This is a genomic window from Streptomyces filamentosus, from assembly GCF_014654895.1.
GTDB classification, from domain to species: domain Bacteria; phylum Actinomycetota; class Actinomycetes; order Streptomycetales; family Streptomycetaceae; genus Streptomyces; species Streptomyces filamentosus.
Map to the genome: position 1 here is coordinate 798,903 of NZ_BNBE01000001.1, position 57,671 is coordinate 856,573.

General features: G+C 74.2%; 45 protein-coding genes and 1 riboswitch (2 of these 46 cut by a window edge). Of the genes, 13 read left to right on the forward strand and 32 right to left on the reverse strand.

Going from position 1 to position 57,671, the window contains the following annotated elements; translation table 11 throughout:
• A protein-coding gene (locus IE326_RS03460; RefSeq protein ID WP_190040785.1) for a D-arabinono-1,4-lactone oxidase crosses the window boundary here: on the forward strand, window positions 1-1,222 show its 3' portion. Its footprint begins 98 nt before the window's first position; 1,222 of the gene's 1,320 nt are visible here — the last part of the coding sequence; the start codon falls outside the window, past its left edge; the stop codon is at window positions 1,220-1,222.
• 7 nt (window positions 1,223-1,229) lie between these two features.
• On the opposite strand, the gene IE326_RS03465 is transcribed toward IE326_RS03460, so the two are convergent.
• Window positions 1,230-2,234 (reverse strand): hypothetical protein, encoded by a 1,005-nt coding sequence (locus IE326_RS03465; RefSeq protein WP_229915191.1) that lies wholly within the window; start codon window positions 2,232-2,234, stop codon window positions 1,230-1,232.
• 376 nt (window positions 2,235-2,610) lie between these two features.
• Between IE326_RS03465 and sepH the strand changes: the two genes are divergently transcribed.
• Complete coding sequence (sepH, locus tag IE326_RS03470) at window positions 2,611-3,666, forward strand: septation protein SepH (RefSeq protein WP_150236044.1); 1,056 nt, start codon at window positions 2,611-2,613, stop codon at window positions 3,664-3,666.
• 77 nt (window positions 3,667-3,743) lie between these two features.
• Here sepH and IE326_RS03475 read toward each other — a convergent pair whose 3' ends face one another.
• Window positions 3,744-4,571: a sulfurtransferase gene (locus tag IE326_RS03475; RefSeq protein WP_190040786.1), complete on the reverse strand. Its 828-nt coding sequence runs from the start codon at window positions 4,569-4,571 to the stop codon at window positions 3,744-3,746.
• A gap of 156 nt (window positions 4,572-4,727) precedes the next feature.
• Here IE326_RS03475 and IE326_RS03480 point away from each other — a divergent pair, with 156 nt between their 5' ends.
• Window positions 4,728-5,501, forward strand: a complete 774-nt coding sequence (locus IE326_RS03480; RefSeq protein WP_150236046.1) for a VOC family protein — start codon at window positions 4,728-4,730, stop codon at window positions 5,499-5,501.
• A gap of 42 nt (window positions 5,502-5,543) precedes the next feature.
• Here the strand turns inward: IE326_RS03480 and IE326_RS03485 are convergent, their stop codons facing one another.
• The 7 genes from IE326_RS03485 to IE326_RS03515 all read right to left on the reverse strand — a co-directional run bounded on the left by IE326_RS03485 (window position 5,544) and on the right by IE326_RS03515 (window position 16,506).
• The gene (locus IE326_RS03485) at window positions 5,544-6,890 is read right to left on the reverse strand and encodes a polysialyltransferase family glycosyltransferase (RefSeq protein ID WP_190040787.1); all 1,347 of its coding nucleotides are present in this window, start codon (window positions 6,888-6,890) and stop codon (window positions 5,544-5,546) included.
• 2 nt (window positions 6,891-6,892) lie between these two features.
• Window positions 6,893-7,858, reverse strand: coding sequence for a glycosyltransferase family 2 protein (locus IE326_RS03490; protein ID WP_150236048.1), 966 nt, complete (start codon window positions 7,856-7,858; stop codon window positions 6,893-6,895).
• Between the two features lie 63 nt (window positions 7,859-7,921).
• Window positions 7,922-10,690: a YfhO family protein gene (locus tag IE326_RS03495; protein WP_190040788.1), complete on the reverse strand. Its 2,769-nt coding sequence runs from the start codon at window positions 10,688-10,690 to the stop codon at window positions 7,922-7,924.
• Window positions 10,691-10,966: 276 nt separating this feature from the next.
• Window positions 10,967-11,617, reverse strand: coding sequence for a thymidine kinase (locus tag IE326_RS03500; RefSeq protein ID WP_150236049.1), 651 nt, complete (start codon window positions 11,615-11,617; stop codon window positions 10,967-10,969).
• Window positions 11,618-11,680: 63 nt separating this feature from the next.
• Window positions 11,681-12,886 carry an alkaline phosphatase family protein gene (locus tag IE326_RS03505; protein WP_150236050.1) on the reverse strand — a complete coding sequence of 402 codons (1,206 nt, stop codon included), beginning with the start codon at window positions 12,884-12,886 and terminating at the stop codon, window positions 11,681-11,683.
• Window positions 12,886-13,485, reverse strand: a complete 600-nt coding sequence (locus IE326_RS03510) for a DUF5998 family protein (protein ID WP_030754326.1) — start codon at window positions 13,483-13,485, stop codon at window positions 12,886-12,888. Before IE326_RS03510 ends, IE326_RS03505 begins: the two co-directional genes overlap by 1 nt.
• 39 nt (window positions 13,486-13,524) lie before the next feature.
• Window positions 13,525-16,506: a bifunctional acetate--CoA ligase family protein/GNAT family N-acetyltransferase gene (locus IE326_RS03515; RefSeq protein ID WP_190040789.1), complete on the reverse strand. Its 2,982-nt coding sequence runs from the start codon at window positions 16,504-16,506 to the stop codon at window positions 13,525-13,527.
• Window positions 16,507-16,712: 206 nt separating this feature from the next.
• Between IE326_RS03515 and IE326_RS03520 the strand changes: the two genes are divergently transcribed.
• The gene (locus IE326_RS03520) at window positions 16,713-16,994 is read left to right on the forward strand and encodes an HPr family phosphocarrier protein (RefSeq protein WP_030754331.1); all 282 of its coding nucleotides are present in this window, start codon (window positions 16,713-16,715) and stop codon (window positions 16,992-16,994) included.
• Between the two features lie 152 nt (window positions 16,995-17,146).
• Here IE326_RS03520 and IE326_RS03525 read toward each other — a convergent pair whose 3' ends face one another.
• The 4 genes from IE326_RS03525 to IE326_RS03540 form a co-directional block, all read right to left on the reverse strand.
• Window positions 17,147-17,830 carry a GntR family transcriptional regulator gene (locus IE326_RS03525; RefSeq protein ID WP_030754333.1) on the reverse strand — a complete coding sequence of 228 codons (684 nt, stop codon included), beginning with the start codon at window positions 17,828-17,830 and terminating at the stop codon, window positions 17,147-17,149.
• A gap of 179 nt (window positions 17,831-18,009) precedes the next feature.
• Window positions 18,010-18,780: a M23 family metallopeptidase gene (locus IE326_RS03530; RefSeq protein WP_150236052.1), complete on the reverse strand. Its 771-nt coding sequence runs from the start codon at window positions 18,778-18,780 to the stop codon at window positions 18,010-18,012.
• An 8-nt stretch (window positions 18,781-18,788) separates the two neighbouring features.
• A riboswitch (cyclic di-AMP (ydaO/yuaA leader) is annotated at window positions 18,789-18,949 on the reverse strand.
• A gap of 209 nt (window positions 18,950-19,158) precedes the next feature.
• Window positions 19,159-20,523 (reverse strand): M16 family metallopeptidase, encoded by a 1,365-nt coding sequence (locus IE326_RS03535; RefSeq protein ID WP_190042141.1) that lies wholly within the window; start codon window positions 20,521-20,523, stop codon window positions 19,159-19,161.
• A 26-nt stretch (window positions 20,524-20,549) separates the two neighbouring features.
• Complete coding sequence (locus IE326_RS03540; protein WP_150236309.1) at window positions 20,550-21,893, reverse strand: M16 family metallopeptidase; 1,344 nt, start codon at window positions 21,891-21,893, stop codon at window positions 20,550-20,552.
• Window positions 21,894-22,118: 225 nt separating this feature from the next.
• Here IE326_RS03540 and IE326_RS03545 point away from each other — a divergent pair, with 225 nt between their 5' ends.
• Entirely contained in the window at window positions 22,119-24,578 is a 2,460-nt protein-coding gene (locus IE326_RS03545) for a DNA gyrase/topoisomerase IV subunit A (RefSeq protein ID WP_150236053.1), read from the forward strand.
• Window positions 24,579-24,677: 99 nt separating this feature from the next.
• On the opposite strand, the gene IE326_RS03550 is transcribed toward IE326_RS03545, so the two are convergent.
• Window positions 24,678-25,346: a TetR/AcrR family transcriptional regulator C-terminal domain-containing protein gene (locus tag IE326_RS03550; RefSeq protein WP_150236054.1), complete on the reverse strand. Its 669-nt coding sequence runs from the start codon at window positions 25,344-25,346 to the stop codon at window positions 24,678-24,680.
• 93 nt (window positions 25,347-25,439) lie between these two features.
• Between IE326_RS03550 and IE326_RS03555 the strand changes: the two genes are divergently transcribed.
• Window positions 25,440-26,969 carry an FAD-dependent monooxygenase gene (locus tag IE326_RS03555; protein ID WP_229915192.1) on the forward strand — a complete coding sequence of 510 codons (1,530 nt, stop codon included), beginning with the start codon at window positions 25,440-25,442 and terminating at the stop codon, window positions 26,967-26,969.
• Window positions 26,970-26,976: 7 nt separating this feature from the next.
• Here the strand turns inward: IE326_RS03555 and IE326_RS03560 are convergent, their stop codons facing one another.
• A complete protein-coding gene (locus IE326_RS03560; RefSeq protein WP_190040790.1) occupies window positions 26,977-28,044 on the reverse strand; it encodes a CobW family GTP-binding protein in 1,068 nt (355 codons plus the stop codon).
• 191 nt (window positions 28,045-28,235) lie between these two features.
• On the opposite strand from IE326_RS03560, the gene IE326_RS03565 reads away from it, so the two are divergent.
• Together IE326_RS03565 and IE326_RS03570 are read left to right on the forward strand one after the other, a co-directional pair.
• Complete coding sequence (locus tag IE326_RS03565) at window positions 28,236-29,924, forward strand: ATP-binding protein (protein WP_190040791.1); 1,689 nt, start codon at window positions 28,236-28,238, stop codon at window positions 29,922-29,924.
• The gene (locus tag IE326_RS03570; protein WP_190040792.1) at window positions 29,921-30,601 is read left to right on the forward strand and encodes a response regulator; all 681 of its coding nucleotides are present in this window, start codon (window positions 29,921-29,923) and stop codon (window positions 30,599-30,601) included. Before IE326_RS03565 ends, IE326_RS03570 begins: the two co-directional genes overlap by 4 nt.
• Before the next feature lie 44 nt (window positions 30,602-30,645).
• Here the strand turns inward: IE326_RS03570 and IE326_RS03575 are convergent, their stop codons facing one another.
• The 3 genes from IE326_RS03575 to IE326_RS03585 form a co-directional block, all read right to left on the reverse strand.
• Window positions 30,646-32,238: a monocarboxylic acid transporter gene (locus tag IE326_RS03575; protein WP_150236059.1), complete on the reverse strand. Its 1,593-nt coding sequence runs from the start codon at window positions 32,236-32,238 to the stop codon at window positions 30,646-30,648.
• A complete protein-coding gene (locus IE326_RS03580; RefSeq protein WP_373310155.1) occupies window positions 32,235-32,675 on the reverse strand; it encodes a DUF485 domain-containing protein in 441 nt (146 codons plus the stop codon). Before IE326_RS03580 ends, IE326_RS03575 begins: the two co-directional genes overlap by 4 nt.
• Window positions 32,676-32,909: 234 nt before the next feature.
• On the reverse strand, window positions 32,910-35,027 hold the full coding sequence (locus IE326_RS03585; RefSeq protein WP_150236061.1) for a DNA gyrase/topoisomerase IV subunit B: 2,118 nt from the start codon (window positions 35,025-35,027) through the stop codon (window positions 32,910-32,912).
• Window positions 35,028-35,464: 437 nt separating this feature from the next.
• Here IE326_RS03585 and IE326_RS03590 point away from each other — a divergent pair, with 437 nt between their 5' ends.
• Window positions 35,465-35,695 (forward strand): DUF7455 domain-containing protein, encoded by a 231-nt coding sequence (locus tag IE326_RS03590; RefSeq protein WP_150236062.1) that lies wholly within the window; start codon window positions 35,465-35,467, stop codon window positions 35,693-35,695.
• Between the two features lie 208 nt (window positions 35,696-35,903).
• Here IE326_RS03590 and IE326_RS03595 read toward each other — a convergent pair whose 3' ends face one another.
• From IE326_RS03595 to IE326_RS03625, 7 genes are all read right to left on the reverse strand, one after another.
• Window positions 35,904-36,725 (reverse strand): serine protease, encoded by an 822-nt coding sequence (locus IE326_RS03595; RefSeq protein ID WP_190040794.1) that lies wholly within the window; start codon window positions 36,723-36,725, stop codon window positions 35,904-35,906.
• 149 nt (window positions 36,726-36,874) lie between these two features.
• Window positions 36,875-38,428, reverse strand: coding sequence for an RNA polymerase sigma factor (locus IE326_RS03600; RefSeq protein ID WP_150236064.1), 1,554 nt, complete (start codon window positions 38,426-38,428; stop codon window positions 36,875-36,877).
• A 379-nt stretch (window positions 38,429-38,807) separates the two neighbouring features.
• Window positions 38,808-39,698, reverse strand: a complete 891-nt coding sequence (locus IE326_RS03605) for a FadR/GntR family transcriptional regulator (protein ID WP_150236065.1) — start codon at window positions 39,696-39,698, stop codon at window positions 38,808-38,810.
• A 160-nt stretch (window positions 39,699-39,858) separates the two neighbouring features.
• On the reverse strand, window positions 39,859-41,622 hold the full coding sequence (locus tag IE326_RS03610; protein ID WP_190040795.1) for an ATP-binding cassette domain-containing protein: 1,764 nt from the start codon (window positions 41,620-41,622) through the stop codon (window positions 39,859-39,861).
• 123 nt (window positions 41,623-41,745) lie between these two features.
• A complete protein-coding gene (locus tag IE326_RS03615) occupies window positions 41,746-42,510 on the reverse strand; it encodes an NUDIX hydrolase (RefSeq protein WP_190040796.1) in 765 nt (254 codons plus the stop codon).
• Between the two features lie 108 nt (window positions 42,511-42,618).
• Complete coding sequence (locus IE326_RS03620) at window positions 42,619-44,673, reverse strand: glycogen debranching N-terminal domain-containing protein (protein ID WP_190040797.1); 2,055 nt, start codon at window positions 44,671-44,673, stop codon at window positions 42,619-42,621.
• A gap of 115 nt (window positions 44,674-44,788) precedes the next feature.
• Window positions 44,789-46,183, reverse strand: a complete 1,395-nt coding sequence (locus IE326_RS03625) for a DUF4192 domain-containing protein (RefSeq protein ID WP_190040798.1) — start codon at window positions 46,181-46,183, stop codon at window positions 44,789-44,791.
• Window positions 46,184-46,324: 141 nt separating this feature from the next.
• On the opposite strand from IE326_RS03625, the gene IE326_RS03630 reads away from it, so the two are divergent.
• The gene (locus IE326_RS03630; RefSeq protein ID WP_190040799.1) at window positions 46,325-48,508 is read left to right on the forward strand and encodes a RecQ family ATP-dependent DNA helicase; all 2,184 of its coding nucleotides are present in this window, start codon (window positions 46,325-46,327) and stop codon (window positions 48,506-48,508) included.
• A 227-nt stretch (window positions 48,509-48,735) separates the two neighbouring features.
• Window positions 48,736-49,362 (forward strand): hypothetical protein, encoded by a 627-nt coding sequence (locus IE326_RS03635; protein WP_190040800.1) that lies wholly within the window; start codon window positions 48,736-48,738, stop codon window positions 49,360-49,362.
• Window positions 49,363-49,414: 52 nt separating this feature from the next.
• On the opposite strand, the gene IE326_RS03640 is transcribed toward IE326_RS03635, so the two are convergent.
• From IE326_RS03640 to IE326_RS03660, 5 genes are all read right to left on the reverse strand, one after another.
• Window positions 49,415-50,032 carry a hypothetical protein gene (locus tag IE326_RS03640; protein WP_190040801.1) on the reverse strand — a complete coding sequence of 206 codons (618 nt, stop codon included), beginning with the start codon at window positions 50,030-50,032 and terminating at the stop codon, window positions 49,415-49,417.
• 106 nt (window positions 50,033-50,138) lie between these two features.
• On the reverse strand, window positions 50,139-50,846 hold the full coding sequence (gene rnhB / locus IE326_RS03645; protein ID WP_190040802.1) for a ribonuclease HII: 708 nt from the start codon (window positions 50,844-50,846) through the stop codon (window positions 50,139-50,141).
• A gap of 551 nt (window positions 50,847-51,397) precedes the next feature.
• Entirely contained in the window at window positions 51,398-52,312 is a 915-nt protein-coding gene (locus tag IE326_RS03650; protein WP_190040803.1) for an ADP-ribosylglycohydrolase family protein, read from the reverse strand.
• Between the two features lie 12 nt (window positions 52,313-52,324).
• Window positions 52,325-52,984, reverse strand: a complete 660-nt coding sequence (locus IE326_RS03655; protein WP_150236075.1) for a histidine phosphatase family protein — start codon at window positions 52,982-52,984, stop codon at window positions 52,325-52,327.
• Window positions 52,985-53,017: 33 nt separating this feature from the next.
• Window positions 53,018-54,634, reverse strand: a complete 1,617-nt coding sequence (locus IE326_RS03660; RefSeq protein WP_190040804.1) for an ABC-F family ATP-binding cassette domain-containing protein — start codon at window positions 54,632-54,634, stop codon at window positions 53,018-53,020.
• Window positions 54,635-54,724: 90 nt separating this feature from the next.
• On the opposite strand from IE326_RS03660, the gene IE326_RS03665 reads away from it, so the two are divergent.
• Complete coding sequence (locus IE326_RS03665; RefSeq protein WP_190040805.1) at window positions 54,725-55,387, forward strand: TetR/AcrR family transcriptional regulator; 663 nt, start codon at window positions 54,725-54,727, stop codon at window positions 55,385-55,387.
• Between the two features lie 4 nt (window positions 55,388-55,391).
• Here the strand turns inward: IE326_RS03665 and IE326_RS03670 are convergent, their stop codons facing one another.
• On the reverse strand, window positions 55,392-55,997 hold the full coding sequence (locus IE326_RS03670) for a YdbC family protein (protein ID WP_150236077.1): 606 nt from the start codon (window positions 55,995-55,997) through the stop codon (window positions 55,392-55,394).
• A gap of 242 nt (window positions 55,998-56,239) precedes the next feature.
• Between IE326_RS03670 and IE326_RS03675 the strand changes: the two genes are divergently transcribed.
• Complete coding sequence (locus tag IE326_RS03675; RefSeq protein WP_190040806.1) at window positions 56,240-56,770, forward strand: TerD family protein; 531 nt, start codon at window positions 56,240-56,242, stop codon at window positions 56,768-56,770.
• A 153-nt stretch (window positions 56,771-56,923) separates the two neighbouring features.
• Here the strand turns inward: IE326_RS03675 and IE326_RS03680 are convergent, their stop codons facing one another.
• Window positions 56,924-57,671: the end of a vitamin B12-dependent ribonucleotide reductase gene (locus IE326_RS03680; RefSeq protein WP_150236079.1), read on the reverse strand. 2,156 nt of this gene lie beyond the right edge of the window; only the last 748 of its 2,904 coding nucleotides appear in the window; the start codon falls outside the window, past its right edge — the gene reads right to left on this strand; the stop codon is at window positions 56,924-56,926.

Sequence of the window (57,671 nt, forward strand, 5' to 3'; positions counted from 1 at the left end):
GGAGCTGGCGGACGAGATCCGCCGGGCCGCCGCGGACGGACTGCGGGTGAAGACGGTCGGCACCGGCCACTCCTTCACCTCGATCGCGGCCACCGACGGGGTGCTGATCCGCCCGGACCTGCTCACCGGGATCCGGCGGATCGACCGCGCGGCGATGACGGTGACCGTGGAGTCGGGCACCCCGCTGAAGCGGCTCAACGTGGCGCTGGCCCGGGAGGGCCTGTCGCTCACGAACATGGGCGACATCATGGAGCAGACCGTCGCCGGGGCCACCTCGACGGGCACCCACGGCACCGGCCGGGACTCCGCCTCCATCGCCGCCCAGATCCGCGCCCTGGAGCTGGTGACGGCCGACGGGACCCTGCTGACCTGTTCGGCGGAGGAGAACCCGGAGGTCTTCGCGGCGGCCCGGATCGGCCTGGGGGCGCTGGGCGTGGTCACCGCGATCACCTTCGCCGTCGAGCCGGTCTTCCTGCTGACCGCGCGGGAGGAGCCGATGCGCTTCGACCGGGTGATCGCCGAGTTCGACGAGCTGCACGCGGAGAACGAGCACTTCGAGTTCTACTGGTTCCCCCACACGGACAACTGCAACACCAAGCGCAACAACCGCAGCGCCGGCCCCGCCGCCCCGCTGTCGCGCCTCGGCGGCTGGTTCGAGGACGAGTTCCTCTCCAACGGCGTCTTCCAGGCGGCCTGCTCGCTCGGCCGCGCGGTCCCGCCGGCCGTCCCGGCGATCGCCCGGATCTCCAGCCGCGCCCTGTCCGCCCGGACGTACACGGACATCCCGTACAAGGTCTTCACCTCGCCGCGCCGGGTCCGCTTCCTGGAGATGGAGTACGCGCTGCCGCGGGAGGCCGCGACGGCGGCGCTGCGCGAGCTGAAGGCGATGGTGGAGGGCTCGCCCCTGAAGGTGAGCTTCCCGGTGGAGGTGCGCACCGCGCCCGCCGACGACATCGCGCTCTCCACGGCCTCCGGCCGGGAGACGGCCTACATCGCGGTGCACCTCTACAGGGGAACGCCCCACCACGGCTACTTCACCGCGGTGGAGCGCATCATGACCGCCCACGGCGGCCGGCCGCACTGGGGCAAGGTCCACACCCGGGACGCGGAGTACCTGGCGGCGGCCTATCCGCGCTTCGCCGAGTTCACCGCCCTGCGCGACCGGCTCGACCCGGGCCGGCTCTTCGGCAACGACCACCTGCGCCGCGTCCTGGGCGACTGACGCCGGCTCAGCCGGCGGCGCCGGCGGACGGGGTCGCGGCGGGGGCCTCCGGGGAGGTCTGGCCGGCGGCCGGGGCCTCGGTGGGTCCGGCCGGGGTCTGCGGCGCCGTCGGCTCGGTGGTGGGCTCCGCGGGCTCCTGCGTCGGGGCCGTGGCGCCGTCGCCCGCGGTGCCGGTCGGGTCGGGGGCCGGGGCGGTCGTGGCGTCGCCGCCCGCCGTGCCGTCGCCGTCGCCGGGGGTGGCGCCGGTGGACGGGGCGGCGGGGTCCGTGGCGGTCCCCCGTCCGGCGCCTCGGCCGTCGCCCTGCCCGGCGGTGCCGGTCGGCGCGGGGGCCTGCCGGTCGGCGTCCTCCTCGCCCTGCTCCTGGTCCGGCGTCCGCTCCCGCTGCTCGGGGGCCTCCTGCTGTCCGCCGCCGCCGCGGACCACGGAGCCGAAGGTGGTGGTGCCCTGGGTGCCGCTGAAGTCCTCGCCGGAGACCAGCTCGTAGGTGGTGATGCCGCCCATGGTGACGCCGAAGACGAGGGCGGCGGCCAGCACCGGGCGCTTCCAGCCGCGCAGCCGGGTGCCGTGGGTGGTGGCCGAGCCGAACTCCTCGTCGTACGGGAACGGCGCCGGGGCCGGGGAGACCGTGCCGAGCATCAGCGTGCGGCCGTCGTCCGCCGGGGCGGGCGCCGGGACCTGACGCGCCCTCGGCTTGGCGGCGGCGGTCACGTCCCGCATCTGCCGGCCGGTGTGCTTGAAGAGCTGCTGGAAGAGCGGACCGCCGCAGGTGGCGATGACGCTGATCACACCGGCGCCGAGGATCGTGCCGTAGACCCCGAGGGTGGAGGCGAGTTTCGCGGCGATCACGGCGGCGAGGGCGCTGCCGGCGACCTGGGGCACGCTCAGGTCGATCTTCCGCTTGCCCTCCTCCGGGGCCCCGGGGTCGTCCTTCCCGGCCCCCGGGGTCCGTATCTCCGGTTCGTCCGTGTCGGTCGGCTGCCTGTGACGCATCTCCACCCTCTGCCTGGTCATCTGTTCCACCGTGCACCCAGAAGGGACATATGAGCGAAGCGAATAGTTCCGTTTCAGGGGGTTCTGTGAAGAGTGCCACGCGGGAGGAATGACGACGGGGGCCCAACTCCCGCACCCCCCGAGAAGTTGGGCGGCGCGCCGGTCCACCCGAGTGGCCCGAATGGAGTACATTGACGAACCCTGGGTCCGGACGCTTCCAGGCGCCCGGAAACGGAACCGCTACACAGTGTGACACCCAGTCACTATGGGTAGTGAACAGGTAACCGTGCCATAACGGCGGACCGGGGTCCACGCCCGACACGCCGGGCAACTCGGCAAGGTAGTGGCAGGCTGCACCCGGGCAGGCCACACTCGACTAGCGGAAGCAGCGACGCACGTGACGTCGGCAGGCACCACCCGGGAGGTCCCCATGCCCGAACTGCGTGTCGTGGCCGTCTCCAACGACGGCACACGACTGGTGCTCAAGGCTGCCGACAGCACGGAGTACACGCTTCCGATCGACGAGCGGCTGCGGGCGGCCGTGCGCAACGACCGCGCGCGCCTCGGCCAGATCGAGATCGAGGTGGAGAGCCACCTCCGCCCCCGTGACATCCAGGCGCGGATACGAGCCGGTGCCTCCGCGGAGGAGGTCGCCCAGCTCGCCGGCATCCCCGTCGACCGCGTCCGCCGCTTCGAGGGCCCCGTCCTCGCCGAGCGCGCCTTCATGGCCGAGCGCGCCCGCAAGACCCCCGTGCGCCGCCCCGGCGAGAACAGCGGGCCCCAGCTGGGCGAGGCGGTGCAGGAGCGGCTGCTGCTGCGCGGTGCCGACAAGGACACCGTGCAGTGGGACTCCTGGCGGCGCGACGACGGTACCTGGGAGGTGCTGCTGGTCTACCGGGTCGCCGGCGAGGTGCACACCGCCAGCTGGACCTACGACCCGCCGCGCCGGCTCGTCCAGGCCGTGGACGACGAGGCGCGGGCGCTGATCGGCGAGACCGACGACACCCTCGCCGCGCCGGAGCCGAGCTTCCCCTTCGTGCCGAGGATCGCCCGGCTGCCCCGGGACCGGCCGCTGGACCGCGCCCTGGACCGGCAGCTCGACCGGATCGCTCCGGCACCCCCGGCCGAGCCAGAGGAGGAGCGGGACTCGCTCACCAGCCTCCTGGAGGCGGTGCCGAGCTTCCGCGGCGACCTGGTCGTCCCCGAGCAGCCCGACACCGAGCCGTCCGACGAGGTCGAGGCGGAGGAGCCCCCGGCTCCCGCCGCCTCCGCCGGGGCGGGCGCGGCCTACGCCGACGTCCTCATGCCCCGCGCCGTCTCCGGCCACCGCGACCGGCTGCACGGCGCCACCGACCGGCAGGCGGAGGCCGACGGCGTCCGTCCGGGCCGCCGTGCGGCGGTCCCCAGCTGGGACGAGATCGTCTTCGGGACGCGCAGGAAGAAGCAGGAGTAGCAGGAGCGGGACGTACGACGGGGTCCGCACCGAGCGGTTCGGTGCGGACCCCGTGCGCGGGTCCCTCCAAGCGGGTCCTACTGCGGGTCGGGGCCCGTGGCGACCGGGCGGGACGGGTCCGAGGACCACTCCGACCAGGAGCCCGCGTAGAGGGCCGCCGGGATGCCGTCGAGCTCCAGGGCCAGCACCTCGTGGGCGCCGGAGACGCCCGAGCCGCAGTACACGCCGACCTCCGCCGCCTCCGTCGCGCCCAGCGCGGCGAAGCGGCCCCGGAGTGCGTCGGCAGCGAGGAAGAGCCCGCCGTCCGTGACGTTCTCCGTCGTCGGGGCCGAGTGGGCGCCCGGGATGTGGCCGCCGACCCGGTCGATGGGCTCCACGTCGCCCCGGTAGCGCTCGGCCGCCCGCGCGTCCAGGAGCAGCCCCGAGCGGGCCAGGGCCGCCGCCTCGTCCGCGTCGAGCAGCCGCAGCCCGCCCGGCTTCGGCACGAAGTCGCCCGGCTCCGGCTCCGGGACCTCCGTCGACAGCTCCCCCGGCCAGGCCGCCAGGCCGCCGTCGAGCACCCGCACGTCCTGGTGGCCCGTCCAGCGCAGCAGCCACCAGGCGCGGGCCGCGCCCCAGCCGAGCCCGCCGTCGTAGACCACCACGGGGCGGTCGGCGCGCACCCCGGCCCGGCGCATCGCCGCGCCGAAGGACTCGGGGTCGGGCAGCGGGTGCCGGCCGCCCTCCCCGGGCGGTCCGGCCAGTTCGGCGTCGAGGTCCACGTAGACCGCGCCGGGCAGGTGCCCGGCCTCGTACGCGGGACGTCCGGGCGGGCCCCCGAGGGTCCAGCGCACGTCCAGGAGGACCGGCGGGCGGGCTCCCGCCGACTCGCTCGCGAGTTCGCTTGCGGAGATGATGGGCTTCATGGGGTCATCCTCGCGCAGCCGCGGCGCGCGCGGGGACGGACCCGGCGTCCTCCCGGAGGATCGCGCCAGGCCGGGCGCGGCCGGGGCGCGCCGTGCGCGGCCCGGCACCAGCGCCGGCCGGGCACGGTCACGACCAGGGCCGAGGAGAGAGTGACCATGACCGAGGCGGCTCGGAGCGGCCCGGGGACACCCTGCTGGGTGAGTCTGATGGTGCACGGGATCGACGCGACGCGGGAGTTCTACCAGGCGCTCTTCGGCTGGGACTTCGTCCCCGGGCCGCAGCAGCTCGGCCCGTACGTACGGGCGCTGCTGGGCGGCCGGGAGGTGGCGGGCATCGGCCAGCTGCCCCCGGACCGGCACCTGGACACCGCCTGGACCACCTATCTCGCCGTGGCGGACGCCGACGAGACCGCGGAGACCGTGCGCTGCTGCGGCGGCACGGTGGCGGTGGGCCCGCTGGACGCGGGCGAGGCCGGCCGGATGGCGATCTGCTCCGACCCGACGGGGGCCGTCTTCGGCATCTGGCAGGCGGAGGCCCACCACGGCACCGCGCTCGCCGGACCGGCCGGCACGCCGGTGTGGAACGAGCTGCTGACCTACGAGACGGCCGCCGTCGGCAAGTTCTACCGGTCGGTCTTCGGGTACGAGGTCGAGCCGGTGGTCTCGACCGACTTCGACTACGCCACCCTGCACGTGGCGGGACGCCCGGTCGCCTCGCTGCACGGGGTGGGCGACGCGCTGGCCCGGGACCGGGGGCCGCACTGGATGACGTACTTCGAGGTCGACGACGCGGACGCGGCGGCCCGGCTGGTGACGGAGCTCGGCGGGCGGGTGCTGCGCCCGCCGCGGGACGGCACGGCGGGGCGGCTCGTCCTGGTCGCGGACCCGGAGGGCGCGGTGTTCACCCTCGTGAGGTCGCACGGCCGTTGACGGCCGCCGCTCCCCCGCCCCCCGTTCTCCCCCTGCCCGTCTCTAGCGGCGGCCCCTGACCAGGCTCCGGCGCTGCCGCGCGGGGGCCGCGGCGGGCTCGCCGCCGGGGAGGCCCAGCTGGGTCAGCCGGAGGGCGCCGAAGTGGTGGGCGACCGCCGGGTCGGCGTGGTGGGCCGCCAGGTACAGCTCGGTCTCGGCCCGCAGCTCCGGGTGGGCCTTGTGCCGCATGCAGTAGCCGACCGCCCGCACCAGCGGGGCCAGGGAGGCCGGGGCCGGGCCGGGGACGGCGGGCTCCCCGCCCTCCTCCAGGCCGGGGACGAGGTGGTCGACCACGGTCAGCGGGATCCGGTTGCTGTTCTCGAAGGGCGTCAGCCGCTCCAGGAGTTCGGCGGTGCCGACCCGGGCGACGGGGATGCCGTAGTAGACGGCGGCGGTGAGCATCGCCGTGGAGAAGCAGCCGACGACGAGGCGCAGCGCGCACCGCTCGTAGAAGGTCTCGGCGAGCAGCGGCACGTCGAGGACGGTGAGCCGGACCCCGGCCTCCTCGGCGGCCTCCCGCAGGGCGGTCGAGTAGCCGGCGGGGGCGGTCGGGTGCGGTTTGAAGACGATCGAGGAGTGGCCCCGGGCGGCGGCGCCGCGGAGCATCCGCACGTGGAGTTCCTCCTCCTCCTCGACGGTGAGGAGGCCGAGCGCGGCGAGGTACTGACCGAGGAGCAGCGCGGTGGGCTGGGCGGCCACGGCCTCGGCGACCGCCGGGTCGGCGTCCGCGTCCGCGGCGATCTCGGCGAGGACGGCGCGGAAGGCGTCGTCGGGCACGAGCGCGGACGGGGTGCCGTACTCGGTGAGGAGCATCGGGGTGAGGCCCGGCACCAGGTCGAGGTGGAGGAGCCGGCGGATGCGGCAGGCGAGGGACTGGGCGACGTCGGTGCGGGTGGGGCCGTAGCTCATCAGTCCGTCGGCGTACACCTCGACGGAGCTCTCCGGGAAGCAGGCGCCGAGCGCCTTCGCCGGGTTGACCTGGATGGACTCCACGACCAGTTCGACGCGGGCGGTGCCCAGGTCCCAGGCGGTGCGCAGCACGCGCTGCCAGAGCGGGGTCTCCTCGGGGCGCGGCGCCCAGGCGGCGGGGTGGTACGGGTGGATCGTCTCGTTCCAGTCGAGGACGCCGTCGAAGCGGGCCGCGATCCGGTCGTAGCCGGTCATGCTCTCCAGGCGGAGCGCCGTCTCGGGGATCTCGGCGTTGTGCGAGAGCAGCAGGAGGCGGCGGGCCTCGCCGGGGGCGCCGTACAGGCCGGCGTCGACGGCGGCGGCGACGGTCGCGGCGCCGTAGAGGGTGGAGACCTGGAAGATCTGGACCGGGCGGGGGCCGGTGGCCGTGTCGGTGGTCATGGTCAGCGGGTCCTTCCGGTCTCGCGCAGGCTCCGCAGGAGGGTGGCGCGGGGGGTGTCCATGGTGGCGAGGGTCTCTTCGAGGACGTCCTGCGGCATGCGGTGCAGGGCGTCGGCGACGTCGGCGCGGAGCCGTTCGGCGACCTCGGGCTCGTACTTCCCGGCCTTGTTCACGTGGAAGGCGATCATGGCGCAGTAGGTGCGGACGGCCTTGGGCAGGAAGCGGTCGGCGTCGCGGTCCCGGGAGACCTCCTCCAGGAGGAGGTCGTAGGAGGGGATGAAGTCGAGCTGGCGGTTGTCGCTGATCTGGGTGAGCGAGGTGGTGACGCCGCGCCGGTAGAAGACGCCGTGCAGGGAGAGGGCGGCGTAGGTGCGGGCCCTGAGGTGGAGGCGCCAGACCCAGAGCCGGTCCTCGGCGGTGCGCAGCTTGGTCTCGAAGCGGGACGCGCCGTCCTCGAAGAGGGTGCGGCCGTAGACGCCGAAGGGGACGAAGGGGTAGTCGACCATCGTGATCATGCTGGCCGGGGCGATGCCGTCGCGGGGGTCCATGACGGCGTCGCGGACCTTGGCGGGGGCGTACTTGACGTTCCGCTTGCGGCCCTCGGCGAGGACGTGGTCGGTGCGGGCGAAGTCGACGCCGAGGCGCTCCGTGCCGTCGACGGCGGCGCGGAGGTGGCCGGGGGCGTACCAGTCGTCGCCGTCGAGGAAGGTGACGTAGTCGCCGGTGGAGGCGTCGATGCCGGTGTTGCGGGCCTGGGCGACGCCGAGGTTGGTCTCGTGGCGGATGACCCGGGCGTTCGGGACGCGGTCCTTCCAGCGGTCGAGGACGTCCGGGGTCTCGTCGGTGGAGCAGTCGTCGATCAGCAGGAACTCGAAGTCCGGGTCCGCGTTGTGGGCGAGGCTGCGCATGGTGTCGGGGGCGTACGGCCCGACGTTGTGGAAGGGGACGACGACGGAGAGTTTGGGCACGCGGAGAATCCCCACACTGGATCGGAGGCGGACACGGATGGAATCGGGGGTGTCTTCCGGCTGTCAGGCGCCGGTACGGCGGGCAGCGTAATCGGCGTCCCGGCCGCTCGAACGAGCCTCGCGTGGACGGTCGGTGAACTCTTGCCGTCCCTCGGGCGAAGCCCCGGCGGGCCGCCCGGCACGGCGCCGGGCGAGGAGCGCGGTGGCGAGCAGGGCGAGCAGCGCGGCGGCCCCGGCGGCGGCGCCGAGCCGGACGCCGGGGGGCCGGTAGGAGCAGCTCACGCGGGTCGCGCGGCCGTCGAGGGGGACGGCGATCAGGCCCCGGTGGGAGCGGGCGGAGACGGGGGCGGCGGCGCCCGCGGCGCACCGCCAGCCGGTGGTGCGGGGGACGGCGACGACGGCGGTTCCGGTGCTGCCGGGCGGGAGTTCGGCGGTGAGGGTGTGGCCGGTGGCGGTGACGCGGGTGGCGCCGGTGGCGGTGAGCCGGGCGACGGCGGCGGCGAGCCGGGCGCGGTCGAGGCAGCCGACGGGCCGGTCGGGCAGCGTGAGGCCCTTCTCGGGGACCAGGTCGATCCGGATCCGGCCGTCGGCGGGGACGGTGCCGAGGGTGGCCATCGCGGCGCGGACGGCGGGCGGCCGGCCGTCGTAGTCGACGGGGGCGGCGCCGGCGAGGGCGGCGGTGCCGTGGTACTCGGGCGCCCAGAACCAGAGCGCGGTGCCGGCCGGGCAGCGGGCGGTCAGGGTGGTGCCGGTGCGGCGGACGGCGGGCTGCGCGTAGACGGCGGCGCCGAGGAGGAGTTCCTGGTTGCGGAAGGCCGAGTCGGCCGGGTCGACGGCGCCGGGCCCGCCGGGGCGGACGGTGACGAGCGGGGGCACGGGGGTGCGGGCGGTGGTCGCGGTGCCGCGGGGCGCGGCGTCCTGGCGCACCGGTTCGGTGGCCTCGGAACGGACCCGGGCGCCGATGGAGAAGATCGCGTCGGTCACCGGGTTGTCGAGGGTCTCGGGGTGGCGGCCCTTGGCGTAGTGGCCGAAGCCCAGGGAGTCGAGGGTGCGGGAGGTGTTCTCGGTGGTGAGGCTGGAGTAGGCGTCGGCGCCCTCGCCGCCGAGCAGCAGCGGTTCGTTGCCGCCGGGCAGCGGGCCGGGGTCGGTGCGGTACGCGGGCCACGCGTCGGCGCGGGCCGTCTCGGCGCCCACCGCCCGCTGCCACTCCCCGATCCGGGGCGCCCAGGCGACCTCGGCGCGCTGCTGCCGTTCGACGCGCATCCCCCCGACGGCCGTCTCGCCCGCCTGGGCGGCGAGCAGCAGCACGGCGGCGGCGACGGGCAGCGCGCGGGAGGCGCCGGCGGGGCGGGGGTCCGCGGCGGACCGGCCGGCGTGGCCGGCGGGCGCGCGGCGGGCGGCGCGGAGGGCGAGGAGCGCGGCGGCGAGGGCGAGCAGGGCCGCGGCGCCGGCCGCGGGGTAGGTCCAGGCGTCGATGTCGGGGCTGGTGCGGGCGGCGAGAGCGAGCGCCCCGAGGAGGACGGCGGCGCCGAGCAGGGCGGCGGGGCAGGGCACGCCCGGGGCGGCGGACAGCCAGGCGGCGACGAGGAGCAGGCCGCAGAGCACGAAGGTCTGGCGGTACGGGTTGCCGTTGGGCGAGGCGCCCGCGTGCCAGAGGAGGTGGGTCGGCCCCCACTGGAGGGAGAGCGTCACCAGGACGATCAGGACCGTCCAGGCCCGGCGGACGCGCGGGGCGACGGCCCGGTTGAAGGGCAGGGAGAGGGCGAGCACGAGCGCCGGCGTGCCGATGAAGAGGGCCGGCGTGTTCACCTGGGCGGTGGCGGGCAGGAGGCGGCCGAACAGCTCGGTCCAGGAGGCGGGCGCGAAGACGGTCTCGGGGGTCGGGTCGGCGTACTTCGTCCCGCTGAAGACGACGAGGACGAGCGGGGCGGCGAGCCCGACGCCGAGACAGACGGTCCACCCGGCGCGGAGCAGCGCGGCGAGGCGGCGGCGGGCGGCGGACGGGGCGCCCGGGGTGCCCTGGGCGTCGGCGGCGGGCGCGGCGCCCGTGACACCCGCACCGTTCGTGCCATCCGTGGCATCCGTACCGTCCGTGGCATCCGCGGTGAAGAGCCGAACGGCGAGGAAGAGGGCGGCGCCGAGGGTGGCCATGTAGGCGGTGTAGAAGTTCGCGATCCACGCGACGGCGACGACGAGCGGACCGAGGACGGGCCGGCGGCCGGTCCTGGCCCACTCCGCGACCAGGCAGAGCAGCGGGAAGGCGATGAGTCCGTCCAGCCACATGGGCACGGAGGCGCCGTGGTTGAAGGTCCAGCCGGAGAGCGCGTACGCGGCGCCGAGGAGCGCGGCGAGCGGCCACGGTCCGGCGGCCCGGCCCGCCGGGCGGAGCCGGATCAGCAGTGCGGCCATCGCCGCCCCCGCCGCGGCGATCTTGAGCACGGTGATGACGTACAGCGCGAGTTCCGGCCGGTCGGCCGGGAAGAGCACGACAAGCAGCGAGAAGGGGCTGCTCAGATAGGTGCCGATGTCGCCGAGGAAGCCCGCGCCGAAGCCGGAGTTCCAGTTGAGGAAGGCGTCCCCGTGGGTGTCGCCGAGGAGGAGGGCGCGCCAGTAGGCGTGGTACGGCAGGTACTGCTGGCCCAGGTCGACGACGTTGCGGGTGTACGGGCCGAGGGGGTGGCTGCGGGCCAGCGCGGTGGCCAGCACGAAGACCAGGGCGGCGAGCGGTCCGGCGGCGGCGGGGGCGAGCAGCAGCGGGTTCCGGGTGGCGCGGAGGCCGCCCCGTGCCCCGTCCCGGTCGGGGGCGGGCGCGGGTGTGGCGGCGGGTGGCACGGGTCCTCCAGGGAGCGCGAGGCTCGTCGGTCACCCGCGGCGAGCGCACGGCGGGACGGACCCATTACTCCTGGTTCGAGCGACCCGGAAAGGATCACCGGGCGATGTCCCGGCAGCCCCCGGGTGAACACCCGGTGTCGCCGCCGCCGTTCGGGGGAGGCGGCGGACCGGAGCGGGCTCCGGGGAGGGGCCGGACCGACGGGCCGCCCCTGACCCATGACCGGCCCACCGGCCGGCGACTCGGCCCTGGCCGGCGGTTCGCCCGCGGCCGACGGCTCAGCCCTGGCCGACCGGGAGGACGTCCGGCGAGAGGGCGCCCGCCTGGGCGGAGGCGGAGGTCATCCTCCGGCGGTGGTGGCGTCGGCACAGCACCTCGTACCCGACGACCTCCGGGGCGGTGTTCACGTCGCCGATGACGACCTGCTCGCCCTCGACGACCATGTGGCCGCCGACCGTGCGGGCGTTGTGGGTGGCGCGGGCGCCGCACCAGCACAGCGCCTCCACCTGGAGCTGTTCTATCCGGTCGGCGAGCTCGATCAGCCGCTGCGAGCCGGGGAAGAGCTTGGTCCGGAAATCGGTCGTGATGCCGAAGGCGTAGACGTCGAGCCCGAGGTCGTCGACGATGCGGGCGAGCTGGTCGATCTGCTCCGGGGCGAGGAACTGCGCCTCGTCCACGATCACGTAGTCCGCCTTGCCGCCCTTGGAGAGCTGGGCGACGAGGTACGCGTAGAGGTCCATACCCTCCGGGGCCTCGACGGCCTCGGTCACCAGGCCGAGCCGCGAGGACAGCTTGCCCGCGCCCGCCCGGTCGTCCCGGGTGAAGATCACGCCCTGGAGCCCGCGCGCGTCGCGGTTGTGCGCGATCTGGAGCGCCAGCGTGCTCTTTCCGCAGTCCATCGTTCCGGAGAAGAACACCAGCTCGGGCATGACGGGTCGAAGACCTTTCGGGGGTCGGAGGGAAGGGGGAGGGACGGGACGGCCGGGGCGCCGTCAGGAGCGGACCTCGAAGAGCGGCACGAGCTGCTCGGCGGGGGTCATCGACCCGTGCATGCCGGTCATCCGGGACTCCAGCGGCTCGCCGACCGAGGCGATCAGGGCCACGTCGTCGTGGGCGGCGGCGACGACGTCGCCGATCCGGCCGTACACCCGCTCGTCGACGGTGTCGCCGAACCAGCCGAGGTCGATGGCCTCGTCCCGGCCCGCGACCCAGAACTGCTCGCCGATGACCTCGCGCCAGCAGGTGAGGACGTCGGCCTCGGCGCCGGGGACGGCGTAGACGTGCCGGGCCCGGCCCTCGCCGCCGAGGAGGGCGACGCCGGCGCGCAGCTCCCAGTCCTCGTCGACGTCGATGCGGTGCTCCTCGTCGAAGGGGACGTCGACCATGCCGTGGTCGGCGGTGACGTACAGCGCGGAGCGGGCGGGCAGCTGCTCGGCGAGCCGCTGCACCAGCCGGTCGACGAGCATGAGCTGGCCGCGCCAGGCGTCCGAGTCGATGCCGAAGCGGTGCCCGGCGCCGTCGAGTTCGCTGTAGTACGTGTAGACCAGCGAGCGGTCGCCCGCGGCGAGCTGCTCGGCCGCGAGGTCCATCCGCTCCTCGCCGGAGAGCCGCCCGTGGAAGGTGCCGCCGCTGAGCGCGACCTGGGTGAGCGGGGTCTGCGCGAAGATCGGGGAGGACACCTGCGCGGTGTGGATCCCGGCCTCGTGGGCCAGCTGGAAGACGGTGGGGTACGGCTGCCACGCCTTCGGCGGGGTCCACGGACGCCACTTGAGCTGGTTCATCAGCTCGCCGGTCTCGGGGTTGCGGACCATGTAGCCGCCGAGGCCGTGGGTGCCGGGGTGGTGGCCGGTGCCGACGGAGGCGAGCGAGGTCGCGGTGGTGGCGGGGAAGCCTGCGGTGATCGGCAGGCCGGTGCCGCCGCGCGAGGAGCCGAGCAGCGAGGTCAGGTAGGGGGCCTCGGCCGGGTGGGCGAGGATCTGCTCCCAGCCGAGCCCGTCGACGAGGAAGACGCAGACCCGGTCGGCGGGGGCGAGTCCGGCGATCCGCGCCTCGAAGCCCGGCACGCCCTGGCCCGCGACGAGGGTCGGCAGCAGGTCGCCGAGGGAGCCGGAGCCGTACGCGGGCACCGGGGCGGACTCCGGGGCGAGCGGGACCGGGTCGTCCGGCCAGCCGTGGGAGACGGAGGTCGGCTGGGCCATCAGCGGCCGGCCGTGGGGGCGGTCGCGGCGGTGGCCTCGGAGAGCGCCTGGGCGAAGACGAGGGTCTGCCGGACGGTGTCCGGGCCATCGCCGGCCTCGCTGACCCGCAGGCTGAGGTCGTCCGCGGTGGCGTTGCCGGTGTAGCCGTGGTCGGCGTCGCAGTTCGGGTCGCCGCAGGCGGCGGGCTCCAGGTCGATCCGGGAGACGGCGCCCCAGCCGATGGTGAGGACGACCTCGCGGGGGACGGAGCCCGGGGTGTACGACTCCGGGTTGGCCACGACGCGGCTGACCACGACCGACGAGATCCGGTCGAGCTTCACGGACTCGGTGGAGGTGGTGGCGTACGGGCTCGGGGAGCTGCTGTCGGCGGCCTGCTCGTCGGTGTGGCTGACGATGAAGCGGCTCGGGGTCAGCACGAGGACGGTGACGTGGCGCCGGACCTCGTTGGCGTCGAAGGTGGTCTCCTGGTGGACCACGTACGACGCGACGTCCTCGCCGCCGACGGCGGCCTCCACCGCCTCGGCCACGAGTGCCGGGTAGTAGCCGCTGCGCTCGATCGCCGCGCGCAGCCCCTGGGTCGTCGTACCGCTCTTCGCCATGGACTCCATCCTACGGGGCTGCGGGGGCCCTCCGACCCTTCAGTAGCTTGGCAGGCGGCGCGGGCCGAGGTCGGTGGTGGGCGCGGGCGGGGCGAGGCGGACCGCGGCGCCCAGGACCGAGACGCCGCTCGGGGCGACCACGGCCGGCTCGAGCACCACGGAGACGATCTCCGGATGGTCGTCGACGAGCCGGGAGACCCGGAGCAGCAGCTCCTCCAGGGCGGGGGTGTCGACGGGGGCCGAGCCGCGCCAGCCGAAGAGCAGCGGGGCGGTGCGGATGGAGCGGACCAGCTCGGCGGCGTCCCGGTCGGTGGCGGGGACCAGCCGGTGGGCGGTGTCGCCGAGCAGTTCGGAGGCGGCGCCGGAGAGCCCGAAGGAGAGGACGGCGCCGACGGCGGGGTCGATCGCGGCGCGGATCACGGTGTCCACGCCCCGGGGTGCCATCGCCTGGACGACGGGCTGGAGCTCTTCGGGCTTGCCGAGGACCTCGGTCAGCTCGGCGTAGGCGGTGCGCAGCTGCTCCTCGGTGGCCAGGTCGAGCCGGACGCCGCCGAGGTCGGGGCGGTGGCGCAGGTGGGGGGCGGTGGTCTTGAGCGCCACCGGGTAGCCGAGCCGGGCGGCGGCCAGGGCGGCCTCGTCGGGGCCGGGCGCGGGGAGGGCGGGGCGCAGCGCGATGCCGTACCGGCCGAGGAGCTCGCCCGCCTCGTCGGTGGTGAGGGTGACGCCCCGGGACTCCTGTCCGGCGCCCCGCTCGCCGAGCACCCGGTCGATGAGGGCGGCGGCGCCGGCCTCGTCGATGGAGTCGTACTCCGGGACCCGTCCCGGTTCGGCGGCCTGCCGTCGCCACTGGCCGTACCGCACGGCCTCGGCGAGCGCCCGCACGGCCCGTTCCGCGGCGGGGTAGGCGGGGATGTTCCGCTCGGGGGCGTTCCCCTCGGGGGCGTCCGGCGCGGAGGGCTCGGGCGAGGGGGGCTCCGGCGCGGAGACCTCGGGCGCCGAGGACTCGGGGGCGGAGGCCGCCGGGGCCGGGGTGCCGGGCCCGGCCGGGATCCGGGGCGCGGGGGTGGTGGCCGGGCGGCGGGTGCGGCTGCCCGGCGGGCGGGTGCTGGTGGCGGCGGAGAGGGCCTCGGCGAGGCCCCCCATCTCGACGTGCACGACGACGACCGGCTTGGCGGCCCCCGCCTCCCCGCCGCCGGCGACGGCCTCGCGGAGGGAGGCGGCCAGCACCTCGGTGGTGCCCTGGACGCCCACCCAGGGGATGGCGGTGACGACGACCGCGTCGCAGGAGTCGTCGGCGAGGGCGGCGGCGAGCGCGTCCCGGAAGTCGGCGGGGGTGGCCGCGGTCGTGAGGTCGAGCGGCCGCTGCGGGCGCAGCCCCTCGGTGAGGCAGGCGTCGTACGTGAGGAGGCCGAGGGACTCGGAGTTGCCGAGGATCGCGACGCGCGGCCCGGCGGGCAGCGGCTGGCCGGCGAGCAGCACTCCGGCGTCGACCAGTTCGGTGACGGTGTCGACGCGGATGACGCCGGCCTGGCGCAGCAGCGCGGAGACGGTGGCGTGCGGGACGCGGGTGACGGGGACGCGGTGGCCGGGCGGGGCGCTGCCGCTGTGGCGGGCGCCCTTGACCACGACGACCGGCTTGACGGCGGCGGTGCGGCGGGCCAGCCGGGTGAACTTGCGCGGGTTGCCGATCGACTCCAGGTAGAGGAGGACGACGTCGGTCGCCGGGTCGTCGTACCAGTGCTGGAGGAGGTCGTTGCCGGAGAGGTCCGCGCGGTTGCCCGCGGAGATGAAGGAGGAGAGGCCGGCGCCGCGCCGGTGCAGTCCGGCGAGGAGGGCGATGCCGATGGCGCCGGACTGGGTGAAGAGGCCGATGCGGCCGGCGGCGGGCATCTCGGGGGCGAGGGAGGCGTCGAGCCGGACGTCGGGCGCGGTGTTGATGATCCCGAAGGCGTTGGGGCCGATGATCCGCATGCCGTACGAGCGGGCCTGCCGGACCAGCGCCCGCTGCCGCTCGCGGCCCTCGGGGCCGCTCTCGGCGTAGCCGGCGGAGAGGACGACGAGGCCGCGCACCCCGTGCTCGCCGCAGTCGGCGACGACCTCGGGGACCCGCTCGGCGGGGACGGCGACGATCGCGAGGTCGACGGGGGCGCCGATGGCGGAGACGGAGGGGAAGGCGGGCACGCCGTCGAGTTCGGTCGTGCCGGCGTCGAGCGCGGGGTTGACCGCGTAGACCCGTCCGGTGAAGCCGGCGCCCAGCAGGTTCTTGAGGACGGTGCGGCCGACGCCGCCGGGGGTGCGGCCGGCGCCGACGACGGCGACGGCGCCGGGGGCGAGGAGGCGCTGGACGGAGCGGGCTTCGGCGCGCTGCTCGCGGGCGCGCTGGACGGCGAGGGAGCGGTCGGTCGGTTCGAGGTCGAGGTGGAGCCGGACGGAGCCGTCCTCGAAGCTGCGCTTCTGGGTGTAGCCGGCGTCCGTGAAGACCTTGATCATCTTGGTGTTGGCGGGGAGCACCTCGGCGGCGAAGCGGCGGATGCCGCGCTCGCGGGCGACGGCCGCGATGTGTTCGAGGAGTGCGGAGGCCACGCCCCGGCCCTGGTGGGCGTCCTGGACGAGGAAGGCGACCTCGGCCTCGTCGGCGGGGGTGGTGGCGGGGCGCCCCCGGTCGTCGATCCGGTCGTAGCGGACGGTGGCGATGAACTCGCCGCCGACGGTGGCGGCGAGCCCGACCCGGTCGACGAAGTCGTGGTGGGTGAAGCGGTGGACGTCCTTGGCGGAGAGCCGGGGGTAGGGGGCGAAGAAGCGGTAGTACTTCGACTCGTCCGAGACCTGCTCGTAGAAGCTGACGAGCCGGTCGGCGTCGTCGGCGGTGATGGGCCGGATGCGCGCGGTGCCGCCGTCGCGGAGCACGACGTCGGCCTCCCAGTGGTCGGGGTAGGCGTGCTCCTCCGGGGCCGCCGGCTCCCCCGGCCGCCCCCTGTCCGTCCCGCCCGTTCCGTCCGTCTGCTCCGACGCGCTGTGCATGGGGCAAAGCCTACGGCCGGGGCCTGGCGGCGGCACCGTCCGCGCGCCCCCTCCTTGGCCGCGCACGGCTCGCGCGGCCCCTCTCCCCCGTGCAAGGTGGGAGGGGCCGAACGTCGCACGGATGCGGGTCGAAGGTCGGCAGGAGCACGCCGCAACCCGTGAGAGACTGGTCTAGACAACCCGCCGAAGACCTGAAGGGCAACACCATGGCTGAGCGCCGCGTCAACGTCGGTTGGGCCGAGGGCCTGCACGCCCGCCCCGCCTCCATCTTCGTCCGTGCCGCCACGGCCTCCGGTGTCCCGGTGACCATCGCCAAGGCCGACGGCAACCCGGTGAACGCCGCCTCCATGCTCGCGGTGCTCGGCCTGGGCGCGCAGGGCGGCGAGGAGATCGTGCTCGCGTCGGACGCCGAGGGCGCCGAGGCCGCACTGGACCGCCTCGCCCGGCTGGTCGCCGAGGGCCTGGACGAGCTCCCCGAGACGGTCTGACCCGGCGGGTCGCTCCTCTCTTCCCGGACGGCCGTGTCCCCGGAATTCCCGGCGGACGCGGCCGTCCGGCTTTTCCAGAAGCGCGAATTTCCTTTTTCCGGGCAGCGCGAAGAAGCCCCCGGAATTCCTATTCTTTGTATACGGCGCCCGTGTTAATTCCGGACGCTCGCCGTGTTGACGGCATGTTGCGAAACCCTCACGCGGCCCCGCTCGTACCTTTTCAGCCGGTGCAGCGGCAGGGCGCGCTCGGCGTGCAGGGCGGTCAGCGCGCGGGCCCGCTCGGCGTCCCCGCGCGCGATGGCGTCGACGATCGCGCCGTGCTCGGCCCAGACGTCCACCGGCCGGTCCGGCCGGTCCACCGCGTACATCCAGGCGATCTTGTGCCGCAGCTGGGTGAGCAGGGCGGTGAGCGCCGGGCTGCCGGACGCCTGCGCGAGCGTCTCGTGGAACCAGCCGCCGAGCGCCCTCAGGTCCTCCTCCTGCCCCCTGCGGGCCCGCTCCTGCCCCAGCCTGACCAGGCCGCGCAGCACCTTGAGGTGGGCCTCGGTGCGCCGCTGGGCCGCGCGGGCGGCACCGAGCGGTTCGAGCAGCGCCCGTACGTCGAGGAGGTCGGCGGCCTCCTGGTCGGTGGGTTCGGCGACCTGGGCGCCCGCGTGCCGGCGGCTGACGACGAAGCCCTCGGACTCCAGGGTGCGCAGGGCCTCGCGGACCGGGACGCGGGAGACCCCGTAGCGGCGGGCGAGCTGGTCCTCGGTCAGCCGGCTGCCGGGCCCGAAGACCCCCGAGACGATGTCGTCCCGGATCGCCGTGCATACCGATTGCGCGGGAACCCGCATGTCCGACCTCCGTTTTCGCTCCGCGCGCACCGAATTCGAGCGGCGCGTCCTGCGCGACTCTATTGCAGTGTGCCGGAAATTCCGATGCCCCCTCGGAATTCCTCCGGTCCGCGGGCAGCGAAAAGGCCCCGGCTCACCAGGAGCCGGGGCCTTTCGCCGCGAAGGGGGCGCGCGGAGGGTCAGAGGCTGACGCCGCGGGCGCGGAGGTACGCGATGGGGTTGATGTCGGAGCCGTACTCGGCGGTGGTCCGGGCCTCGAAGTGGAGGTGCGGGCCGGTGGAGTTGCCGGTCGAGCCGGAGACGCCTATCTGCTGGCCGGGCTCGACGCTCTGGCCGACGTAGACGCCGATCGACGACAGGTGCCCGTACTGGGTGTAGGTGCCGTCGTTCATCCGGATGACGATGTTGTTGCCGTACGCGCCGCCCCAGCCGGCCTCGACGACGGTGCCGGAGCCGACGGAGACGACCGTGCTGCCGTAGGCGGCGTGGAAGTCGATGCCGGAGTGGCTGCCGGAGGACCAGAGCGAGCCACCGGTCTTGTAGCCGGTGGAGACGTACGAGCCGGCGACCGGGAGGTTGAAGGAGGCGAGGCGGCGGCGCTCGGCCTCGCGGGCAGCGCGCTCCTTGGCCTCGCGGATCTCCTGGGCGCGGGCCTCGGCCTTGCGCTTCGCCTCGGCGCGCGCCCTGGCCCGGGCCTCGGCCTCGGCGGCCTCCTGCTCCTGGGCGGCGGCCTGCGCGCTGACCTGGTCGGCGAGGGACTCGTCGGCGATGACCCGGGTCAGGCCGGTGTCCTCGGGGGAGCGGTCGCCCGTGTCCGCGGCGAGCGCCGGGGAGGCGAGGGTGCCGACGACACCGGTGGTGGCGAGTGCGGCGACACCGGCGACGCCGGCGCTGCGGCGAGCCAGTCGGCTCGCACCACGATGCTTCCCGGTGGCACGGGTGAACGCCAAGACGGTTCCTTTCCTTCCTTCTCGCCTACCGGGTTAGCTGACGGGTTCGGAGCAGGAAGGTCTCCTACGGACCCCTCCGCGCGGCGAAGGCGTCCGATTCACCCCAGGGACTTCATGGGTCCCCGGCTCCCCAGGCTCGCGCCTGACGGGGACTCGGCGATGGCTGTCCGGTTGCCGCGGGTGCGGCGCGTGCGTCGGTCGGACAGCCGGACCGACGCTAGGCCGGACGGATGTCAATCGCCAAACAGACGCGCTGATTTGTAAGACATGCCACAGGGCATACGATCACCCTTAAGTCCATAACGGACAAAGCGGAGGTCTCCGATGCTTCGGGGCATCGGAGACCTCCGCTCGGCTCCTCGCGGACCGGACGGCGGGTCAGCTCACCACGGTCACGTCGCCGATGCCGAGGGCCCGCACCGGCTCCTCGATCTGCGAGGCGTCGCCCACCAGGACGGTCACCAGCCGGTCCACCGGGAAGGCGCTCACCACGGCGGCCGTGGCCTCGACCGTGCCGGTCTCGGCGAGCCGCGCGTACAGGCGTCCCTGGTAGTCGTCCGGCAGGTGCTGCTCGACCTGGTCGGAGAGGGTCGCGGCGACCGAGGCGGCCGTCTCGTACTTGAGCGGGGCCACGCCCACCAGGTTCTGCACGGCGACGTCCCTCTCGGCGTCGGTCAGACCGCCCTCCGCCAGGGTCCTGAGCACCTGCCAGAGGTCCTCCAGGGCCGGACCGGTATTGGGGGTGTCCACCGAGCCGCTGATGGCGAGCATCGAGGCGCCGTGGCCCTCGCCGTCGGAGCGGAGCACCTGCCCGAAGGCGCGCACGCCGTACGTGTACCCCTTCTCCTCCCGCAGGACGGCGTCCAGACGGGACGTCAGGGTGCCGCCGAGGCAGTAGACGCCGAGGACCTGCGCCGCCCACACGGCGTCGTGCCGGTCCGGGCCGATCCGGCCGATGAGCAGCTGGGTCTGCACGGCCCCGGGGCGGTCGACGATGACGACCCGTCCGGTGTCGTCGGCGGTCAGCGGCTCCATCGGGCGCGGCGCGGCCGGCTTGCCGGTCCAGCCGCCGAGGGTCTCGGCGAGGATCGCGTCCAGGTCGACGCCGGCGAGGTCGCCGACGACGACCGCGGTGGCGGAGGCGGGCCGCACGTGCGCGTCGTAGAAGGCGCGGACGGCGGCGGCGTCGATGGCCTCCACGGTCTCCTTGGTGCCCTGGCGGGGCCGGGAGATGCGGGTGGCGGCCGGGAAGAGCTCCTTGTAGAGCTGCTTGGCCGCGCGGCGGCCCGGGTTGGCGGCCTCGTGCGGGATCTCGTCCAGCCGGTTGGCCACCAGGCGCTTGACCTCGTCGGCGTCGAAGGCCGGGGAGACCAGGGCCTCGGCGACGAGGCCGAGCGCCTTGCGGAGCCGGGAGACCGGGACCTCCAGGGAGACCCGGACGCCGGGGTGGTCGGCGTGCGCGTCGAGGGTGGCGCCGCAGCGCTCCAGCTCGGCCGCGAACTCCTCGGCGCCGCGCTCGATGGTCCCCTCGGAGAGGGCGCGCGCCATGATCGTGGCGACGCCGTCGAGGCCCTCGGGCTCGGCGTCCAGGGGGGCGTCGAGGAAGATCTCGACGGCGACGACCTGCTGGCCGGGGCGGTGGCAGCGCAGCACCGTCAGGCCGTTGTCGAGCGCGCCGCGCTCGGGGGCCGGGAAGGCCCAGGGGCGGGCCGCGCCGGGCTGCGGCTGGGGGTGGAACTCCATGCTGGTCAGGGACTCGGCGGCGTCGGTCACTGGTCGGCTCCTTCTTCGTCGTCGCCGTCGGCGCTGTCTTCGGTGGCCACCGGCTCGTAGACCAGTACCGCGCGGTTGTCGGGGCGCAGCCGGGCCGCGGCGACCTCCCGCACCTCCTCCGCGGTGACGGAGAGGACGCGGTCGACGGCGGTCAGGGCGAGCTGCGGGTCGCCGAACAGCACGGCGAAGCGGCACAGTTCGTCCGCGCGGCCGGCGACGGTGCCGAGCCGGTCGAGCCACTCGCGCTCCAGCTGGGCCTGGGCGCGCTCCATCTCCTCCGCGGTCGGGCCCTCGGCGGCGAAGCGGGCCAGCTCCTCGTCGACGGCCGTCTCGACGTCGGGGACCTCGACGCCGCCGGAGGTCTTGACGTCCAGCCAGCCGAGCGAGGGGGCGCCGGCGAGCCGCAGCAGGCCGAAGCCGGCGGCGACGGCGGTGCGGTCGCGGCGGACCAGCCGGTTGTGCAGGCGGGAGGACTCGCCGCCGCCGAGCACGGTGAGGGCGAGGTCGGCCGCGTCGCACGCGCGCGTGCCGTCCTCCGGCAGCCGGTAGGCCGCCATCAGGGCGCGGGCCGGGACGTCCTCGACGACGACCTCGCGCAGCTGGCCGCCGATGACGTCCGGCAGGCCGCCGTCGCGCGGGGCGGGCTTGCCGTCGTGGCCGGGGATGGAGCCGAAGTACTTCTCGATCCAGGCGAGCGTCCGCTCCGGGTCGATGTCGCCGACGACCGAGAGGACCGCGTTGTTGGGCGCGTAGTAGGTGCGGAAGAAGTTCCGCGCGTCCTCCAGGGTGGCCGCGTCCAGGTCCGCCATCGAGCCGATGGGGGTGTGGTGGTACGGGTGGCCCTCGGGGTACGCGAGGGCGGTGAGCCGCTCGAACGCGGTGCCGTAGGGCACGTTGTCGTACCGCTGGCGGCGCTCGTTCTTCACGACCTCCCGCTGGTTCTCCATCGACTTGTCGTCGAGGGCGGCGAGCAGCGAGCCCATCCGGTCGGCCTCCAGCCAGAGCGCGAGCTCCAGCTGATGGGTCGGCATGGTCTCGAAGTAGTTGGTGCGCTCGAAGCTCGTGGTGCCGTTGAGGGAGCCGCCGGCGCCCTGGACGAGCTCGAAGTGCCCGTTGCCGTGGACCTGCTGCGAGCCCTGGAACATCAGGTGCTCGAAGAGGTGGGCGAGGCCCGTGCGGCCCTCGGCCTCGTGACGGGAGCCGACGTCGTACCAGAGGCAGACCGCGGCGACCGGGGTCAGGTGGTCCTCGGAGAGCACCACGCGCAGGCCGTTCGCCAGCCGGTGCTCGGTCGCTGTCAGGCCGCCGGAGCCGGCCCCGGCCGTGGCCGTGTGACCCATGGGCATGTACGTCCCTTCGATCGCGATCGTGAAAAGTCCTGCCACTGTATGCAAGCGTGCCGACACCTGGCGAAGTTCCCGGCCACCTGATGTGTCCCTCGTCCGGGTCGGGGTCCGCGTCGTCGGTGACGCGGTCGACCGGGTCGGGGTCCGCGTTGTCGGTGGCACGGTCCACAATGGTCCGCGTCAGACTCAAGCTTTGCCGGAGAAGGAGCCGCAGCCGCGATGGCCCGCCGCAGCACGAAGACACCGCCGCCGGACGACACGTACGAGGAGAGGATCCTCGACATCGACGTCGTCGACGAGATGCAGGGCTCCTTCCTCGAGTACGCCTACTCGGTGATCTACTCGCGCGCGCTGCCCGACGCCCGCGACGGCATGAAGCCGGTCCAGCGGCGCATCGTCTACCAGATGAACGAGATGGGCCTGCGCCCGGACCGCGGCTTCGTCAAGTGCGCCCGCGTGGTCGGCGAGGTCATGGGCAAGCTGCACCCGCACGGCGACGCCTCGATCTACGACGCCATGGTCCGCATGGCGCAGCCGTTCTCGATGCGCGTGCCGCTGGTCGACGGCCACGGCAACTTCGGTTCGCTGGGCAACGACGACCCGCCGGCCGCGATGCGGTACACCGAGTCGCGGATGGCGCCGGCCGCCCTGCTGATGACCGAGTCCATCGACGAGGACACGGTCGACTTCGCCCCCAACTACGACGGCCAGGAGCAGGAGCCGGTCGCGCTCCCCGCCGCGTACCCGAACCTGCTGGTGAACGGCGCCTCGGGCATCGCGGTCGGCATGGCGACCAACATGCCTCCGCACAACCTCGGCGAGGTCGTCGCGGCCGCCCGCCACCTGATCCGGTACCCGAACGCGGACCTGGACGCGCTGATGCGCTTCGTCCCGGGCCCCGACCTGCCGACCGGCGGCCGGATCGTCGGCCTGAACGGCATCCGGGACGCGTACGAGTCGGGCCGCGGCACCTTCAAGATCCGCGCCACGACCTCGGTGGAGACGGTGACGGCCCGCCGCAAGGGCATCGTCGTCACCGAGCTGCCCTTCACGGTCGGCCCCGAGAAGGTCATCTCCAAGATCAAGGACCTGGTCGGCTCGAAGAAGCTCCAGGGCATCGCCGACGTCAAGGACCTCACCGACCGGGCCCACGGCCTGCGCCTGGTCATCGAGATCAAGAACGGCTTCGTGCCCGAGGCCGTCCTGGAGCAGCTCTACAAGCTGACGCCGATGGAGGAGTCCTTCGGCATCAACAACGTGGCCCTGGTGGACGGCCAGCCGCTGACCCTGGGCCTCAAGGAGCTCCTGGAGGTCTACCTCGACCACCGCTTCGAGGTGGTCCGCCGCCGCTCCGAGTACCGCCGCGGCAAGAAGCGCGACCGGCTCCACCTGGTCGAGGGCCTGCTCGTCGCGCTCCTCGACATCGACGAGGTCATCCGCCTCATCCGGGAGAGCGAGAACTCGGCGCAGGCCAAGGAGCGCCTGATGGAGCGCTTCTCGCTGAGCGAGATCCAGACCCAGTACATCCTGGACACCCCGCTGCGCCGGCTCACCAAGTTCGACCGGATCGAGCTGGAGACCGAGCGCGACCGGCTCACCGGCGAGATCGACGAGCTGACCGGGATCCTGGAGTCCGACGCGGAGCTGCGCAAGCTGGTCTCGGCGGAGCTGGCGTCGGTCGCGAAGAAGTTCGCCACCGACCGGCGCACGGTCCTCCTGGAGTCGGCGGGCGCCCCGGTCGCGGCCGTCCCGCTGGAGGTCGCGGACGACCCCTGCCGGGTGCTGCTGTCCTCGACCGGCCTGCTGGCGCGGACGGTCTCGGCGGAGCTGCCGCCGGTCGACCCGGAGGCGAAGCGGGCCAAGCACGACGTGATCGTCTCCTCGGTGGCGGCCACCCAGCGCGGCGACGTCGGCGCGGTGACCTCGGCGGGCCGGCTGCTGCGGGTGGCCGTGATCGACCTGCCGCAGCTGCCCGACACGGCCGCCGCGCCGAACCTGGCGGGCGGCGCGCCGCTGAGCGAGTTCCTGTCCCTGGAGGGGGACGAGACGGTGGTCTGCCTGACCACCCTGGACGAGTCCTCCCCCGGTCTCGCGCTGGGCACCCTCCAGGGCGTGGTCAAGCGAGTGGTTCCGGACTATCCGGCGAACAAGGACGAGCTGGAGGTCATCACCCTCAAGGAGGGCGACCGGATCGTCGGCGCGACCGAGCTGCGGACGGGCGAGGAGGACCTGGTCTTCATCACCTCCGACGCCCAGCTGCTGCGCTACCCGGCCTCGCAGGTGCGGCCGCAGGGCCGTCCGGCCGGCGGCATGGCGGGCATCAAGCTGACGGCGGGCGCCGAGGTGCTGTCCTTCGGCGCGGTGGACCCGGCGGGCGACGCCGCCGTGTTCACGGTGGCGGGTTCGACCGGCACCCTGGACGGCTCGGCGGCGACGTCGGCGAAGCTGACCCCGTTCGACCAGTACCCGCGCAAGGGCCGGGCCACCGGCGGCGTGCGCTGCCAGCGCTTCCTGAAGGGCGAGGACGTGCTGATCCTGGCCTGGGCGGGCGCCCTGCCGGCCCGTGCCGCGCAGAAGAACGGCACCCCGGTGGAGCTTCCGGAGCCGGACCCGCGCCGCGACGGCTCGGGCACCCCGCTGCCGCAGCCGGTCGACGTGGTGGCGAGCCCGGCGGTCTGACCGCCTCAGGCGCTCCCGTACGGGACGAGGCCCCCGCTCCTTACGGAAGGAGCGGGGGCCTCGTCGTGCCCGCGGCCCCGGTTTCGGGTGCGGGCCGCGTCAGGAGCGTGCGGCGCCGGGGGCGTACACCGCCTCGATGCCGGCGACGATCAGCCGCAGCCCCTCCTCGAAGCGCTCGTCGTACCCGGCGAAGATCTCCGCACCGGCCGCCGCCGCGAGGGGGTACGCGGCGAGGCGGCGGGCGCGCTCCTCGACGTCGAAGCCCTCCCGGGGCTCTCCGGGGAGGGACTCCGCGCCCTGCTCCTCGGTGACGAAGCCGAGCGTGTACATGTACGCCGTGGTGCTGGCCCGCACGGCCTCGCGCAGCGAGAACCCGGCGTCGACGAGGGCGCCGAGCTGGCGCTCCATGTCCCGGGCGTGGTCGGTGCCGGTGAACCGGGCGCCGCTGTAGACCTTGGCGCCGTCGCGGTAGCGCAGCAGCCCCGCGCGCAGGCCGCGGTTGGAGGTGAGCATCAGTTCCTGCCAGCTCGCCGTCCCGGCCGGGCGGGCGTCCGGGTCGGCGACCATCCGGCGGTACATGACGGTCGCCATCTCGTCGAGCAGGGCCTGCTTGTTCTTGAAGTGCCAGTACAGGGCCGGGGCCTGGACGTGCAGCTCCTGGGCGATGGCGCGGAGCGTGAGGCCCTCCAGACCGCGTTCGTTCAGCAGGTCGAGCGCGGTCTCCGCCACCTGGCCGGGGTCCAGCTTGGTCGTCTTCTTGGTCGCCACCCCGTCACGGTATCCCCTTGACTCCTTAACGTCGTTAAAGAGATGCTGGGGATGCCTGGATTTAACAGTGTTAAGGACTGGAGGCGATCAGCCGTGCCCGAGGACAGGTCAGCCGCGCCCGAGGACAGGAACGGGAACACCAACACCGACACCGACGTCGTCATCGCCGGCGCGGGCCCGACGGGGCTCGTGCTCGCCCTCGACCTCGCCCGCCGGGGCGTCCGCGCGCTGCTCCTGGAGCGCGCGGACGGCCTCTTCCCCGGCTCGCGCGGCAAGGGGCTCCAGCCCCGCAGTCAGGAGGTCCTGGACGACCTCGGGGTGCTGCCCGGGGTGCTCGCGGCGGGGAGCGCGTACCCCCGGATGCTGGCCTGGGAGGGCACCGAGCGGCGCGGCGAGTGGGACATGATCGAGCGCTCGGAGCCCACCGAGCGGGTGCCGTACGCGAACACCCTGCTGATCCCCCAGTCCCGCACCCAGGAGCTGCTGTACGAGCGGCTGACGGCGCTCGGCGGCGGCGTCCGCTTCGGCACCGCGCTCACCGGCCTCCGCCAGGACGACGGGGGCGTGGAGGCGGAGCTGGGCACCGGGGAGACGGTCCGGGCCGCCTTCCTGGTCGGCGCCGACGGCGGCCGCTCCACCGTCCGCCGGGCCCTCGGCATCGGCATGACCGGCGAGACCGTGGACCCGCGCCCGATGCTCGTCGCCGACGTGCGGATCGCCCCGGGGGCGGTGGCCGACCGGGACCACTGGCACGTCTGGCGGGCGCCGGACGGCGGGGTGGCGCTCTGCCCGCTGCCGGGCGACGGCGGCCTGTTCCAGCTCGCCGCCACCTTCGAGGACCCGGCCGCCCCGGTGGACACCACCCCGGAGGGCGTCCGCGCGCTGCTCGCGGCCCGCACCCCGCTGTCCCCCGACGAGATCGCGGAGGTCCCCTGGGCCTCGGACTACCGCGCCCGCGCGGCGCTGGCGGACCGCTTCCGGGAGGGCCGGGTCTTCCTCGCGGGCGACGCCGCCCACGTCCACTCCCCCGCCGGCGGCCAGGGCCTCAACACCGGCGTCCAGGACGCGTACAACCTCGGCTGGAAACTCGCCCAGGTCCTGCGCCACGGCGCCCCCGCCGCGCTCCTCGACAGTTACGAGGCCGAGCGCCGCCCGGTCGCGGCGGACGTCCTGGGGCTCAGCACCCGCCTCCACCGCGCGACCGCCGACGGCGACGCGCCCCAGCGGGGCGGGGAGGTCCAGCAGCTCGGCCTCGGCTACCGGGGCTCGGCCCTCGCCGTGGACACCCGCCCCCGGACGCCCGGGGACGCCCTGCGCGCGGGCGACCGCGCCCCCGACGGCCCGTACGCCGGGGGACGCCTCTTCGACCTCTTCCGGGGCCCGCACTTCACCCTGCTCGCCGTCGGCACGGCCGCTCTCCCGGACGCCCTCCCGGAGCCGGTCCGCGCGGCCCGCCTCCCCGCCGACGAGGCGTACGGCACGGGCCTCTTCCTGATCCGCCCGGACGGTTACGTGGGTTGGGCCGGCGACCGCGCCGACGCGGGCCTCGACGCCTATCTGACGGCTCTCGGCCTGACCCGTGCGGCCGCGCCGAGAGCCGTACCGGAGGGCATGCCGGCCTGAGGGACGGCTACCGCTCCGGCGGCAGCTCGTCCTCCGCCCGCGGCTCGTCGTCCTGGGGCACGTAGCGCAGGACGCCCCACAGGGCGTGCTCGTCCGGGGTGTCGTCGGGGCCGTCGAGCTCGCACCCGGCGAGCTCCTTGCGCAGGGCCGCCGCGTCGACGCCGGAGCCGATCAGGACGAGCTGCGAGAGCCGCTCCTCCCCGGCCGGCCAGGGCTCCGGGTAGAAGCGCAGGAAGCGGCCGACCGCGTGCACCCGATAGCGGTGGGCGGGGTCGGCGGGGCCGAGGTCGACGAAGCCCTTGAGGCGGTACAGCCCCTGGGGGCGGGCGTCGAGGAAGGCCATCAGCCGGCGCGGGTGCAGCGGCACGGCCGTGGTCAGGGAGACGGTGTCGTAGGCGGCGTGCGGGTGGGCGTGCTCGTCCTCGTCGCCGTAGAGGACGTCCTCGATCGACATCTGGCCGGTGATCTCGCCCTCCGGGACGACCCGGTCGAAGAGCAGCTCGGGGTCGATCCGGCCGTGCGCCGCCTCGATCACCGCGGCCCGCCCCGCGAGCCCCGCCACCGTCTCCCGGACGGCCCGCAGCCCGTCCGCCGGCACCCGGTCGGCCTTGTTGACGACGACGAGGTCGGCGAGGGCGAGGTGCCGGTCGGTCTCGGGGTGCCGCTCCCGGGTGGCGGCGAACTCGGCGGCGTCGACCACCTCGACGAGTCCGCCGTAGACGACCCGCCGGTTCTCGCTGGCGAGCAGCATCCGGATCAGTTCCTGCGGTTCGGCGAGTCCGCTGGCCTCGATCACGATCACGTCCAGCCGCAGCTCGGGCCGGGTGAGCACCTCCAGGTACTCGTCCAGCTCGCTCGCGTCCACCGCGCAGCACAGGCAGCCGTTCCCGAGGGAGACCGTGGACCCCACCTGTCCGGCGACGGTCATCGCGTCGATCCCGATGTCGCCGAAGTCGTTGACCATGACCCCGATCCGCGTGCCCCGGGCACTGCGCAGCAGATGGTTGAGGAGCGTGGTCTTCCCGGCCCCGAGAAACCCGGCGAGGACGACGACGGGGACCTGCTGCGCACTCAAGAAGCATGCCTTTCGCTGGGCGGGACGCGGACGAGCCGGATACGGTACGGACGCGGCCCCCGGCACGGACGCGGCCGGGGCCACAGCCGCGAAGTCGGACACGGACACGGCCCTCCAGGATAGGCAGCCCGTCCCGCCCCGGTCCCGCCCGCATTTCCGGTCGCGCGTGTCGCCCCCGTACCGTTTCCGCCATGAGCAGCACGGCACCGACCCCCTCCGCGCCGCCGGCCGTGCGCCGCCGGCGGCGGCTGGGATGGCCGCGGCGGGTCTTCTCGCAGGTGCTGCTGATGCAGCTGGCGGTCGCCTCGGGGGTGACCGTGCTCGCCACCGGGCTCTTCCTGGCCCCGCTGAGCGCCCAGCTCGACGACCAGGCCATGCGGCGGGCCCTCGCCATCGCGGAGACCATGGCCTCGCCCCGTACGGCCGCGGACCTGACCGGCGGCCCGTCCTCGGCGACCGGGCCGGTGCAGCGCGAGGCGGAACGGATCCGGACGGCGACCGGCGCCGAGTACGTGGTCGTCATGGACACGCGCGGGGTGCGCTGGTCGCACCCCGACCCCGCCCAGATCGGCCGGACCGTCTCCACCGACCCCAGCGAGGTCCTGGCGGGCCACGAGGTGATGGAGATCGACAGCGGCACCCTCGGCCGCTCCGCGCGCGGCAAGGCCCCGCTGCGGGACGCGGACGGCCGGCTCGTCGGCGCGGTCTCGGTCGGCATCGAGTACGACAGCGTCCGCGACCGGCTCCTCTCCGCCATCCCCGGCCTCCTCGCCTACGCGGGCGGCGCGCTCGCGGCCGGCGCGCTCGCCGCGTACCTGATCTCCCGGCGGATCCAGCGGCAGACCCGTGACCTGGCCTTCTCCGACATCTCGGCGCTGCTCGCCGAGCGCGAGGCGATGCTGCACGGCATCCGCGAGGGCGTGGTGGCGCTGGACCGGAAGGGTTCCGTACGGCTCCTCAACGACGAGGCCCAGCGGCTGCTCGGGCTCGGCCCCGAGGCCACCGGACGGCCGCTCGACGCGCTCCTCGGCCCCGGCCGCACCGCGGACGTGCTCATCGGCCGGGTGTCCGGCGCCGACCTGGTGACCGTCCAGGGGCACCGGGTGCTGATCGCCAACCGGATGCCGACCGACGACGGCGGCGCCGTGGCGACCCTGCGCGACCGCACCGAGCTGGAGCGGCTCGGCCGGGAGCTGGACTCCACCCGGGGCCTGATCGACGCCCTGCGCGCCCAGGACCACGAGCACGCCAACCGGCTGCACACCCTCCTCGGCCTGCTCGAACTGGAGCTGTACGAGGAGGCGGCCGACTTCGTCACCGAGGTCGTCGGGGTCCACCGGGCGACCGCCGAGCAGGTGACGGAGAAGGTCCACGACCCGCTGCTCGCGGCGCTCCTCGTCGGCAAGGCGACGGTCGCCGCCGAGCGGGGCGTCTCGCTGCTGATCGCCCCGGGCTCGCTGCTCCCCGACCGGCTGGTGGACCCGCGCGAACTGGTCACCGTCGTCGGCAACCTCGTCGACAACGCCCTGGACGCCGCCGCCGGCACCCCGGACGCCCGGGTCGAGGTCGGCCTGCGCGCCGACGGCCGGACGGTGGTCCTGCGGGTCGCCGACAGCGGCCCCGGCGTCCCCGAGGAGCACCGGGAGCTGATCTTCACCGAGGGGTGGACGACCAAGGCGCCGCCCGCCCACGGCGAACGCGGCATCGGCCTGGCGCTGGTGCGGCGGCTCGCCGAGCGGCGCGGCGGCCACGCGCGCGTGGCGGCGGGCCCGGCCGGCGGCGCGGAGTTCGCGGTGGTCCTCCCGGACGCCCTGACGGAACCGGCGCCGCCCGCCCCGCGCGGACCCGCGGACACCCCGGCCGAGGAGCTGCCCCGATGATCGACGTCCTCGTCGTCGACGACGACGCCCGCGTGGCGCGGGTGAACGCCGCGTACGTGACCAAGCTGCCCGGCTTCCGGGTTACGGCCACCGCCCACTCGGCGGCCGAGGCGCTGGCCGTCCTCGACGGGCGGCCCGTGGACCTGGTCCTCCTGGACCACTACCTCCCCGACGAGAACGGCCTCGCCGCCATCCGGGAGCTGCGCGCCCGCGGCCACCAGTGCGACGTGATCATGGTGACCGCGGCCCGGGACGTGGCGACGGTCCAGGCCGCGATGCGGCACGGGGCCCTCCAGTACCTGGTGAAGCCGTTCAACTTCGCCGGGCTGCGCACCAAGCTGGAGGCGTACGCGGCCCTCCGCCGCACCCTGGAGGGCGGCGGCGAGGCCGAACAGGCCGAGGTGGACCGGATCTTCGGCACCCTGGCGGCCGGCGCCGTCGCCCCCGACCTGCCCAAGGGGCACTCCCCGACGACGGCGGAGCTGGTCCGCCAGGCGCTGCTCGCCGCCGCCGGGCCGCTCTCCACGCAGGAGCTCGCCGAGCGGACCAGCGTCAGCCGCCAGACCGCCCAGCGCTACCTCAAGCTCCTCGAACGGACCGGACGGGTCCGGCTCTCCCTGCGGTACGGCGAGACCGGCCGCCCCGAGCACCGATACACGTGGGTCTCCTCGCCCTGAGGCCCGGCCGCCCGGCCCTCTGCTCCCGGCCCTCGGAGGGGCCGTCAGACGGCGCCGGCGCCGGTGAGCGCCCGCACCTCGGTCTCGGCGTGCCGCGCCTCGTCGGGCGGCTCGTGCGAGGTGACCGTCCCCAGCCAGCCGGCGAGGAAGCCGAGCGGGACGGAGACCAGGCCGGGGTTCTGCAGCGGGAAGAGCTGGAGGTCGACGCCGGGGAAGAGCGACTCGGGGCTGCCGGAGACGACCGGCGAGACCAGGACGAGCAGTACGGCGGGGACGAGCCCGCCGTAGACCGCCCAGACCGCGCCCCGGGTGGTGAACCGGCGCCAGAAGAGCGAGAAGAGCAGCACCGGCAGGTTCGCCGAGGCGGCCACGGCGAAGGCGAGGCCGACGAGGAAGGCCACGTTGAGGTCGGCCGCGAGCAGGCCGAGTCCGATCGCGACGGCCCCGATGACGGCGGCGGCCGTCCGCGCCACCGCGACCTCGCTGTACCGCTTCCCGCCGGACCGGCTCAGCGAGGCGTAGAGGTCGTGGGCGACGGAGGCCGACGAGGCCAGGGTGATCCCGGCGACGACGGCGAGGATGGTCGCGAAGGCGACGGCGGCGACGACCGCGAAGAGGACCGTGCCGCCGGTGGAGCCGGCTCCCCCGCCGAGGTCGAGCGCGAGCAGCGGGACGGCGGTGTTCCCGGAGGCGTTGGAGGCGCGGACCTCGTCGGAGCCGATGAGGGCGGCGGCGCCGAAGCCGAGGACGATCGTCATCAGGTAGAAGCCGCCGATGAGGCCGATGGACCAGATGACGGAGCGGCGGGCGGCCCGCGCGGTGGGCACGGTGTAGAAGCGGGACAGGATGTGGGGCAGTCCCGCGGTGCCGAGGACGAGCGCGAGGCCGAGGCTGATGAAGTCGAGCCGCGCGGTCCAGTCGCCGCCGTACTTCAGCCCCGGGCCGAGGAAGGCGTCGCCGTGCCCGCTCCGCTCGGCGGCGGTGCTCAGCAGGCTGTTGACGTCGCCGTGGAAGCGGATCAGGACGAGGACGGTGAGCGCGACGGTGCCGGCCATCAGCAGCACCGCCTTGACGATCTGGATCCAGGTGGTGGCCCGCATCCCGCCGAGCGACACGTAGATCACCATCAGGGCGCCGACGCCGATGACCGTCCAGGTCCGCGCCGCCGCGCCGGTGCCGCCGAGGAGGAGCGCGACCAGGCTGCCGGCGCCGACCATCTGGGCCACCAGGTAGAGCACGGAGACCGCCACCGAGGAGGTGCCGGCCGCGATCCGCACGGGTCGTTCGGACATCCGCGCGGCGACGACGTCGGCGAGGGTGAAGCGGCCGCAGTTGCGGACGAGTTCGGCGACGAGGAGGAGCACCACCAGCCAGGCGACCAGGAAGCCGACCGAGTAGAGCATGCCGTCGTAGCCGTAGAGCGCGATGAGGCCCGAGATGCCGAGGAAGGAGGCCGCGGACATGTAGTCGCCCGCGATGGCGAATCCGTTCTCCATCGGCGAGAAGAGCCGGCCGCCGGCGTAGAACTCCTCGGTCGAGCCGTGCCGGTCGCGGCTCACCCAGGTGGTGATGCCGAGGGTCACGGCGACGAAGGCGCTGAAGAGCAGCAGCGCGAGGGTCTGGTGGTCTCCGGTCACCACTGGCCCGCTCCTCTCGTCATCTCCTGGGTGTCCCAGCGCAGTTGCAGCGCGACCCGGTCCCGGCGCAGCCGGGCGTGCCGGGCGTAGGCCCAGGTGAGCAGGAAGGTGGTGAGGAACTGGCCGAGGCCGGCCACCATGGCGACGTTGACCGCGCCGGCCACCGGGCGGGCCATCAGGCCGGGGGCGGCGGTGGCGGCGACGACGTAGGCGAGGTACCAGAGGAGGAAGGCGAGGGTCGCGGGGAAGGCGAACCGGCGGTAGCGGCGCCGTACCTCCTGGAAGGCGGGGCTGCGCTGGACCTCCAGGTAGATCTCGGCCGCCCCGGGCACGCGGGGCGCGGGCGCGTCGGCCCGCTGTCGCGGGAACTCCGCGGCCCCTCCGTCCGTCCCGTCGTCCCGTGCCCCCGCACGCTCCTGCTCGTCCAGCTGCTCCACCGGTGAACTCTCCTTGTCAGCGAACCGTTTCGGCCGCGTGCCCAAGGATGGACAGAGTGGGCAGTTCCCGGACTCTTCTCCCCCGGTCTTCACCCCATCAGGTGACTGTTTCGCCATGGCCCCTGACAGGTCCGGGCCGATATGCGTATCGACGACAACCCTCACGGGTGAACGGCGCCGGCCCGGCCTCCGCGGGGTTGCGGGGGCCGGGCCGGGCGCGGAGCCGGGATCGGGTCAGGCGTCGATGCGGGAGCGGTCGAGCGTCGCCGCCGAGCTGGTGATGAACTCCTTACGGGGCGCCACGTCGTTGCCCATCAGCAGGTCGAAGACCTGCTCGGCCGCGTCCAGGTCGCCGATGTTGATCCGGCGCAGGGTGCGGTGGCGCGGGTCCATCGTGGTCTCCGCCAGCTGGTCGGCGTCCATCTCGCCGAGGCCCTTGTAGCGCTGGATGGCGTCCTTGTAGCGGACGTTCTTGCGCTGGAACTCCAGGAGCGTCTGCCGCAGCTCGGCGTCCGAGTACGTGTACACGTACTTGTCCTGGCCCCGCTTGGGCTGGACCAGCTCGATCCGGTGCAGCGGGGGCACGGCGGCGAAGACCCGGCCGGCCTCGACCATCGGGCGCATGTAGCGCTGGAAGAGGGTCAGCAGCAGCGTCCGGATGTGCGAGCCGTCGACGTCGGCGTCGGTCATCATGATGACCTTGCCGTAACGGGCCGCGTCGATGTCGAAGGTGCGGCCCGAGCCCGCTCCTATGACCTGGATGATCGCGCCGCACTCGGCGTTCTTGAGCATGTCCGAGACGGACGACTTCTGGACGTTGAGGATCTTGCCGCGGATCGGCAGCAGTGCCTGGAACTCGCTGTTGCGGGCGAGCTTGGCGGTGCCGAGCGCGGAGTCCCCCTCGACGATGAAGAGCTCGCTGCGCTCGACGTCGTCGCTGCGGCAGTCGGCCAGCTTGGCCGGCAGCGAGGAGGTCTCCAGGGCGGTCTTCCGGCGCTGCGCCTCCTTGTGCTGGCGGGCGGCGATCCGGGTCCTGGCGGCGGCGACGGCCTTGTCCAGGACCGCCCGGGCCTGGGCCTTGGCGTCCCGCTTGGTGGAGGTCAGGAAGGCCTTGAGCTCGCGGGCCACCACGGTGGCGACGATCCGGCGGGCCGCCGAGGTGCCGAGCACCTCCTTGGTCTGGCCCTCGAACTGCGGCTCGGCGAGGCGGACGGTGACGACCGCCGTCAGGCCCTCCAGGGCGTCGTCCTTGACGATGTCGTCCTCGGCGACGCGCAGCAGCTTGGCCGAGCGCAGCACCTCGTTCACCGTCTTGGTGACGGCCTGCTCGAAGCCGGAGACGTGGGTGCCGCCCTTGGGGGTGGCGATGATGTTCACGAAGGACTTGAGCGTGGTGTCGTAGCCGGTGCCCCAGCGCAGGGCGACGTCCACGCCGAGCTCGCGGGTGACCTCGGTGGGGGTCATGTGGCCGCGGTCGTCGAGGACCGGGACGGTCTCCTTGAAGGTGCCCTGGCCGGAGAGGCGCAGCACGTCGCAGACGGCCTTGTCCTGCGCGAGGTACTCGCAGAACTCGCTGATGCCCCCGTCGAAGCGGAAGACCTCCTCGCTCTTGCCGATCCCGTCGAGGTCCCGCTGATCGCGGACGACGATGGTGAGGCCGGGGACGAGGAAGGCGGTCTGGCGGGCGCGCTGGTGCAGGGTCTCCAGGGAGAGCCGGGCGTCCTTGAGGAAGATCTGGCGGTCCGCCCAGTAGCGGACGCGGGTGCCGGTGCGGGTCTTGGGGACGCGCTTGCCCTTGACCAGCCCGCTCGCCGGGTCGAAGGGGCTGTCGGGGCCCTGCTCGGTGAAGATGCCCGGGACGCCGCGGCGGAAGCTGATCGCGTGCGTGGCGCCGCTCCGGTCGACCTCGACGTCGAGGCGGGCCGAGAGCGCGTTGACCACCGAGGCGCCGACGCCGTGCAGGCCGCCGGAGGCCGCGTACGAGCCGCCGCCGAACTTTCCGCCGGCGTGCAGCTTGGTCATGACGACCTCGACGCCGGACAGGCCGGTCTTGGGCTCGACGTCGACCGGGATGCCCCGGCCGTTGTCGCGCACCTCGACGGAGCCGTCGTCGTGGAGGATGACGTCGATGTGGTCGCAGTAGCCGCCCAGGGCCTCGTCGACCGAGTTGTCGATGATCTCCCAGAGGCAGTGCATCAGGCCACGGCTGTCCGTGGACCCGATGTACATTCCGGGGCGTTTGCGGACCGCTTCGAGCCCTTCGAGGACGAGCAGGTGCCGCGCGGTGTAGTTGGAACCGTCACGGTCTGCGGTCAGCAGCGCACTGGACGGCACGGACGTTTCGGCGGTCACGCGGTTCGCTCCTCGCTGAATTTGAGATCTTGCTCGTTGGGGTGAGTCCCGGCGTCGGTCACCGCTCAGAGGGTACCGATGCCTGGTAGAGCCGTTGAAACGCCACCCTCCCCGTTTCTCCATGCTAGTCCAGACTCGTATAGGTGTTCGATCCCTCGATCGGGTGACGCGAACATCACGTTCCCTTCCAGGCATGAACCATCTAGGCTCCGGGCACGTCCTCATGAACAACCGGCAACCCCGCCGGGAGGACGACCGAGCACACCACAGCAACGCGAAACCCGTAGAGCGACGCAATACGGCTCATTCGCCGCCAACCGGCAGCAGACAGCCACCTTGGGAAAAAGTTTCAAGGAAAAGCCACGAGCGGGAACGTTTTCGGCCTGGTTGGATGTTGACCCTGGTACGACAGCTCGTCGAGCTAGAGAAGAGGCGACGTGACTACTGTTCTGACCCCCGCGAGCCCCCTGACGGCCGCTGACCGCTGCGACCGCTGCGGCGCCCAGGCCTACCTGCGTGTCGTCCTTGCCAGCGGAGGTGACTTGCTCTTCTGCGCCCATCACGGTCGCAAGTTCGAGCCGGAACTCAAGAAGATCGCCGTTGAGATACAGGATGAGACGGACCGGCTGACCGACGCGCCGGCCCGCACGGTGGGCGACGAGCACTGACGCCGCGCTACCACGACGAGCTCAGGGCCGGTCGCTGACCGGACGACGGGCGGTCACCCCCTCGACCAGGGGATGACCGCCCGTTCTCGTTCTGCGGGGGCGAGGGACTTGGAGGCTTGCACGGGGAGCGCCCGGACGGCCGCGCCAAGGCGCTCCGAGAAGGCTGGGGGCGTCCTTCGCACTTCTGCTGGGCCCCCGCCCCCACGTCCTAGAAGCGCTCCGGCAGCACCGAGGACACCCGGGTGTAGACCCCGGGGTTCTCCGCCTGGCCGCAGCCGCTGCCCCAGGACACCAGCCCGACGAGCAGCCCCCGGGCCACCAGCGGGCCGCCGCTGTCGCCCTGGCAGGCGTCCCGGCCGCCCCTCGGATCCCCGGCGCACAACATGCTGTCCCGGCGGTACGAGACGCCGCCGAAGCCGCCCGGGTACGCCCGCTCGCAGGACTCGTCCGGGAGCACCTGGACGTCCGCCGAGCGGAGCGAGGAGGCATAGCTCCCGTTCCCGGTCGTGTCGCCCCAGCCGTACACCTCCGCCGCCGTCCCCGGACTCTCCGCCGGATCCCCGGGCCGGGCCACCTGGATGACGTAGGACTGCGGCAGGGACGCGGCGAGGGTGAGCACGGCGAGGTCGCCCGCGTTGGTCGTCGGGTCGTAGCCGGGGTTCACCCAGGTGTCCGCGATCCGCACCTCCTGTCCGCCCTGCCCGCGCAGCGCGGCGCGGCCCGCGATGACCGAGAAGTCCCGCAGCTGCCAGGGTTCGCCCCCGAGCACCTCGCGGCCCAGGCAGTGGGCCGCGGTGAGCACCTTGGTGGGCGCCACGACGACGCCGCCGCAGAACTGGCCCGCCCGCGTACCTCCGAACCGGTCACGGCTGGACAGCGCCACCACCCAGGGCGCGTCGGTGATCGCGGTGGGGCTGCCGCCCACCACGACGCTGTCCGCCGCGGCCGGGACGGCACCGGCCGTCACTCCGGCCGCCGCCGTGATCAGGCCCAGGGCACCCGTCAACGCTCGGGCGAAGGGACCACGCATGGAGCCTCCTGACTCTCCGCTGATATCCGTTCACCCAGCGTCCAGTACGGACCGGCCCCCTGCACCCGCGAAAGGCCGAAGGGCCCGGCCCCCGAGCGGGGAACCGGACCCTTCGTCCACTGTCGCGTACGCCGGACGTACCAGACGGATCAGTCGAGGTAGTCGCGCAGGACCTGCGAGCGCGACGGGTGACGCAGCTTCGACATCGTCTTCGACTCGATCTGGCGGATCCGCTCACGGGTCACGCCGTAGACCTTGCCGATCTCGTCGAGCGTCTTCGGCTGGCCGTCGGTGAGGCCGAAGCGCATGGAGACCACGCCCGCCTCGCGCTCGGAGAGCGTGTCCAGGACGGAGTGCAGCTGCTCCTGGAGGAGCGTGAAGCTGACCGCGTCGGCCGGCACGACCGCCTCGGAGTCCTCGATGAGGTCACCGAACTCGCTGTCGCCGTCCTCGCCCAGGGGGGTGTGGAGGGAGATCGGCTCGCGGCCGTACTTCTGGACCTCGATGACCTTCTCCGGGGTCATGTCGAGCTCCTTGGCCAGCTCCTCCGGAGTGGGCTCGCGGCCCAGGTCCTGGAGCATCTGGCGCTGGACGCGCGCGAGCTTGTTGATGACCTCGACCATGTGCACCGGGATGCGGATGGTGCGGGCCTGGTCGGCCATGGCGCGGGTGATCGCCTGACGGATCCACCAGGTGGCGTACGTGGAGAACTTGTAGCCCTTGGTGTAGTCGAACTTCTCGACCGCGCGGATCAGACCCAGGTTGCCCTCCTGGATCAGGTCCAGGAAGAGCATGCCGCGGCCGGTGTAGCGCTTGGCAAGCGAGACCACCAGGCGGAGGTTGGCCTCCAGGAGGTGGTTCTTGGCGCGGCGGCCGTCCTCGGCGATGATCTCCAGCTCGCGCTTGAGCTTGGGCGCGATCTTGTCCGAGTTGGCGAGCTTGTCCTCGGCGAAGAGACCGGCCTCGATGCGCTTGGCGAGCTCGACCTCCTGCTCGGCGTTGAGCAGGGGGACCTTGCCGATCTGCTTCAGGTAGTCCTTGACCGGGTCGGCGGTGGCGCCGGCCACGGCGACCTGCTGGGCGGGAGCGTCGTCCTCGTCCTCGTCGGACAGCACGAAGCCCTTGGTCTCGCCCTCGGTCTCCTCGTCGTCCTTGCCCGGCGCGACGTCCTCGAGCAGCTCCTCGCCCTCGAGCATCTCGTCGTCGGACTTCTTCGACGCGGTCTTCTTGGCCGCCGTCTTCTTGGCGACGGTCTTCTTGGCCGCCGTCTTCTTGACGGCGGTCTTCTTCGCGGCCGCCTTCTTGGCGGGGGACGCGGCTTCGTCGGCCGGGTCGGCACCCTCGGCCGCGGAGGCCGTCGAGCCGGACGCGACGGTGGTCCTCGTCACCGTCGCCGCCCTGGCGGTCACGGTGGTCTTGGCGGCGGTGCGCTTGGCCGGGCTCTTCGCTGCTGCGCTCTTGCGGGCGCGCTTCGGCGACTCCGCTGCACTGACCATCAGCGTCACACCCTCTTCCTCGAGGATCTGATTGAGGCTGCGCAGAACATTCTTCCACTGGGTTGGCGGAATCTGGTCAGCCTCGAAGGCCCGACGCACGTCATCGCCGGCGATCTGCCCATCAGCCTTTCCCCGCTCGATGAGCGCCATCACAGACTCGGACTCGGCGATCTCCGGCGGGAGCGTACGGGATGTGCTGGCCGACACGAACAACCTCTCGGAACGATGGAAACGGCTTCCGGCCCCGCCCGGGATCGGGCCGGAGCCGACGACCGTCGACGGGGAATGAGCCGACGGCGCGGGCTGGACCGGGGAACTGCACAGCGCCTGCACCGGCTGCTGTATTCCTTCCTCGGCTGTCACCTCTTAAGTCATCGCACGGCTCGGAGGAGTGTTACGCCCAATCTTCGTGTCCCGAGTCACACCGCATCCACGACGAACCGAGCGGAAAGGGGGTCAAGCGTACATTTGACGCCGCCGGCACCCTGGCGCGGTCCGGGGAGCCTCCCGGACCCCCCGGACCGCGCTCGGATCCGGCGGCTCTCCCTGCGTGCGCGCCCGTGCGCTTCCGGCCACGGCGCGCCGATCAGTGTTCGCGGGGGGCGGGGACGACGCGGGGTTCCACCTCGGGGTGGACCGTGAGCAGTTGGCGCATGGCGGTCTCGGCCCCGTGGGCGTCCCCCGCGGCGAGGGCGTCGACGATCCGGGCGTGGTGCGCCAGGCAGCCCTCGCCGGGGCGGTCGCAGCCGGTGGCGGGGCCGCCGGAGACCTGGAGGGCGGCGGCGACGATGCCGGAGAGGTGCTCCAGCATGCGGTTGCCGGCGAGCTGGACGAGCAGGGAGTGGAACTCGGTGTCGGCGCGGGAGAAGGTGATGCCGTCGCCCTGCGCGTACGCGTGCCCCATGATCTCGACCATGTCGGCGAGGCGCTGCTGCACGTCGTCGCGGCCGTGTCCGGCGGCGAGGCGGGCGGCCAGCGGCTCGATGATCCAGCGCAGCTCGTTCAGTTCCCGCCGCTGGTCGTCGCGCTGGGGCCCGAAGGCGCGCCACTCGATGATGTCGGGGTCGAGCAGGTTCCAGTCGCTGACCGGGCGGACCCGGGTGCCGACGTTGGGGCGGGCGCTGACGAGCCCCTTGGCCTCCAGGACGCGCAGGGACTCGCGGACGACGGTGCGCGAGACCTCGAAGCGCTGGCCGATCTCCTCGGGGACGAGGGGGCGGTCCGCCCCGAGGTCGCCGGAGACGATCATCTGGCCGAGCTGCTGGACGAGCTGGCCGTGCAGTCCGCGGCCGCGGCTGCCCGCGGTGCGGCGGCCGACGCGGCCGAGGTCCGTGTCCACCCCCTCCCAGGAGGGCGGGCCCACGCGGTCGGCGACGGGGGCCTCCGCATAGGGGTAGCGGTCGAGATCGCCCGGGGCGCCGAGGCCGGAGTCGACGGAGCGGGCGGCGGTCATCATCGTATGCGCAAGGGTACTCACGCATCCTTTGTCGGCGTGGCCTCCGTGACCCTTGAGGTCTTTGGTGAAAAGCACACGAAAGGGTGATCGGCACCCCCTACACAATTGACGATTATTCGGACATAACCGCCATTCTCCAAGGGAGTTGCGATCCAACAGGAACATACCGATCCGGAAGCGGTCACCAACGGGCCTGCCCTCGAAGGCCGGTGAACACATAGGCGCAGAGCAGAACGGTCAACGTGAGCGCGAGAGCCACCCCGGCGGGCTGCCCTACCACTTCCAGCGCCCCCGCGAACCACCGGTCGAGCGACGGCGCCCACCGCGGACCGAGGAACTCGCCCAGCCGGGAAGGAAGTCCGGCGACGGACCGGACCGCCGGACCGCTCATCACCTGACGCAGCAGCGGAACGAAGGCCACCGGTACGAAGAGGACCGCGGCCACCCCCGCGGCGGCGGCGCGGAACACTCCGGCCCCCAGCACCCCCGCCCACGCGCAGCCGACCACGAGGCCCAGCCAACTCGCCGACATCCCTGCCCAGTTGTCCGGCACCGCGATCAAGTCGGCTCCGTAGAAGAGGCGGAGGGCCGCGAGGTCGACGCCGGCCGTCAGCGCTCCGAGGAGCAGGGCCAGGGCCGCGGCGACGGCGAGCTTGGCGAGCAGCAGCGCGAGCCGGCGCGGCACGGCGCCGCGACCCGCGGCGAGCGCGGGGTGGCGGTACTCCTCCCCGAAGGAGAGGGCGCCGAGCAGACCGGCGCCGAGCGCCGCGGGCGGCAGCGGCAGGAGGTCGGGCCAGGCGGCCAGCGCCGCCGGGAGCGGGGTGCCCCCGCCCCTCCCGAGGAGCACCGCGAGCACGGCCGACACCGCCAGGACGCCCGCCGCGACCAGCCCCGTGGAAGGAATCCCGGCGACCCGGCGCAGCTCGTACCGCAGCGGGCGCAGCGGCGAGCGGACCGGCCTCCGGACCGCTCGCCGCGCCTGCCGCCCGGCAGGCGCGGACACGGGACGGTCCGCCCCCCGGTCGGGGCCGTCGGCCGGGACGGCGGCCCCCTCCTGCTCGGGCGCGGCGGGGCCGGCGTCCTCGGTCTCCTCCGTGAGCCGGTGGACCGGCACGCCGTGCCGGAAGGCGGTGTCCCCCACCTGGGCGCAGTCGCCGCCGTAGACGAGGAGGAGGCTGCCGTCCTGGGTGACGGCCTCGACCGGGCGGCGGGCGGCCCGGGCCTCCTGCGTCACCGCGGCGGCGAGCCGGGCTGCGTGCGGGGTGCGGACGGCGACCCGCGGCCTCAGCCGGGTGCGGGCGAAGTCGTCCGCGTCCTGGGCGGCGACGAGCCGGCCGCGGTCGAGGGTGACGACGCGGTCGGCGTTGCGCACCGCCTCCTTGGCGTCCCGGGTGGTGCAGAGCACGGTGCCGCCGGCGTCGGCATGCGCGCGCAGCAGCGCGTGGAGCCGGACCCGCTCCGCCGGGGACAGTCCCGCCCCCGGGTCGTCCAGGAGCAGCGCGTGCGGCTCCCCCAACAGGGCGGCGGCCAGGGCGAGTCGGCGCTCGGCACCCCGGGGGAGGACGCCGAGCCGCCGCCCCTCCAGTCCGCCGAGGCCCACGGCGTGGATCACCTCGTCCGTCCGGGCGGCCGGAACTCCCGCGCCCGCGGCGAGCATCCGCAACTGCCCGCGCACGGTACGGGAGGGGTGTCCCGGCACGTCGCCGAGGACCACCCCGATCTCGCGCGCGGGCTGGGCGATCCGGCACAGCGGCCGCCCCCGGAAGTAGGTGAGTCCGCGCCCCGGGTCGAGTTCGAGCATGAGGCGCAGGGCGGCCGTCTTGCCGGATCCCCGGGGGCCGACGAGGGCGGTCACGGCCCCCGGCGGGGCCTCGAAGGTCAGATCGTCCACGGCGGGCGGGCGATCGCGGCGGGGCATGCTGGTCAGTCCGATGGCCTGGAGCATCGCTTCTCTCGCGGTAGAGGTCACCGCTCCGCGGCAGGGCGGCGCTATCGCAGCAAGATAACGCCAGATTTCGGACTTTTGCCGCATGGTTGCCGCCCCGGGGGCGGCGGACGCCTCCGCTCCTCAGACCTCGGGGCGCAGCATCGGCGGGTTGAGGAGGGTGGCTCCACCGGCCCTGAACAGCTGGGCCGGACGGCCTCCCTGACGGGTGGTGGTGCCTCCGGTCGGGACGAGGAAGCCGGGCGTGCCCGTGACCTTGCGGTGGAAGTTGCGCGGGTCGAGCGAGACGCCCCAGACCGCTTCGTAGACCCGGCGCAGCTCGCCGACGGTGAACTCCGGCGGGCAGAAGGCCGTGGCGAGCGAGGAGTACTCGATCTTGGAACGGGCCCGTTCCACCCCGTCGGAGAGGATCTGGGCGTGGTCGAAGGCGAGCGCGTCCGGGGAGTCGTCGCCGGCCGCCCGCGCCTGGTCGAGCAGTTCCTCCACCGGTGCCCAGCGCGCGCTGTTGGCGTCGCCGCCCGGCCGGGGCGCGGGCAGGTCGGGGGCGAGCGCGAGGTGCGCGACGCTCACCACCCGCATCCGGGGGTCCCGCTCGGGCGCCCCGTAGGTGGCGAGCTGCTCCAGGTGCGCCCCGTGGTCCGGCACCGGATGGGGCGCGCCCGGGTCGTGGGCGCGCAGTCCGGTCTCCTCGGCCAGTTCGCGCGCCGCGGCGGCGCCGAGGTCCTCGTCGGCGCGGACGAAGCCTCCGGGCAGCGCCCACCGTCCCCGGAAAGGCGTTTCCCCCCTGCGGACCACCAGGGTGCACAGGGAATGACTGCGCACGGTGAGGACGACCAGGTCGACGGTGACAGCAAAGGGCGGGAAGGCCGACGGGTCGTAGGGAGGCATGCCGCGATCATAGTCGTCTTCCTGACGATAAACACGCCCCGAGGGCTCTCCGCCCCCGACTTCCTCACCCGGCCGCAAGGGTTTCCTGGTCTCCGTCCCCGGCATCCGTCACACCCCCAGCTGTAGGCCCTCGGCGGCCTCCTCGACCATACCGAGTCCGAGGCGGCTCACCCGCACGGCGAAGGGCTCCCCGGCGACCACCAGGCCCGAGAAGCGGACCGCCCCCAGCGGGGCGGAGGCCATCGGCTGCACCGTCACGCTCCGGCCCGGGGCGTCCGGGCGGATCCCGGCCAGGGCGGTGAGCGCGTGGACCGCTCCGGCGGCCGCGACGGCGGCGGGACGGCAGGCGGCCGGGTGCGGCACGGGGCGCGCGCCCGCGGTGCGCTGCTCCCCCGCGTACATCTCGGGGAGCCGGTGGCCGAAGAGCTCCGCGGCGTCGAGGAGGCCCCGCAGGAGGGACGCGGCCTCCTTCTCGTGTCCGGCGGCGGCCAGGCCGGCGACGGCGACGGCCGTCTCGTGGACGCGGACGGCTCCGGCCCGGTGGCCGAACGGGTTGTGGCCGGGCTCCTTGGCGCCGAGGCTGCGCAGTCCCCAGCCGGAGTCGAGCGCGGGGGTGCCGAGCAGACGCGCGACCTGCTCGGTCTCCGTCCGGTCGAGCAGCCCCCGGGCGTGCCGGCCGCCGTCGAGGAGGCCGGTGTCGAGGAGGTGGGCGGCCCAGCCGCCGAGCTGGGGCCGGACGGAACCCTCCGGGGTCCGGGCGGCGACGGGTCTGCCGCCGCCCGGGTCGTCGAGCCAGAACTCGCTGCGGAAGCGCTCGCGCAGGACGCGGGCCGCGGCGTGGAGGTCCGCCCCGCCGGGGCGGCCGCAGGCGTCGAGGAGGTCGGCACCGAGCAGGGCGGCCCGGTGGGCGTGGGCCTGGGTCTCGGCCCGGCGGGGTCCGCCGGGTGCCGGGTCCGGCAGGAGCCCGTCCGCGTCGAGGCCGCGGCGCAGCCAGCCGAGGCAGCGCTCCGCCACCGGAAGGAGCTCGTCGAGGTCGGCCGGGGGGAGGCCCCACCGGCGGGCCTCGGCGAGGACGACGGGGAAGGCGAGGGTGGCCTCGACGCCGGTGCAGCGGGGCGGGAGGTGCGGGCCGGCGTCCCGCAGCGGGCCCGGGATCCGGCCGGACTCGGGTCCGCCGGTGACCTGGGTGCGGCCGAGGGCCCGGAGGGTGGTGGCGGCGAGCCGGGTGCCGAGCGGCAGGGCCATGCGGGCCGCCCAGAGCGCCTCGGTCGTGACGGGCCCGCACCGCCACGGGACGCCGGCCGCGAGGTGGACGCCGGCGGGGTGCGCGGGATCACGCTGGAGGAGGGCCCGCAGGTCCTCGGCGCAGGCGCGCAGGAGGACGCCCGCGCGCCGGTCGTCGCCCTCGGCCTGGACGTCGGAGAGCAGATGTCCGCCGGGACGGCCGGCGCCGCCGGGCGGGGCGGCGCCGGGGGTCCTGCCGGAGTGGATCCGGAGGTGGAGGGTGGTGGCGGCGCCGGGGGCGAGGTCAACTTCCCAGCGGAGCACCCCGGCCGCCGCCAGGGCGTCCGCGGGCGGCGGGTCGGCCGTGACGGCGGCGGACCGTCCGTCGGGGGCCGTCCAGCGCAGCCCGGTGCCGTGGACGCTGGCCCGGAGCTCGGGGCCGGGCCGGCCGGACGCCACCGCCCCCAGCTCCGCGAGATCCGTGCCCAGAGCGACCTCCACGGGGAGGCGGAGGGGGCGGGCGGCGGCGTTGCGGAAGGTGATCCGCTCGGTGCCGTCGGCGCTCCTGGAGCGCTCGACGGTGACGCCCGGGTCGGGTCCGGTGTCTCCGGGGACGCGGAGGGCGCCGACGAAGACGGCCCGGTCGGTGGTGGCGAGCCGCCCCTGGAGGGGGACGGGCTCGCGTCCGGCGACCCGCAGCACGGACCGGGAGAGGAGCCGTCGCCCCGACGCGTACACGCCTTCCGGTCCCCGTCCGGTGAGCTGGCCGTGCTCGGGAGAGACGGCGAAGGCGGGCAGGGCGACGCACAGGAGGGCGTCGTGGACCGGGGGGAGTTCTCCGGGACGTGTTCCGCGGGCGGGCGGGACGCCTGCTGCGGAAGGGTGTCCGGTCGCGTGTTCCGTCGGGTGTCCGGGGACCGGGACAGGGCTGAGGACCATGAGGGGTGAGGCGTGCTCTCTGTGCGATCCGGACGGCCGGCGGGAGGTCGGCGGCACGGCTCGCCCGGCTCCGCCACAGAGGTGAACGGCCGGGTGGTGCGCGGGGTCACGGTCGTCACCGTCCGCTCCTCGTGCCGCGTCGGCCGCCCTGGTGCGGGGCGGGCCTTCCCGGCCTGGTCGCGGCGCGTCCGGCGGGCCGGACGCCCGCCGGCGTCCCCCGCCCCCTGCGTGCGGTGCCGGGCCGCGCCTTCGGGAGCGCGGGGCGCGGTCCGCCGGGGAGGGCGCCCCGCGTCCGGGTGCGGGTCCGGACGCGCCGTACGGATCCGGCGGCCGTCCGTTCGGCCGCGGTCCGGTCCTCGCGCTCCTGCCTGAGGCAGGAGCGCAGCGTCTCGGGGTCGAGGCCCTGGTTGCACGCCTGGTGCAGCAGCCGCGCGAAGACGTACCCGGGGTCCGCCCGGAGGGCGAGTCCGAGGGCGACGCGGGCGGTGGGTTCGTCGCCGGTCGACCAGGCGACCCAGCCGGCGAGGGTCAGCGGCGCGGCGGCGTATTCCTCGAAGGGGGCGACGCAGCGCCGGGCGAGGACGCGCCAGAGCCGTGCGGCCGCGGCGCCCGCCTCTCCTTCCATCCATTCGGCGAGGCGGTCCCGGGTGAGGCGGTCCTGGAGGCCCAGGATCACGGCGGCGGCCTCCGCCGGGTCGACGCGGGCGTCGTCGTCGGCGTCGACCGCCGCCTGGCCGCGCCGTGCTCCGTCCGTCCCGATCCTGCGCGGGGGTTCGGCGAACCTGCCCAGGAGCCGGCCCGCGAGGGCCAGCGTCGTCCCGCGCAGCCGTGCCCGCTCGTGCTCGTCCGCCCCTTCGACGAGGCGGGGGACGACGGCGGCGGCGGCCGCGTCGAGGGCGGCGCGCTGCGGGGCGTCGCCGGGTGCGCCGGTCGGCCTGAAGCGGGCTTCCATATCGCGGAGCGAGCCCCTCACCTGGAGGCCCGCGTAGGCCGCGGCCGCCGCCATGACCGAGGTGCCGCCGAGGGCGAGCGGGGTGCCCTCGGGCGGGCAGCAGCGGGGGTTGGGGCAGCAGTAGGAGAAGTGGCGGCCGCCGGAGATGCACAGCACCTCGTACACGGGGATGTCGAGGGCGCCGCAGGCGGTCCGGAGGCGCTGGGCGAAGGGCCTCAGCCGCTCGTGGACCTCGGCCGCGGTCTCGCCGGGGCGCGGGTCCTGGCAGAGGAAGCCAACGATGCCGTCGGGTGGGGCGGTGCGCTGGGCGCACGCGTCGACGAGGCATTCGGCGAGCTGGTCCGCGGTGGAGTCCCACTCCCCCGGCGAGCGGGGGATGCCGATCCTGATGCGGCCTCCGAAACGCCCGTTCTCCCCGTGCAGGGCGACGAGCACGACCGAGTCGGTCGGGTGGAAGCCGAGCACGAACGGCAGGGCGTCGGCGAGCTCGGACGCGCTGCGCAGGGTGATCTGCCGGCCACGGGTGGATGCGTTGACTTCGTCGTGATTCGCGTTCATGGCGAGGACGTTCCCGCGATCTCCGATTTCCGACAACCCCTGTGGATAACTCCGTACATACAGTGTGATGAAACGATATGCACTGTCCACAGATCACAGGTGCGTTCGCCTGATGTCCGAGGCATCGGGTTGCATGGACGCATGACCCACGCAGACCGCCCGGAAGACCGTGCCGCGCTCCGTACCGCCGCCGACGCCGTACTGGCCCGACTCGTCGGGGACCCCACCGGCACGGCGAGACTGCGCGAGGACCAGTGGCGCGCCATCGAGGCGCTGGTCGTCGACCACCGCCGTGCCCTGGTGGTGCAGCGGACCGGCTGGGGCAAGTCGGCGGTGTACTTCGTGGCGACCTCCCTGCTGCGCGAGCGCGGCAGCGGGCCGACGGTCATCGTCTCGCCGCTGCTCGCCCTCATGCGCAACCAGGTGGACGCGGCGGCGCGGGCGGGCATCCGGGCCCGCACGATCAACTCGTCGAACACGGAGGAGTGGGAGGACGTCCAGCGGGAGGTCGCCGCCGGCGAGGTCGACGTCCTCCTCGTCTCCCCCGAGCGGTTGAACAATCCGGACTTCCGCGACCAGGTGCTGCCTCGGCTCGCCGCCGCCACGGGACTGCTGGTGGTGGACGAGGCGCACTGCATCTCGGACTGGGGGCACGACTTCCGGCCCGACTACCGGCGGCTGCGGACCATGCTGGCCGAGCTGCCGGCCGGCGTGCCGGTGCTCGCCACCACCGCGACGGCGAACGCCCGGGTGACGGCGGACGTCGCCGAACAGCTCGGTACCGGCGCGGGCACCGACGCCCTCGTCCTGCGCGGCCCGCTGGACCGCGAGTCCCTCAGCCTCGGCGTGGTCACGCTGCCCGACGCGGCCCACCGCCTGGCGTGGCTCGCCGACCACCTCCACAAACTGCCCGGCTCCGGAATCGTCTACACGCTGACCGTCGCGGCCGCCGAGGAGGTCACCGCGTACCTCCGCCAGTGCGGGCACACGGTCGCCTCGTACACGGGACGCACGGAGAACGCGGACCGCCAGCAGGCCGAGGAGGACCTGCTGGCGAACCGGGTGAAGGCCCTGGTGGCCACCTCGGCGCTCGGCATGGGCTTCGACAAGCCGGACCTCGGCTTCGTCGTGCACCTCGGCTCGCCGTCCTCCCCGATCGCTTACTACCAGCAGGTCGGCCGGGCGGGCCGCGGGGTGGAGCACGCCGAGGTCCTGCTGCTGCCGGGCAAGGAGGACGAGGCGATCTGGCAGTACTTCGCCTCCGTCGCCTTCCCCCCGGAGGGGCAGGTGCGCCGCACCCTCGACGTGCTCGCCTCCGCGGGCCGGCCGCTGTCGCTGCCCGCGCTGGAGCCGATGGTCGAGCTGCGCCGCACCCGTCTGGAGACGATGCTCAAGGTCCTCGACGTGGACGGGGCGGTGCGGCGGGTCAGAGGCGGCTGGGAGAGCACCGGCCGGCCGTGGGTGTACGACGCCGAGCGGTACGCGTGGGTGGCCCGGCAGCGGTCGGCGGAGCAGCAGGCGATGCGGGAGTACGCCTCCACCACCGGGTGCCGGATGGAGTTCCTGCGGCACCGGCTGGACGACGAGGAGGCAGCGCCCTGCGGGCGGTGCGACAACTGCGCCGGACCCCGGTTCGATCCGAAGGTGACGGACGCGGCGCTGGACGCGGCCCGGGGCGAGCTGGGCCGCCCGGGGGTGGAGGTCGAGCCCCGCAGGATGTGGCCGACGGGACTGGAAGCGGCCGGCGTCGATCTGAAGGGCAGGATTCCGGTCGAGGAGCAGGGCTTCGGCGGCCGGGCCCTCGGCCGGCTGTCGGACATCGGCTGGGGCAACCGGCTCCGGCCGCTGCTCGCCGACGCGGCACCGGACGGCCCGGTGCCGGACGACGTGGTGCAGGCGGTGGTCCAGGTGCTCGCCGACTGGGCGAAGGGACCGGGCGGCTGGGCCTCCGGCGCCCCGGACGCCCCGTCCCGGCCGGTCGGAGTGGTCACGCTCGCCTCGCGGCGGCGGCCGGCCCTGGTGGGTTCGCTCGGCGCGCGGATCTCGGAGATCGGGCGGATGCCGCTCCTCGGATCGGTCGGGTACGCGCCCGGCGCGGACGACCTCCGGCTGTCACGGACCAACAGCGCCCAGCGTGTCATCGGACTGCACCGGGCCCTGGAGGTCCCGCCCGGACTGGCCGAGCGGGTGGCCTCGGCGGGTGGTCCCGTGCTCCTCGTCGACGACCTCTCCGACACGGGCTGGACCCTGGCCGTGGCGGCGCGGCTGCTGCTCCTCTCCGGAGCGGAAGGAGTCTTTCCGTTGGTGCTCGCCGTCCAGGGCTGAGAAGGGTCGGGAAACAGCGAGTGAATAATGGGTAACTGGGCAGGGATATCAGTGGCATAACGGTTGATTACCGTCAGCCGCCTCAATTGCTCGTTGCCGCCCCGCTCGGGCCAAGCAAGAATTGGGGAACCGCCCCACACGGCTCGAAGCGGTCCGGAAGGACTGTGCCGTGCTGCGCCCTCACCCGACCTTGCCCGCCTCGCGGGCGCGTATCCGAAGGGAGGACCGTGACCCTCGGATTCGCTCCGCCCACCGCCTCGCTCGGCTCCAGCTCCGCTTCAGCGAGCCGTCTCGCCCGGATGATGGAGCCCGCCGACTGGGCCGCGGCCGGAATTCCCTTGCTGGGCAGCCCGCGTGAGGTCGTGAGCGGACTGCACTCCCGTCATCGCCCCCTGCCCACGACCGCGGTCGTGGCGGTGCTCGACCACGAGGAGCGGCTCACCGCCAGCGCCTCGTTCGTGCGCCGCCCCGGCCCCGTCGACGGCTGGGAGTTCCGGAACGCGCTCCTCGCCCATCTGCGGCGCGTGGTGCCGCACGACCTCCGGCGTCGCGCGCCCGTCCGGACGGCGGTGCTGCTGTACTGCCGGGACGGGGACGAGCGGTGGACGGAGGAGGACGGGGCCTGGATGTGGGGGCTCCGTGACGCCTGCACGCTCCACGGACTGCGCTGCGGCGCGTACATCACCCTGACCAAGGCCGGCTGGCAGGTCTTCGGCGAGGGCCGCGGAGGCCGCCGGCCGAGCTCGGATTCGGCACCGCTCGCGCTGGGCGAGCCGTCCACCGAACTCGGCCACCTCGTGCCGAGGACGGCGGGCGGCGCGGCCGAGCCCCTGCGCAGGGCCGCGGCGCGCTGAACCGCCCGGCCGCTCCGCCGGGCCGCTGCCGGTCCGGCGGAGACGCGACCGGTCAGACCCCGGCGCCGAGGACGGCGGTCACCTTCTGCGGGTCTCCGCAGACCACGAGCAGGGCACCCGCCCGGGACAGGGCGAGCGGCAGAACACGGGCGGCCGTCTCGTCGTCGCCGTTGACGGCCACGATCACCACGGGGCGGGCGGTGACCCGCTCCGCCGAGGCGGCGTCCGCGAAGAACACGTCCTCGGCGGTGTCCTGCTGGGCCCAGTAGGCGGCCTCGCCGAAGGACAGCTCGTGCGCGGCCCACGGGTGGCGCTCGCCGGTGGTGAGCACCAGGACCTCGCCGGGCTGGCGACCGCTGTCCAGGAGCAGGTCGAGGGCCTCCTCGGCGGCGTCGAGGGCGCCGTCGGTGGAAGCCGGGATGAACTGGAGCTGTGCGCCGCCGGAACGATTCTCCTGGGTGTTCTTGGGCGCGGGGGGACCCGGGACGGGTCGCGGGGCCGGCGGTGCGGGGCGGGCCGGTCCGGGGCCCGGTCGACCGGGACGCGGGGAGGCCGCCGAACGCGGGCCGGGGACGGGACGTGGGGTCGGCGCGGGACGGCCGGTGGCCGTGGTGGCGCTGGGACCCTGGGCGCTCTCGTGAATCTGAGGCTCCTCGGGAGGGAGAGGCATGGGTGGATGTCTATCAAATGCCGTTTCGGACGGCATCGTCGGGTGGGCGCACACGGGCGCCCCCGGTCCGGCGGGTCCTCGTCGTCGAGGTCCCGCGGCCGGAAGATCAGAAGTCGAAGCCGAGTTGGCCCCCGCTCTCCAGCGCGGCCGCCTCTGCGGAGAGACGGACCTTCTTGAGGTGGCGCCATCGGGGCATGGCGTCCAGGTAGGACCAGGAGAGCCGGTGGTACGGGGTGGGGCCCAGCTCTTCGAGGGCGGCCTTGTGGACGGGCGAAGGGTAGCCCGCGTTGGCCGCGAAGCCGTAGCCGGTGCAGTCGGGGCCCGCTTCCAGCTCCGCCATCATGGCGTCCCGTCGCACCTTGGCGATCACGGAGGCCGCGGCGACGGCGATGCAGGACTGGTCGCCCTTGATCACCGTGCGCACCTGCCAGGGGCTGCCGAGGTAGTCGTGCTTGCCGTCGAGGATGACCGCGTCCGGGCGCACCGGGAGCCCTTCGAGGGCCCGGACGGCCGCGAGGCGGAGCGCCGCGGTCATGCCGAGTTCGTCGATCTCCTCCGGGGACGCCTCGCCGAGCGCGTAGGCGGTGACCCAGCGCTCCAGCTCGGCGGCGAGGGCGGCGCGGCGCTTCGGGGCGATCAGCTTGGAGTCGGTCAGTCCCTCGGGGGGACGGCGCAGGCCGGTGACGGCCGCGCACACGGTGACGGGCCCGGCCCAGGCCCCGCGTCCGACCTCATCGACCCCGGCGACGGTTCTGGCGCCGGTGGTGGCCCGGAGCGACCGCTCGACGGTGTGAGTAGGGGGTTCGTACGGCATGGCGCCTGACAGGTTACGCCGCCGGGTGCTGCGTGCGGTACCCGGATTCCCCTCGGGCGCCCCTCTCCCCCGTGACGGCCCCGGTCGGGCCGGTCCCGAACGTGCCGGCGACACCATGATCCGGTCGACGGCATCGGCCGTCTCCCCGCCGTCCCGTTCGCTGCCGCACACCTTCGACCGGCACCTCGCGAGCGCGGTGACGACACCGAGGACAGGATCGTCGAGGGCTCCGGCACAAACCTCGCTCCACTCGATCCCGCGCTCCAGCACCTGTGCGAAGGGTCGCTTCGAGGGCCCGACGCCACCCCTCTCGATCAGGTCGCGGACGCGTCCGGCGGCCTCCTCGTCGCACTCGCGAAGGACCGCGCCCGCACGGCGCCGCTCGGTCCCGCCGGGCGGCGGCCGGAGAGCGTGAAGTCGTCGTCGAGGTCTCCGCGTTGGAGCGAGGAGGGCCCACCGGCAGCGCTCGGCGGAAAGGCCGGGGCCGCCGGCCCCGTGGCCTGACGCCCGAGACGGTCGCCCGGCCCGCGAGGGCCGGGCGACCGTCTCGTTCAGCCCCGGACCGTGTCCTGCGGCACCCAGGCGGGGAGGGCCTCGGTCCGGTCCAGCCAGTCGGCCGGCGGTGCTCCGGCGGCCGAGGAGGCCACCACGCCGCCCGCGATGGCGCAGGTCGTGTCGACGTCCCCGCCGACCTGGGCCGTCGTCCAGAACGTCGTCTCGAAGTCGCCCAGGGCGCGGGCGGCCGACCACAGGGCGAACGGGACCGTGTCGTGGGCGCTGGTTCGCCGGCCGCTCCCGAGCACGGCGGCGACCGTCCCGGCGTCGCCGTAGTCCAGCATGTCGCGGGCTCGGCGCAGCCCCGCGCCGACCGCGCTGCGCGGGACCAGGGCGACGACCCCGTCGAGCAGTGCCTCGGGCGTGGGCGGACCGGCCGGGTCGGCGGCGAGGGCGGCCGCGGCGGCGACGGCCATCGCACCGACCACGGCCTCGCGGTGCTGGTGGGTGGGGTAGGCGGAGATCTCGGCCTGGTGCGTGGCCTGCTCGGGATCGTCGGCGTACCAGGCGCCGAGGGGGGCGATCCGCATCGCGGCGCCGTTGCCCCAGGAGCCCTGCCCGTTGAAGAGCGCGGCGGACAGTTCGCGCCAGTCGCCGCCCTCCCTGATCAGCCGGAGCATCCGGTTGACCGCGGGGCCGTAGCCCCGGTCGAAGTCGTGGTGTTCGGCGAAGGAGGCGGCCAGGGCGTCCTGGTCGATGCGGTCGTGGCGGGCGAGGACGGCCAGGACGGAGCAGGCCATCTCCGTGTCGTCGGTCCACTGCCAGGAACCGGGCGGCAGTTCACGCCGCTTCAGCAGGGGATGGTGCGCGGGGACGAAGAACTGGGAGCCCAGTGCGTCCCCCACGGCCAGTCCGCGCAGACTGGCGAGGGCGCGGTCGAAGCGCCGGTCGATTGAGGAGTCAGCGGTCATCGGTGCGCCACTCTATCCGGTGGGGCCGTAGGGCTCCGGGGTACACCAGCGTTCGAACGGGCGGTCCAGCCGGTAGCGCCCGTCCTCCCCGAGCAGCAGGATCCGGGTCTCCGCGTTGCCCGGGTTCGACAGCGACTCGAATTCGGCCACGCTCCAGTGGAACCACCGCATGCAGAAGAGACGCATGGTCAGCCCGTGGGTGACCAGCAGGACGTTCGGCGGATGGTCGGGGGCCTCGAAGCTGCGGTAGAGGCTCTCCAGGAAGGCCCCCACCCGGTCGTAGACGTCGGCCCCCGACTCCCCCTGCGCGAAGCGGTAGAAGAAGTGCCCGTACGCGTCCCGGTAGACCTTCTGGAGCCGTACGTCCTCCCGGTCCTGCCAGTTGCCCCAGTCCTGTTCCCGCAGGCGTGGTTCCTCCCGGATCCTGACCTGCCCCCGCGGAAGCCGGAAGGCCTGGAGGGTCTCGTGGGTGCGGCGGTAGGGCGAGACGTACGCGCTGACCGCCTCGTCGCCGAAGAGCTCCCTCAGCCGCTCCCCCGTCTCCTCCGCCTGCCGCCGTCCGGTCGCGGTGAGCCGGAGGGCATGGTCGGGCTCCCGTTCGTACACGGTGTCGTCGACATTGCCTTCGGACTCTCCGTGCCGTACGAGAACGATGCGCCGCGGTCGTGCCATGCTCCGACCCTAGAGGGAGACGCCCCGTTCGGCTCAGTCGAGGAGGCGGCCGGAGTCCATCCGGCGTATCCGGCCGGTGAACCGGCGGCGCAGTTCACGGTCGTGCGAGACCACCACGAGGGCTCCCGGCCACTCCTCCAGGGCCTGTTCCAGCTCCTCGACCAGGCCGAGCGCGAGGTGGTTGGCCGGTTCGTCGAGGAGCAGCAGGTCGGCGGGGCGGGCGAGCAGCCGGGCCAGGGCGAGCCTGCGCAGCTGTCCCGCGGAGAGCGCGCCCACGGGCACGGTGAGTTCGGCCGACCGGAACAGGCCGTAGGACAGCAGCCGTTCGGCCAGTCCGTCCTCGTCGAGGCCGAGTCCGAGGTCGCGGCCGTAGGCGGTGAGCAGGGGTTCGGCGGGCCGCCGGACGGTGATCTCCTGGGCCAAGAGGCCGGTCCTGCCCCGGCGCCGCACCGTCCCCGTGTCGGGCGCGAGCTCGCCTGCCATGACGCGCAGCAGGGTGGACTTGCCCGCCCCGTTGCCCCCGTGGACGAGGAGCCGTTCGCCCGCGCCGAGGGCGAGGGAGTCCACCGCGAGCCGGTCGCCGACCCGGATCCGGTCCAGGGCGAGCAGTTCGCCCCGGGCCGCGCCCGCCTCGGGGCGGGCGGTGAAGGCGAGGGGCGGCGCGGGCTCGGACACCGGGTCCTCCTCCAGCCGCCGCAGTCGCTCCCGGGCGTTGCGGACGCGCCCGGAGACGGACGCCTGCACGCGTCCGGCGGCCCGGTCGTAGGCCATCTTGTTGTTGTCCTTCATGGGGCGGCCCGCGGCGACTCCGTGGGCGGCGCCCTCCGCGTACGCCTCCAGGCGCTCGGTCTCGGCGCGCCATTCCTCGTACTCCTGCTGGCGCCTTCGGCGTGTGGCCTCGCGGGCGGCGCGGAAGCCGGCGTACCCCTCGCCGTGCCGGACGAGGGCCCGCCGGTCGGTGTCGACCTCGACGAGGGCGGTGGTGACGCGCTCCAGGAAGACGCGGTCGTGGGAGACGGCCACGACGGTCCCCCGATGGCCGCGGAGGGCGCCCTCCAGCCAGTCGAGCGCCGTGGCGTCGAGGTGGTTGGTGGGTTCGTCGAGCAGGAGCACCTCGGGTGCGGCGGTGAGGGCGCAGGCGATGCCGAGCCGGGCCTGCTCCCCGCCGGAGAGGGTGCCGAGCCGGCGGTCGCGGGGGATGTGCGCGATCCCGAGGGCGTGGAGCGCCTTGTCGGCGCGGGCGTCGGCCTCGTATCCCCCGCGCAGTTCGTAGGCGGTGAGCAGGTCTCCGTACGCGGCGAGGTCGTCGGCCGCGCCGTCCGCCAGGCGGGCCTCGAGGGCGCGCAGCCGGTCCTCCATGGCGCGGAACTCGGCCAGGGCGGCGTCGACGGCGTCGGCCACCGTGTCCTCGGGCGGCAGGTCGGGGGTCTGGCGGAGCAGGCGCAGACCCCCGTCGGTCAGGGTGGTGACCCGGCCCTCGTCCGGGGTGGCCGCGCCGGCCAGCAGGTGGAGGAGCGTGGACTTGCCCGCGCCGTTCTCTCCCACGATCCCGACCCGTTCGCCAGGACGCACGGTGAGCGAGACGCGGTCGAGGAGCGTCCGCTCCCCTCGGGAGACGGTCACGTCGTGGAGCGAGATCTGTGCGGGCACGGCACCTCCGGGAGCATCGGCAAACGCAACCCTTGTCGCGTTAACCCGAGTGTGGCACACTCGGAACCACTAACGCAACGGGAGTAGCAATTGAACGACTCGATCGAGGCCCCCGCGCCCGGCAGCAGACGGCCCGGCGGCCGCACCGCCCGCACCCGGGCCGCGGTCCGCGACGCCGTCCTCACCGGACTGGCGGAACACGGCTACCCCGCCCTGACCGTGGAGTACGTGGCGGAGCACTCGGGCGTGCACAAGACGACGCTCTACCGCCGCTGGGGCGACGTCGAGGGCATGGTGGCCGACGCCCTCGACCTCGCCGGGGAGGACGCCTGGACCGCCCCGGACACCGGGAGCCTCGCCGGTGACCTGCGGGCCCTCGCCCGGGAGGTCGTCGAGGGGTTCGGGGATCCGGTCCGCGCCGCGGCGCCCACGGCCTTCGTCGGGGCGGCCTTCCAGTCACCGCGCGCCGCCGAGGCCCTGCACTCCTTCTACGGCGAGCGGTTCCGCCGCTGCGAGGAGGTCGTGGCCCGGGCCGTCGCCCGGGGAGAGGCATCCGCGGCCACGGACGCCGGCGCGGTGGTCCGGGCGGTGTCCGCCCCGCTCTTCCTCCGGCTCTTCGTCACGCGCGAACCCGTCGACGGCGCCCTGGCCGACCAGGCCGCGGACGCGGTCCTGGCGGCCGTGGCGGCGGGCGTCTACACCGGACGCGACGAAGCGGCGGACGGCACCGGCCGCGCCTCCGCCGAGGGGTGAACGCTCAGACGGTCCAGGTGGGTTCGAGCCGCACGACGTCACCCGTCAGGGCGGCCACGTCGGCCTCGGTCTGCGCCCGCAGGCCGAGGCGCTCCACCCGCTCCTCGCGGTACTTCCCGTGCTCCGCGGCGGAGTTCCAGAGCGAGAGGACCAGGAACTCGTGGCCGGGAGCCTCGCCGAACAGCCCCCGCAGCATGCCCGGCGACCCCGCCATCGCCGGGTTCCACACCTTCTCCTGCATCAGCGCGAAGTGCTCCACGCGCTCTTCGTGGACGCGGCAGTGCGCCACCCGCGCCACGTCCGCGTCGGCGAACTTCGGCTCGAAGCCCGTCTTCACGTCGAAGCGGTGGTCGAAGAGTTTGACCTGCATGTCCTTGTACGTACCGGACTGCGCGGCGGCCAGCCGGTCGTGCGAGCGGGCCATGAAGGAGTCGTAGAAGGCCCTGCTCTCCCAGAAGGCGAAGACGTGCGCGATCTCGGGACGGGCCCGGCTCCAGCCGCCGCCCTGCCCCCGGAAACCCGGCTCACCGAGCAGTCCCGCCCACTTCCGTTGCCCCCGCTCGAAACCTCGACGGTCCACGACGGCGCAGCGAATCCACTTGACCAGCACCGCGCCATCGTACGGGTCGGGAGAGCGCCCCGGCAGACCGTCGCCACAGATGGGCGACGGGGGGTGAGGGCCCGTCAGGCACCCGTTCTTTTCACGCCAGTCGGGCGTCGACTTCCGGCTCGTCCCGGCTCAGGGACCCCGCTCGAACAGCTCCTCGACCCCAACTGTCGTACCCCCGTGACACCATGAAGAAGGATCCGGGGCGACGGATCGTCACGGGGAGACGGGAAAAGGGGAGCGACGTGAGCGGACTCAACAAGGGCGTCGGCAAGGTCGAGGTGGCGCTCAAGTGGGATCCCGCGCCGGCGGGCGCGCCGGCGCACGACCTGGATCTCGTCGCCGCCGTCTACACCTCCGAGGACCCCCACGGCACTCCCGCCCAGCTGGTCCACTTCGGCAGCCGCTCCCCCGACGGGACGATCACCCTCCACCGCGACAGCCGTACGGGGCAGGGCTTCGGGTACGACGAGGCGATGACCCTCGAACTGGACCGGCTGGCACCGCGGTACGTCCGCGTGGTGGTGGGCGTGGCGATACAGCAGGGCGGTGGCCGGATCGTCTTCGGCCGGATAGCCGAGACCTCCGTCCGCGTCAGCGAGGGCTACACGGAGCTGCTGACCGACGACTTCTCCGGCGCGGCCGAGGCCACCGCGGCGACCGTCGTCGAGTTCGTCCGCGACGGCTCCTCGGGCTGGACCTTCCGTCCCCTGCCGCAGGGCTTCGACGCGGACCCGCAGACCTTCGGCGCGCTCATGGGCGCGGCCCGCGGCTGATCCGCCGCCTTCCCCCCTCCGTCTCCTTTCCGGAACGGCGAAGGGGACCGACCCGTGGTCGGTCCCCTTCTTCGTCTGCTCCGTCACCGGCCTGTCGGCCGGTCACGGGGGTGGACTACGCCGGAGGCGGCTCCGGCGCGGTCCCCCTCCGGGTCAGCTGCAGCCGCTGGTCGAGCCGCAGCCCTCGCAGATGTAGCAGGAGCCGGCGCGCTGCATCTTCGTACCGCAGGAGAAGCAGAGCGGGGCGTCGGCGCTGATGCCGAGCTGCATCTCGACGAGCTCCGCCGAGGTGTGCGCCTGCTTCGGAGCCGGGACCTCGGCCTTGGCCACCGGGGCCGGGGCGGCGACGGCCTTCAGCTCCGTGGCGACCGGGGCGGACTGGGCCAGGCCCTCGACGTCCACCTCGACATCGTCGACGGACTGCTCGTACGAGCCGGTCTCCAGGTGGCGCTGACGCTCCTCGGCGGAGTGGATGCCGAGGGCGGAGCGGGTCTCGAAGGGCAGGAAGTCCAGCGCCAGGCGGCGGAAGATGTAGTCGACGATCGACTGCGCCATCCGCACGTCCGGGTCGTCCGTCATGCCGGCCGGCTCGAAGCGCATGTTGGTGAACTTCGAGACGTACGTCTCCAGCGGGACGCCGTACTGCAGACCGACGGAGACGGCGATGGAGAAGGCGTCCATCATGCCCGCGAGGGTCGAACCCTGCTTCGACATCTTCAGGAAGACCTCGCCGAGACCGTCGTCCGGGTAGGAGTTGGCGGTCATGTAGCCCTCGGCGCCACCCACGGTGAAGGAGGTGGTGATCCCCGGGCGGCCCTTCGGGAGGCGCTTGCGGACCGGGCGGTACTCGACGACCTTCTCGACGGCCTCGCGGATCGTCGCCTCGGACTTCGCGGTGACC

Bases quoted from the DNA above. Each gene is read 5' to 3' on its own strand.
- IE326_RS03545 (WP_150236053.1), top strand. From the start codon at position 22,119: ATGGCCCGCCGCAGCACGAAGACACCGCCGCCGGACGACACGTACGAG.
- IE326_RS03615 (WP_190040796.1), bottom strand. From the start codon at position 42,510: ATGCCTCCCTACGACCCGTCGGCCTTCCCGCCCTTTGCTGTCACCGTC.
- IE326_RS03610 (WP_190040795.1), bottom strand. From the start codon at position 41,622: ATGCTCCAGGCCATCGGACTGACCAGCATGCCCCGCCGCGATCGCCCG.
- IE326_RS03505 (WP_150236050.1), bottom strand. From the start codon at position 12,886: ATGGCCCAGCCGACCTCCGTCTCCCACGGCTGGCCGGACGACCCGGTC.
- IE326_RS03465 (WP_229915191.1), bottom strand. From the start codon at position 2,234: ATGACCAGGCAGAGGGTGGAGATGCGTCACAGGCAGCCGACCGACACG.
- IE326_RS03525 (WP_030754333.1), bottom strand. From the start codon at position 17,830: ATGCGGGTTCCCGCGCAATCGGTATGCACGGCGATCCGGGACGACATC.
- IE326_RS03640 (WP_190040801.1), bottom strand. From the start codon at position 50,032: ATGCCTCTCCCTCCCGAGGAGCCTCAGATTCACGAGAGCGCCCAGGGT.
- IE326_RS03515 (WP_190040789.1), bottom strand. From the start codon at position 16,506: ATGCACAGCGCGTCGGAGCAGACGGACGGAACGGGCGGGACGGACAGG.
- IE326_RS03595 (WP_190040794.1), bottom strand. From the start codon at position 36,725: ATGCGTGGTCCCTTCGCCCGAGCGTTGACGGGTGCCCTGGGCCTGATC.
- IE326_RS03565 (WP_190040791.1), top strand. From the start codon at position 28,236: ATGAGCAGCACGGCACCGACCCCCTCCGCGCCGCCGGCCGTGCGCCGC.
- IE326_RS03475 (WP_190040786.1), bottom strand. From the start codon at position 4,571: ATGAAGCCCATCATCTCCGCAAGCGAACTCGCGAGCGAGTCGGCGGGA.
- IE326_RS03480 (WP_150236046.1), top strand. From the start codon at position 4,728: ATGACCGAGGCGGCTCGGAGCGGCCCGGGGACACCCTGCTGGGTGAGT.
- IE326_RS03520 (WP_030754331.1), top strand. From the start codon at position 16,713: ATGGCTGAGCGCCGCGTCAACGTCGGTTGGGCCGAGGGCCTGCACGCC.
- IE326_RS03630 (WP_190040799.1), top strand. From the start codon at position 46,325: ATGACCCACGCAGACCGCCCGGAAGACCGTGCCGCGCTCCGTACCGCC.
- IE326_RS03655 (WP_150236075.1), bottom strand. From the start codon at position 52,984: ATGGCACGACCGCGGCGCATCGTTCTCGTACGGCACGGAGAGTCCGAA.
- IE326_RS03540 (WP_150236309.1), bottom strand. From the start codon at position 21,893: ATGGGTCACACGGCCACGGCCGGGGCCGGCTCCGGCGGCCTGACAGCG.
- IE326_RS03650 (WP_190040803.1), bottom strand. From the start codon at position 52,312: ATGACCGCTGACTCCTCAATCGACCGGCGCTTCGACCGCGCCCTCGCC.
- IE326_RS03510 (WP_030754326.1), bottom strand. From the start codon at position 13,485: ATGGCGAAGAGCGGTACGACGACCCAGGGGCTGCGCGCGGCGATCGAG.
- IE326_RS03485 (WP_190040787.1), bottom strand. From the start codon at position 6,890: ATGACCACCGACACGGCCACCGGCCCCCGCCCGGTCCAGATCTTCCAG.
- rnhB (WP_190040802.1), bottom strand. From the start codon at position 50,846: ATGCCGTACGAACCCCCTACTCACACCGTCGAGCGGTCGCTCCGGGCC.
- IE326_RS03500 (WP_150236049.1), bottom strand. From the start codon at position 11,617: ATGCCCGAGCTGGTGTTCTTCTCCGGAACGATGGACTGCGGAAAGAGC.
- IE326_RS03620 (WP_190040797.1), bottom strand. From the start codon at position 44,673: ATGGTCCTCAGCCCTGTCCCGGTCCCCGGACACCCGACGGAACACGCG.
- IE326_RS03535 (WP_190042141.1), bottom strand. From the start codon at position 20,523: ATGGAGTTCCACCCCCAGCCGCAGCCCGGCGCGGCCCGCCCCTGGGCC.
- IE326_RS03625 (WP_190040798.1), bottom strand. From the start codon at position 46,183: ATGAACGCGAATCACGACGAAGTCAACGCATCCACCCGTGGCCGGCAG.
- IE326_RS03570 (WP_190040792.1), top strand. From the start codon at position 29,921: ATGATCGACGTCCTCGTCGTCGACGACGACGCCCGCGTGGCGCGGGTG.